The sequence below is a fragment of the Cupriavidus sp. 05L310 genome (assembly GCF_056398185.1).
Window position 1 is genome coordinate 1 of sequence record NZ_JBFTOX010000020.1, and the last position, 57457, is coordinate 57457.

A 57457-nucleotide genomic window follows, 5' to 3' on the forward strand; every position below is an offset into this window, starting at 1 on the left:
ACGCCTTGGCGGATTCCTCGGCCGCAAGAGTGATGGCGAGCCTGGCGTGAAGACGATTTGGCTGGGGCTGAAAGAAGTTCATGTCGCGGCGAAGACACTGCGAGGCTTACGAGCCGTCGATGATGGGGACAATTGTGTATAACCACATGACTTTACACAGGCCTGCATGGCAATGCCATCTCGATGCCGTGCGATTGAAGCCTTCGGCCGCCGCGTTGTTATTTTTCCTGCTGCCTGGCATTGCGGCCGCCGATGGTGCCCGGGACTGGATCAATCTCCCGATCGACACGAATCTGGTCTATCTCTACTACAACCATGTTCAGTCCAACACGCAGCTCGACACGACCCTTCCAGTGCAAGGTGTTGACACCACCATGAACATGGCGTTGGTCCGCTATGCGTATTCCTTTCCGGTTGCAGGCAAGACCGGCGGCATCCAGTTCCTGCTGCCCTACAGCTGGGCGACAGCCACCATCGATAGTTCCATTGCTCCGCTGGCTTCGCGCGAGTTCAGCAAGAACGGCGTGGGAGACCTGACCGTTGTGCTGGCAGCCAACCTGTTTGGCGCGCCGGCAATGACGCGCGAGGCATTTGCCAAGGCCACACCACAGACGCTTCTTACCGCGGCAGTCTTCCTCACCGTGCCCGTCGGGCAGTATGACCGGAACAAGCCGGTCAACTTCGGTGGAAATCGTTGGGTAGTCAAGCCACAGCTTGCATTCAACTATCCCTTTGGCAACTCGATGCTGTCCGTCAATGGCAATGTTTCGCTTTACACGGAGAACAGTGAATACTACAAGCCGGATGGCCACGGAAAGCTTCAGCAAGAACCGTTGGGGACGCTGGAGGCGCACTACAGCTACAGCTTCAACCGCGCGCTGTGGGCGGCGGTGGACATGGTCTATAGCAACGGTGGGCAGACCAGGATCAACGGCGTCAAGCAACACAACGCACAGGACACACTGAAGCTTGGTGTCAGCGGAAGCTTCAATTTCACCCCCACGGATGCCGTCTCGATGTCCTACCTCAAGACCGTCAGCACGCCTGCAGGCGCTGCGGATGTGAAAGTGTTTTCCATCAACTACAACCACGCCTGGTAGTGGGCCGACACCCTTTCCGTGAATACCGATAACGACAAAGAACTATAAACATGAAGAGAAAACCAGGTTCCCGGCGACGCCTTCTGGCAATGGCGCTTGCCCTTGCGAGCACCCCCGCACTCCTTTTTGCGCAATCCGCCCCGGCGCCTGGCAAACCCGCCACGGACCGGACCCGCCAAGCCAATGCCGCCATTCTCAAGGAACTTCCGTTTAACGACCGGACCGACTTCGAATCGGCGCAGCGCGGTTTCATCGGCACCACACCCAACCTGGTCATTCGGGCAGAGAATGGCAAGCACGCCGCCTGGAACTTGCCGGCATACGATTTTCTCAAGGCCGAGGGGGCGCCCGACACCATCAACCCCAGTCTGTACCGCATGGCTCAGCTCAATATGTTCAACGGGCTGTTCGCCGTTGTCGACCGCGTCTATCAGGTACGCGGCTTCGACCTGTCCAACATGACGATTATCGAAGGTGACACCGGACTTATCCTGATCGATCCGCTGATCAGCAAGGAAACCGCGAAAGCCGCGCTTGACTTGTATTACCAACACCGGCCGCGCAAGCCGGTCGTGGCGGTGATCTACACCCACAGCCACGTGGATCACTATGGCGGCGTCAAAGGCGTCGTGAACGAGGCGGATGTAAAGGCTGGCAAGGTAAAGATACTGGCGCCCGAGGGCTTCCTGGAAGAAGCGGTCAGCGAAAACATCTATGCCGGTACCGCCATGAGCCGCCGGGCCACGTATATGTATGGATCGCTACTGCCGCGCGGCGCGCAAGGCCAGGTCGATGGCGGGCTCGGCAAGAGCACCTCGCTTGGCGAGGTCACCTTGATCGCCCCCACCGATTCGGTAAGAAAGACTGGCGAGACACGCACGATTGACGGCGTGCAGATGGAATTCCAGATGGCGCCCAATACCGAAGCGCCTGCGGAAATGCTGATCTGGTTCCCGCAGTTCCAGATGCTCAACATGGCCGAAGATGCCACGCACACCCTCCACAACCTCTATACGCTGCGTGGCGCTCAGGTGCGCGATGCCAGGGAATGGTGGAAGACCGTCAACGAAGCGATCAATCGCTATGGCGTGCGCGCCAGGGCCGTGATCGCCCAACACCATTGGCCGACCTGGGGCGATGCCATCGTTCCGTTCCTGGAGAACCAGCGTGACATGTTCAAGTACCTTCACGACCAGACGCTGCATCTTGCCAACCAGGGCTACACGTCGGTAGAAATCGCGGAAATGCTGAAGCTCCCCGACAGCATTGGCAAGCAATGGTACAACCGGGACTACTATGGCACAGTCAATCACAATGCCAAGGCGGTCTACCAGCGTTACCTCGGCTGGTACGACTCTAATCCCGCAAACCTGTACAAGCTGCCGCCCACCGAGGCCGCCAAGCGTTACGTGGAGTTCATGGGCGGTGCGAAAAGCGCTATCGGGAAGGCCCGGCAATCGTTCCAGGAAGGCGATTATCGCTGGGTGGCGGAAGTGATGAACCACGTCGTCTTTGCCGATCCGGATAACAAGGAGGCGCGCGAGCTGGGGGCCGACGCGCTGGAGCAACTCGCCTACCAGACCGAGAGTCCCACGTGGCGTAACGAATTCCTGATGGGCGCCCTGGAATTGCGGCACGGCGCCGTCAAGCTACCGGGCTCCGGCGTGGCCTCGGCCGATACGGTAAATGCGATGACCGCCGACATGATCCTGGACTATGCCGGCATTCGCCTGAATGGGAGGAAGGCCGCCGGGAAGACGCTCAATGTCAACTGGCTCAATCCTGAAACCCACGAGCAATACGCGATCGAACTGCGCAATTCGGTCCTGATTTATACGCTCGGGAAACAGCTTCCCAAGGCGGATGTCACGATCACGACCAACAAGCTCGGCCTGGCAGGCGTGCTGGGCGGGGCGACCACACTGAGCAAGCTGTCGCAGGCGGGAAAGGCGAAGGTTGAAGGCGCAGGCGAAAAATTCGACGAACTCGCAGGCATGCTCGACACGTTCAGACCTGACTTCAATATCGTGACGCCATAATTCGCGCTGAACGATCCGGCGGCCAATATGGGAAGCGACGTCCGCATCCGCCGAGTTGTCCGGTCCCGGCGCTCTCCACTGGCGGAGAGCCTGCGCGGAACTTTTTCTGCGCATTTCCGGGCGGATGATGACCCCGGTTCTCCGGCGCGGCGGCCGACAGGCCCGCATTCGCGGTCATGGTTCGAATGCCACGTCGGGCGCATCCGTGGGCGTTGGCGACAGGATGCCGGTCTGGTGCCGACTTCCGACGCCGAGGCAGAGAAAGCCGAACTGTAGAGCCCGTGCCCCGGTAGGGTCGTCTTGCTTTTCGCCATTCTTTTGCCGACGCGCCAATGTAAGAAGTGATCGATATCCCACGCAGCGGAATACCATATGGCTTTTGCGCACAAAAGCCAACTCCACCCCAACGCCCACCTCAGTATCCACTGGTAGAATCGGCCCCCCTCAAACAAAAGCCAGCAGATCCGATACCGCACGTAAGTGCACTCCTGACTAACCGAGCCACATCCCCACCCCCACCGCATTCATCGTCGCCCGCCCACCCGCCAGCAGCCACAACTCACGGACTTGCGCCCCCACCACCGGGGATCCGCGGGACACCTCACATATATCCAAATCCCAATAACAGGCATGTCTGCGCCGTTATGAACGAATCCTGCGCCTCCCTTAGTCTTGCGCCATGTCGGACCGGCACCACCAGCACGGAGTGGCGAAGATCCGGCCGACAGCGACGTACCGCGGCAAATGCAGTGCCGGACGCGACACAACCCAGTGCGCGGCGGCCCGCAGACCTGCCCCGGTAACGACAACGAAAAAGCGAGACAGCCTGGAATACGAGCGGCGTAGCCGCCGCCCCAGTGCACCACAAAGGAGACACTCCGCCATGCTTGAGCAGCCGTTCCCCGGCCGTGCCGCCGCCCCCGGTACCGAAGCGATCGAGGCCAAGGCCATCGACACCATCGAGGCCATCGAAGTCAATGGCTTCCTTGACCGCTACTTCCAGATCAGTGCGCGCGGCAGCACTGGCCGGCGCGAGGCGCTTGCCGGCGTCACCACGTTCATGGCCATGGTGTATTCCGTGTTCGTGGTGCCGGGCATGCTCGGCAAGGCGGGCTTTGACTCCAGTGCCGTATTCGTCGCCACCTGCCTGACCGCGGCCTTCGGCTCCTTGCTGATGGGTGTGTGGGCCAGGCTGCCGATCGCCATCGGCTGCGCCATCTCGCTGACCGCGTTCACTGCCTTCGGGCTGGTGCTCGGGCAGGGTCTCTCCCCGGCCGTCGCGCTGGGTGCGATCTTCCTGATGGGCGTGGTGTTCACCGCCATTTCCGTGACCGGGGTGCGCTCCTGGATCCTGCGCAACCTGCCATCCGGCGTGGCGCACGGCACGGGGATCGGCATCGGTCTGTTCCTGCTGCTGATCGCGTCCAACGACGTGGGGCTCGTGATCAAGAATCCGGGCGCCGGCCTGCCCGTTGCGCTGGGCAAGATCACGGCGTTCCCGGTGGTGATGTCGATCCTTGGCCTGGCCGCGATCTTCGGACTCGAACGCCGCAAGGTGCCCGGCGGCATCCTGCTGGTGATCGTCGCGATCTCCGCGCTGGGCCTGGCCTTCGACCCTGCCGTCAAGTTCTCCGGCGTGTTCGCCCTGCCCGCGCTGAGCGCGCCGGGCCATGCCACGCTGATCGGCTCCATGGACATCAAGGGCGCGCTGTCGCTGGCGGTGCTGCCCAGCGTGCTGGCACTGGTGATGACCGCCGTGTTCGATGCCACCGGCACGATCCGCGCGGTTGCCGGCCAGGCCGGCCAGCTCGATGCGAAAGGCCAGATCCCCAACGGCGGCCGTGCCCTGACCACGGATTCGCTGAGCTCGATCTTCTCGGCCTTTTTCGGTGGCGCGCCCGCCGCGGCCTACATCGAATCAAGCGTAGGCGTAGCCGCCGGCGCCAAGACCGGCCTGGCCGCGGTGGTAGTGGGCCTGCTCTTCCTGGCGGTGATCTTCTTCTCGCCGCTGGCCGGACTGGTGCCTTCGTACGCCACCGCTCCCGCGCTGATGTACGTGGGACTGCTGATGCTCAGCAGCGTCAGCAAGCTGCATATGGACGACATGGTCGACGCCATGGCCGGGCTGGTATGCGCGGTCTTTATCGTGCTGACCTGCAATATCGTCACCGGCATCATGCTCGGCTTCTGCACCCTGGTGATCGGCCGCGTCGTGGCCGGCGAGTTCCGCAAGCTCAATGTGGGAACCGTCAGCATCGCGCTGGCACTGGCCGTGTTCTACGGCGGCGGATGGGCCATCTGAGGCTTGACGGCCGCGGCGCGCGCCGCGGCCGTTGATGCAGGCGGCACCGCGCGGGCTGATGGCCGCGCGGTGCCGCCACGCCAGTGGGTACTGAAAGCCAGCGCAACGATGACACTGGCTTTTTTGCGAAGCGGGCAAATTCCCGTCCCGCTTCTTTTTTTGCGCAGCCTCGCCCCGAATGACCGCGTGACCGCGCGCAAGGCGCTGGCCGCCAGGCTCAGGCCGCCGCGCGCCGTTGCGGCAATGCCGCCCGCAATGCCAATTCCAGCCCCTGCTCCAGGTCAGCGATCAAATCCTCGGACGCTTCCAGGCCGATATGCAGGCGGATCACCGGCTCGGTGCCTCGCCAGTACGAATGCGTCGCCAGCCGTTCCGGCGCGGCCACCTGCACCAGGCTTTCATACCCGCCCCAGGAAGCCCCCAGCCCGAACAAGCGCAGCGAATCCACCAGCTTGCGCGCCGCCGCCGCATCGGCGCCGGGCAACGCGAACGACACCAGCCCGTTGGCGCCCGAGAAATCCCGCCGCCACAGCGCATGACCGGGGTCCGAGGGCAAGGCCGGGTAGAAGACCCGCCCCACCGCCTCATGCGCTTCCAGGAACCGCGCCACCGCCAGCGCGTTGCGATGATGCTGCGCCAGCCGTACCGCCAGCGTGCGGATGCCGCGCAGCGCCAGGTAGGCATCGTCCGCGCCGATGGCCAGCCCGAAGCTATCGTGGGTATCGGCAATCCGGTGCGCCAGCGCTTCATCCCTGACCACCACCGCGCCCTGCATCAGGTCGGAATGGCCGCTGATGTATTTGGTCGAGGCCAGGATCGATATATCCACGCCCAGCGCCAGCGGCTGCAGCACGTGACCGGACGCCCAGGTATTGTCGGCGGCAACCACCACCCCATGCCGGTGCGCGATCTGCGACAGGCGCGGCAGGTCCAGCACCTCGTACAACAGCGAACTGGGCGACTCCAGGTAAAGCAGGCGCGTATTCGGACGGATCAGCGCGTCCACATCGTGCTGGCTGGGCGAGAAATAGCTGACCTCGATGCCCAGGCGGCGCAGCAGCGTCTGCTCCAGACGGCGCACCGGCGCGTAGACGCTGTCCGCCACCAGCGCATGATCGCCGGGCGAGAGCAGCGCCAGGAACGTCAGCGAGATCGCCGCCAGCCCGGAAGGCGCAAGGAAGGTACGGTTGCCGCCTTCCAGCGCGGCAATTGCGTCTTCCAGCGCGCGATGCGTGTCCATGCCCTGCCGGCCGTAGGAACTGACGCGCTCGCCGCGCGCATGGCGGGCACGGATATCGTCGTAGGCGTCGGTATTCTCGAAACGCACGGTGCTGGTCCGCACCACCGGCACATTGACCGGACCGTGGCCCTGGCTGAAGGGCGGCGTGCCGGCGTGGATCAGTTGGGTATCGCGATGATGGCTCATGGTTCTTCGATGGGGATTGGACCGGGCGGCGCTCAAACGGCAAAGCGCAGCTTGTCGAAAGAGAAGACGAAGGGATCGGCCGCCACGCGCGGCGCTGCGCCCAGCGCGCGGTTGAGAAAGGCGCGCGTGCGCTCGCTGCGCGGTTCGCTGAAGATGCGGCGCGCCGGGCCATGCTCGACGATCCGCCCGCTCTCGGTGAAATACACTTCGTCGCTGATCTCCTCGGCAAAGCGCATTTCATGCGTGACCAGCAGGCAGGTCAGGCCCTCCGCCACCAGGTCGCTGATCACGTTCAGCACCTCGCCCACCGTTTCCGGGTCCAGCGCTGAAGTCACCTCATCGAACAGGATCAGCTCGGGCTCCATCGCCAGCGCGCGGGCAATCGCCACGCGCTGCTGCTGGCCACCGGAAAGCTCGCCCGGATAGGCGCCCGCCTTGTCGGCCAGGCGCACCTTGCGCAGCAGCTCGATGGCGGTAGCCTCGGCCTCGGCCCGGCCACGCCCCAGCACGCGCAGTGGCGCGATGGTGAGATTCTGCAACACGGTCAGGTGCGGAAACAGGTTGTACTGCTGGAAGACAAAGCCCACCCGCTTGCGCAGCGCGATGCGCTCGGCCTCGCTGCGCAGCTCGCGCACCGCCACGCCGCCCACCGTCACCGTGCCCTGCTGCGGGGCCAGCAGGCCCGTCATGCAACGCAGGATGGTGGACTTGCCCGAGCCCGACGGGCCGATGATGGACACCGCCTGCCCGCGCCGCACTTCCAGGTCGATGCCCTTGAGCACCGCGTTGCCGCCGAACGCGAGGTGCACGTCGCGCAGCGCAACCAGCGGCGCTGGCGTGGGGACCGCGGACAACACGGGTCCGCCGCTATGTTCAGGCAACAGCATGTTTTTGTTCCAGGAAACGGGTGAAGCGCGAGATCGGGTAGCACCAGGCAAAGAACATCGCCAGCACGATGAAGTAGATCAGCACGGTAAAAGCGGTCTGGTTGACGGTATTGCTGGCGATCTGCGCGGTATCGAGCAAATCGTGCACGCCCACCAGCGAAGCCAGCGCGGTGCTCATGGTGAGTGTGGCGTACAGGTTCATCCATGGCGGCAGCATGCGCCGCACGCACTGCGGCCCGACGATCAGCCGCAGGATCTGCCAGCGCGAGAACGCCATCGAGCTGGCCGCCTCCCACTGCGTGAGCGGGATCGACTGCACCGCGCCACGCAGCACCTCGGCCACATTGGCGCTGGCCGGCAGCGCCAGTCCCACCACCACCTTGAGCCAGTCCGGGAACGGCACGATATGGCTGCCGATGTTCAGCTCGAACGGAAAGACATAGGTGGAGAAGTAGATCAGCACCAGCCACGGCGCATTGCGGAACACCTGCACATAAAGCTGCGCCGGGCGCCACAGCAGCGCCAGCGGCGACAGCCGCAGCGCGCCGACCAGCAGCCCGCCAGCGGTGCCCAGCGCGATCGCCAGCAGGCTCACGCCGATATTGACCAGGAAGCCGCGCGCCAGCGCCGGCGACCATTGCCACGCGCTGGCCAGCGCCCGCGCCAGGTCCGGATGGCGGGTGGCGGCCAGCGCCACCGCCACGAGCGGCAGGAGCCACAGCAGGCTGGCGAAGCGGCCCACGCGCGGCCATGCCGGCGCGCCGCGGAAAATGGAATCAGCGGTCGCCATAGCCGGGCATCCTCAGCCGAAGTTCCAGCCAGTTGCCGGCCTGGCTGACCACCCAGGTCAGCAGGCCAAAAAACAGCAGCAACAGCACCATCAGTTCCAGCACGTTATCGCGCTGGGTCCAGATCATGATGGAGGCATAGGTGATATCGCCCACGGCAATGGCCGACGCCACCGCCGTGGCCTTGACCAGATCCACGGAGTTGTTGACCAGGGCAGGCAGCGCGAAGCGCACCGCCAGCGGCAACTGCACCCGCCACAGCAAGGTGCGGCGGTCGAAGCCGAGCGAGGCCGCCGCCTCCAGCGTGACCCTGGGCACCGCTTCGATGCCCGCGCGCAAGGCTTCGGCATGGAACACACCCTTGTGCAGCGACAGCACCACCACCACCCACAGGAACGGGGTGAGCGGATTGCTCCGCTGCGCATCCTGCAAGGCATGGGTGATCAGCATATTGAGCACGAGGAAGGCGCAATAGAGCTGCACCAGCGTGGGCGTATTGCGCGTGACCTCCACAAAGGCGCGCGTGGCACCGGCCAGCAATGGCCGGCGCGAAGTCAGCAACGCCGCCATGGCCACCCCCGCCACCAGGCTGCCGGCCAGCGCGCAGACCACCAGTTGCACGGTGACCCATGCGCCATGCACGAAGGAAGCGCGGTCATAGGCATCGGCAAGAAATGCATAGTTCAGGCCGAAGCGGCGCGCCACCTCGATCCCCCAGGCAATCGCTGCATCCATCAGGAACGGCCGCCCTTGAACTTGTCGTGCAGTTCGGTCAGCGCAGGCGAAGGCGGCTGGATGCCGGCCTTCTTCTCGGTAGCCACCAGCCAGCCGCTGCGATGCCAGTTCTGCACGATGCGGTCGACGGCCTGGATGGTGTCCTGCTCGCCCTTGCGGGTCCAGATCACGGTGGGCGCGGGGTTCAGTTCCGGCAGCACGATGCGGTAGTTCTGCCACTCGGGATTGCCGCGCACCAGCGGTTGCAGCAGCGTGTTGTCGTGCACGGCGCCGGCGCAGTTGTCGCCGCGCAGGGCCAGCAGCGATTCCGCCGAGCCCTTGAAGCCCTTCGGGATGGCGCCGTATTCCACCTGTACCGGCCGCGTATAGCTGCTGCCTTGCGAGATGCAGACCGTCTTGCCCTTGAGGTCTTCCCAGCGGCGGATATCGCTCTGCCTGGGCACGATCACGGCGCCGCCCACGCGGTAGTAAGGCGTGGGCACGTGGCCGAGCTGCTCGCCGCGATCGGCGTTGTATTCCATCGATGCGATCAGCACATCGACCTTGCCTTGCTGCAGGAACTGCACGCGGTTGGAGGGCTGCACCTGCACCGTTTCCAGCTCCACGTTGAGTTGCCTGGCGAGATCCTGCGCAAGCTCCGCGTTAAAGCCCACGGGTTTCTGCGTGGCGGGATCGATCGAGCCGAAAGCGCTGCCGGACAGCATGACGCCGACCACGATCCTGCCGCGCTGGCGGATCTTGTCGAGCGTGGCGTCGGCATGGGCGGCGCCGGCGAGGAAGGTACCTGCCAGCATGGCAGCGGCGAGGACGATGGGACGCGGGGAACGCAGGGGAAAGATACGGGTCATGGTGTGTTCGAGTTCTTGTAGGCGAAGTCGTGTCTTGCGCGAATGGCATGCCGCCGGAGGGGCTGGCTGGAGCGTCCGGTGCGCCATGCGGTCAGCAAACTGTACCCATGCGCCGATGAACACGGAACGAATCATTGAGCCCATCGTTATGCGCTGCGCGTTGCCGGTCGCAGTGCCGCCAGGCCGGGCCACACCGCATATCCATGCGCGGAAAGATTCGTTGGCCTTGCCCGCCGCGCTTTCTAAGCTTTGCGCTCGATTCGCCTCCGGCCACATCCCATGCAACGCCGCACTGTGCTCCGCACCCTCTCCTGCCTTCCTGTCGCTGCCGGCGTGGCAGCCATCGCAGGCGTTCCGTTCCACAGCCACGCCACGCAAGCCGCGGAGACCTTTCCCTCGCGTCCCGTGCGCATCGTGGTGCCGGTGGCTCCCGGCGGCAGCGCCGACAAGCTCGCGCGCACGCTGGCCCTCAAGCTCAGCGAGAAATGGGGGCAGCCGGTAGTGGTGGAAAACGTGGTTGGCGCCAGCGGCACCCTGGGCGCCGCACAGGTGGCAAGGGCCAGGCCTGACGGCCATACGCTGCTGCTGGGCGGGGAAGGCGTGACGCTGAATGCCTCGCTGTTCAAGACGCTGCCCTATGACACCGGCCATGCGTTTCGCGGCGTGAGCAAGGCGGTGGTCAATCCGCAGATCCTGGTGGCGCGGCCGGACCTGGGCGTGCGCAGTCTCCAGGATTACATCGCGCTCGCGCGCAAGAAGCCCGGCGAACTGACGCTTGGCCTGCCGGGCAACGGCGGCATAGCCCACGTCGCGCACGAAATGCTGTCGCGGCAGGTCGGCATCAAGGTCAACTACATTCCGTATGCCGGTGGCGCACCCGCCACGGTGGACTTGCTGGGCGGGCATATCGATGCCACGCTGATCACGCTGGCGGCGGTCACGGACTACGTGCGCTCAGGGCGCCTGACGGCGCTGGCGGTCACGACGCCTTATCGTTCGAAGGCACTGCCGCAAGTGCCGACCATGGCGGAAGCCGGGGCCGCCGGCTTTGCGGTGGAGAGCTGGCAGGGGCTGATCGCGCCCTCGGCCACGCCGACGCAGGTGGTGGAGCGCATCAGCCGCGATGTGGCGGCGGTGCTCAATGTGCCGGCCACGCGTGGGCAGTTGGAGGATGCGGGATATGTGGTGGTGGGTTCGTCGGCGCAGGAGCTGGACGCTACGCTGTCGCGCGATTTGCCGAAGTACGCTTCCGTGATCGCGGCTTCGGGGATTTCGTTGCGTTGAGGCGGGAGGGAAAGCGCTCACGTGATGTGAGCGCTATCGGTATGGCGGTATATGGCGCGCGCGCCCTCTCCCCGCGCTCAGCCCTGCCGATAGTCCACCAGCCGCACCGGCAGATCGCCATCGCGTTCCAGCTGATCGACCAGGCCGATCTCCCAGTTCAGGTAGGCATGCATCTCCGCCTTGCGGCGGTTCTCGTCCTCATAGGCATAAGCGCTGTACCACGCGTCTTCGTCACCGGTCAGCACGCGCGCCGCGGCAGCGCTACCCGCCCCCGCCGGTTCAACAGGCAGGCCCAACGCCTGCCAGCGCGCATTGCCGCCGAGCAGTGCCCGCACGTCGCGCCCGCTGGTGCGGCGCAACTCTGCCGCAACCGCCTGCGCCAGCACGCCGTCCGATGACGTCACGACGATGATGTCTTCGGCCTCCCCGTGCTCCAGCACCAGCGCCACCTTCTCCGGTGTGGCAAACCAGGCGCCAGGCACATGGCCGCGGCGGAATGCAAGGCTGCTGTCCACGTCGGCCACGCTTACCCCGCCCCGCGCTTGCAACTCGGCGAGCGATGCCACCTCGATCCAGGGCGCCTCCACCTCGGAGGCACGCAGTACGCGCACGGGCTCCGGCCCGGACTCGCGCGGCGCCAGCGGCGCGGGACGGAACAGGTAGACCTCATGCCCGCTGAACTGCGCCAGCCACGCGGCCGTGATCTGCGCGCGCACGCCATCCCAGTCGGCCAGCACGATGCGGGCGCGGCGGGTGCCGGCGTAGGCGTCGGTGGCCTGCACCAGTTGCCCGCCGGGCGCGCTGCGCCAGCCGGGCAGGTGCCCTGCCGCGTATTCCTCGGGCGAGCGCACGTCGAAGCGGTACAGCGTGCGTGCGCCGGCTTGCTGCTCGAAGGCGGCCAGCTGCGCCGCATCGATATGCCGCACGCCGGCGCGTTCGGCCACCCGCGCCGCACGCTCGCGCGCGGCCGCCTGGGCCGCATCGCCCGGCTGCGGCGCGAAGCGGGTCTGGCCGTGGTCCAGCTTGTAGCCCGCCAGCAGCCAGGCCATGGTGCCGTCCTTGAGCGACACCACGCGATTGGGAATGCCCGCGTTGATCAGCGTCTGCGCGCCCACGATGCTGCGCGTGCGGCCGGCGCAATTGACGACCACCAGCGTGGCGGGATCGGGCGCGATCTCGCCGATGCGGTAGACCAGTTCCGCGCCGGGGCAGTCGACCGCGCCGGGAATGCTCATATTCTGGAATTCCGTGAAGGGGCGGCTGTCCACCACCACCACGTTGTCGCCGCGCTCCTGGTAGAGCCTGAGCGTCTCGGCGGTGATCCACGGCGTGCGCAGCTCATGCTCGATCACCTCGCCGAAGGCCTTGCTTGGCACGTTGGTGCCGCTGAATACCTCATAGCCCGCCGCCTGCCAGGCGCGCGTGCCGCCTTCCAGCACGGAGACGTTCGTATAGCCGAAACGCAGCAGCTTGGCCGCGGCCGCGTGGGCGATATCTTCCGCCAGGTCCGTCACGACGATGCGCGTAGTCCGGCGCGGCACCAGGCGGTCGATCGTGGTCTCGAGCCGGCCCAGCGGCGCGGGCACCGCGAACAGCAGGTGCTCGCGCGAGAAAGCACCTTCTTCGCGCGCGTCCAGCACGGCCAGTTCCTCGCCCGCTGCAATGGCGCGCTTGAGCGCGGCCGGGCTCACCAGCGGATGGCGGATCAGCGCCGGCGCGGCAAAGGTGCGGCAGGTGTACTGGGTGCCGTCCTCCGGCACGGGCTCGAACTTCACGCGAGCGGCGAGGCGGGTCAGCGTGAGGCCGTAGAAGTGCAGGTGCAGCCCGGGCGTGTCGCCGGTCAGCTCGATGGTATGCACATCGGCTGGCGACAAGGTGATGGCATTGCCCGCGCGCACGTCGAGCTGGCGCAGCGGCTCCAGCGTGTCCTGGCCGGGCCTGCTGCCCTGGCTGCGGTGGAAGATGACATTGCGCTCGACGCCGCGCACCCCGGCGATCACCGCCCAGGTGGTGTGGTCGTGCGGCGGCTGCGCCTTGCCGGGCAGGCCGGCGGAAGCGAACAGCGCGAAGCCGCCGTCCGGATCTTCCGCCAGCCGGTAGATCGCGGCGGGCCGTGCCGTGTCCACGGGGAAGTGCTCGGGCGGGAACAGGTGCGCCTGGCCGGCCAGCGCCACCAGTTCGTCGGCCAGCGCGGCCAGCGGCGCCCTGTCGGCGGCCTGGCGGGCGGCGATCTTGCGGGCGCGGGCGATAAAGGCCGCGACGGCGGCGGCGCGGGCATCGCTTACGTCGCCGGCGGCCGCGTCATCGACAAGGGTCTGGGTCAGGTCGGTAATGGTCATGGCGAGGGATTCTCGTGAATGCTGGGAGAGTGCGGGGACAGTGCGCGGCTTGCGCGGCCAATGGCTTGCCCGCGCACCGGACACTAGAGCCTAAGAGAAGTTGCGCCGCCGGCTAACGAATCAGATCGCAGATCGTTATGCCGTGGCCGCCGCGCATGGGTGCGCTTCGCCCGCCGGCACGGCTTCGCATATGCATCGTCGATATTGTTCGTTCTTGCGCAGCCTCGTATTCCTTAGAGTAAAGGCCTGCCGCCACCCGCCGCGGCTTCGCACCGACCAAGGATTCCCCATGACGACCCGGAACCAGCGCACTGCCGCCATTGCCACCACCCTTGCCGAGGTCCGCGCACTGACCGCGCAGCGCGACATCGACCGCGTCACGCTGGCACAGGTCGCCGCGGTCCTGCAGAACCTGGCCAGCCGCAAGGACCTGTTCGGCTTTGCCGACTTTCCGCCGCCCGGCGATGGCGCCACCACCTCCACCCGCTACCGCCTGAGCGAGGAAGGCCAGTTGCCGGCGCTCTACCTCAACTCGATCGTGCCGGGCAAGAAAACCATCCCGCACAACCACGACACCTGGGCCGTGATCGTGGCCGTGCAGGGCGATGAACTCAACCGCGTCTACCGCCGCACCGACGACGGCAGCAACCCCGAGCGAGCCAGCATCGAACTGGAGCGCGAACTGGTGGTGCGCCCGGGCACGCCGATCAGCTTCCTGCCGCAAGACATCCACAGCATTCACGTGGTCGGCGACGCGCCGACACTGCATTTCCACCTCTACGGCCGTCCGCTCGAAACCCTGACGGGCCGCATCGGTATCGAGCCGGAAACCGGGCGTATCGTCAACTACAACGCCACCCAGTTGAACCGCAGCGAAAAGATCGCCGCCTGAGGCTGCAATGGACAGCGCCCTAACCCCCTTCTTCACGCAGAGCAATCCATGACCCGATCCATCGATGCCGCCGCCCTGCGCGGCTGGCTTAACGACGGCCAGCCGCTGGCGCTGTTCGACGTGCGCGAGCACGGGCAGCATGGCGAGGGCCATCCCTTCTTCGCCGTGCCGCTGCCCTACAGCCGGCTGGAACTGGACGTGGCGCGCCTGGCGCCGCGCCTGGGCGAGCGCATCGTGCTGCTCGACGACGGCGACGGCGTGGCCGGGCGCGCGGCGCAACGGCTGGCGGCGCTGGGCTACCGGGACGTCACGCTGCTGGCCGGCGGCGCGCCGGCCTGGGCTCTGGCCGGCTTCACTTTGTTCAAAGGCGTCAACGTGCCGTCCAAGACGTTTGGCGAACTGGTGGAACACCTGCAGGAAACGCCGCGCCTGAGCGCCGCGGAACTGGTAGCGCGCCGCGCCGCCGGCGAGCCCCTGGTACTGGTGGACGGCCGCACCTTCGATGAACACCAGAAGATGACCATCCCCGGCGCGCACAGCCTGCCCAACGGCGAGCTGGCCTTGCGCCTGTCCGCCCTGCTGCCGGATGCACGGACCACCGTGGTGGTGCACTGCGCCGGGCGCACGCGCAGCATCATCGGGGCCCAGACGCTGCGCAACCTCGGCCTGCCCAATCCGGTGCTGGCGCTGGAAAACGGCACGCAGGGCTGGTACCTGGCCGACTACGCGCTGGAACACGGCAGCCAGCGCCGCTACCCGCCAGCCCCGGCAGCCGGCGAGCTGGCCGAGGCGCGTGCGCGCTCGGCCCGGCTGCTGCAGCGCGACGGGCTGCCCGCGCTGTCGGCCACGCAGGCGCAGCAGTGGCTGGACGACGACCGCCGCACCACCTACCTGCTCGACATCCGCACCGCGGAGGAATTCGCCCAGGGATCGATCGACGGCGCACAGCATGCGCCCGGTGGCCAGCTGGTGCAGGCCACCGACCAGTACATCGGCGTACGCGGCGGCCGCGTGATCGTGTTCGACGACGACGGCGTGCGGGCGCCCGTGGTGGCGAGCTGGCTGCACCAGATCGGCTACGAGAGCGCCGTGCTGGCCCATGGCGTCAATGCCGCCGTCAAGGCACCCGCGCCGCCGCGCACCCTGCCCGCCCATGCCCTGCCGGTGCTCGACGCCAACCTGCTGCGCGCTCTGTATGCCGAAGCGCCCGATGCGCTGCGCTTCGACCTGCGCGACAGCGCCGAATACGCACGCGGCCATGCCAAAGGCGCAGCCTGGTCGATCCGCCCGCGCCTGCCGGCCACGCTCGACCGCCTCGGCGCCACGCACGACCATCCGGTCATCCTGATCGCCAGCGAGCCGCATATTGCCAACCTGGCCGGCCTGGACCTGCTGGCCGAAGGCTACCGGCACGTGTATCGCCTGGCCGAGGGCTACCAAACCTGGCAAGCCGCGGGCCTGCCCGAAGCAACCGAACCCACGCCGCTGCCCCCCGAGACGCGTATCGACTACCTTTTCTTCGTGCACGACCGCCACGAAGGCAACAAGGACGCCGCCCGCGCCTACCTGGCCTGGGAAACGGGACTGATCGCCCAGTGCGCGCCGGACGAGATCGGCCGCTTCCGGATCCCGGCACCCGCCGCGCTGGCGTCGGCCCGTCACAAGACCGCGTGAAATCATTCGCCATTGGCTTTGGCCACCCCGGAAGCGTTGCGCTCGGGCGTTGGTATCGACTCGCGGGCAATTCGCCTGCCGTTGATTGTTATTTAATAATAATTACCAATAAATTATGTAATACCATAATACGTAGACAGCTTGTGCTATGATATTTCATATCTTTTTGATGTGAAACTATGCTATGCCATCCTTCTACGACCAGCTTCAGGCCCGCCGCGCCGCACGGAAGTCCTCGCTTGGGGACGTGGCGCGGCTGATTGGCATGGCGCCGTCGAATCTCACCACGGCACTGAGCGGCCGGCATGATGTGCGCGCCTCCACACTCGAAGCCGTGGGCGCGGCGCTTGATGCGGAATGGGTGCTGGTGCCCCGCGAGCACCTGCTCGCCGTGCGGCGCCTGATCGAAGGCAAGGACAGCGGCCCGGACCGCGAAGCCAGGACATCGGTCGAGATGTTCCTGGAGCAGGAACCGTGAGCCCCGGACTGCGCCCCCGCTACCTGGAGGTACACCTGCACGGCGTACTGTGCGGCTACCTGTGCGAAGTCGAGCGCACCTGCCGCTTTGTACCCGCGGAAGCCTTTCGTGGCGACCCGTTGCGGCCCACGCTCAGCCTCTCGCTGACCTTTCCCGGCAATGACACGCTGACCGCGGCGGTACTGGCCAACCCCTTCCACCCCGCGCTCTACAACACCAACGGCGCGCTGCCGCCCTATTTCGCCGGGCTGCTGCCCGAAAGCGAATTGCGCAAGCGGCTGGAAGCCACACGCCATCATCCCGAGGACCGCGACGATTTCGGCATCCTGGCCGCCGCCGGCGAGGACCTGCCCGGCGCGGTGGTGGTGCGCCCCGCGCCCATCGACGCCCTGCCCGCGCACGTACGCACGGTTGGCGTGACGGGTGGCGCGGACAACCTGGAAATTGCCGTCATCGAAGGCGCCACCGAAGGCGCGGCCTCGGTCTCGGGCGTGCAGAACAAGATTGCGCTATCCACCGCGCATGCCGGCAAGCGCTACACCATGCCCACCCACGGGCACCTGTCGGACCTGATCGCCAAGCTGCCCACGCGCAACGACGACAGCCAGGTCTTCAACGAATACGTGTCGATGCAACTGGCACAGGCCGCCGGCGTGGCGGTCGCGCCGTGCCGGCCCGCGCCGCTGGCCGCCATCGAGGTGGAAGGCATGGCCGAAGCCCTTGGCGCGGATCTGCACTTCCTCGCCGTGGACCGCTTCGACCGCGAGCCGGGCGGACGCGTGCATGCCGAGGACGGTTGCCAGTTGCTGACCCGCATGCCCAATCGCAAGTACGCCGGCCGCGACGCCTACGCCGTGCTGGTGCAATTGCTGGAGCGGCTGAGCGTGCGCGGGATCGAGGATGTGCGGCAGTTCTTTATCCGGCAGGCCGTCAACACCCTGCTGGGCAACAGCGACGCCCACCTGAAGAACTTCTCCTTCCTGTACCGCAACGGCATCGCGCCAGAGCTGTCGCCTGCCTACGACATCGTCAGCGTGGCGGCCCTGCCGGGCTTTGCCGGCTTCGGCCAGAACGTCGCCATCGACCGCCAGCAGCGCGTGCAAACCCTGCAAACCTACCGCGAGTTCGCGCGCGAGGCGAAAATCGCCGGGCGCATCGCCACCGCCGCCGTCAAAGATGCGGTGGCCATGGCCCACGAGCGATGGCCCGCCTTGCTGGAACAACTACCGGCTCCGGCGGGCATGCGCGCGGTGGTGCTGGAGCGGCTGGCGACGCTACCGCTGGCACGGCGCAAATAGACGGCACTCGAAAAGCGGACCCCGCCTCAGGCCAGCAGCCGGTACGCCAGCCGTGCCGCCACCCGCGCGCCCTGATGATCGCGGTCGTAGTTGGGGTTGTACTCGGCCAGGTCGGCCACGCGCAACTTGCCGCTGCGCCGCACCTCGCCCACCAGCGCCTCGACTACCGCCAGCGGCACGCCAAAGGCAGCAGGCGCCGAGACGCCTGGCATGACGGCGGCCGGCAGCGCATCCAGATCGATGGTGAGATAGACATGCCCGGCCAGGGCCATGCGCTCCCTCAACGCGGCCAGGCGAGCATCGAGATGCCGTTCCTGCAAGTCGACATCCTCGACGTAAGACACGCCCAGTTCGTCGGCCCGGGCAAACAGGGCCGGGGTATTGGCGAGACGGCTCACGCCCAGGCAGACATAGTCGAACGGCTGCCCGCGGCGCGCACTCTCGCACGCGATCTGGTCGAACGGCGTTCCGGAACTTGCTGGCCGGCTGGTACGCAAGTCGAAGTGTGCGTCGATATTCACGATCAGCAGGCGGCCGTCGTCGCCGGCGGCATCCAGATGCGCCCGCAACCCCTGCCAGCTGCCCCAGGCGACTTCGTGGCCGCCGCCCAGCACCAGCGGCAAGCCGCCGCCATCCAGCACGGCACGGACCGCCCCCGCCAGGCGTTCCTGGGCGGCTTCCAGTGCATCGTCTTCGCAGATCACGTTGCCGGCATCGTACAAGGCCGGCAGTCCGTGCGCCGGCACATTGGCCAGGGCGCGGCGGATTGCATCCGGCCCCTGCGCCGCGCCGGCGCGGCCTTGGTTGCGCAGCACGCCGGCATCGCAGGCGAACCCAACCAGCACCGGCGATCCGGCCGGCAGCGGCGCGCCCGCGGCGCGCACAACATGGAACAAGCGCCTGGTATCGCCACGCTCGCCGGCGTCGGTACGGCCCTGCCAAAGAGACTCTGTCATTGCCATGCTCATTGCCGCGTCAGCACGGCTTGCAGGAAACCGCGCGTGCGCTCCTGCGTGGGCGCGGAGAAGATGACGGACGGCGGACCGGCTTCGATGATGCCGCCGCCGTCCATCACCACCACGACATCGGCGACCTCGCGGGCAAAGCCCATCTCGTGCGTGACCACCACCATCGTCATGCCTTCGGCGGCCAACACCTTCATCACTTGCAGGACCTCGCCCACCAGTTCGGGATCGAGCGCGGAGGTGGGCTCGTCGAACAGCATCACACGCGGCGCCATGGCGAGCGCGCGCGCAATGGCCACGCGCTGTTTCTGCCCGCCCGAGAGGCTGGCCGGCATGGCGTGCGCTTTATGTGCCAGGCCCACTTTCTCCAGCAGCGCCATCGCCTCGCGCTCGGCGTCGTCGCGCGAGGCGCCGCGCAGCATGCGAGGACCGAGCGTGACATTGTGCAGCACGGACAGGTGGGGAAACAGATTGAAGGACTGGAACACCATCCCGACTTCCGTGCGCAAGCGGTTCAGTTCAGGGTCGGCGATCAGCTGCCCCTGATCGAGCAGCCTGGTGCCACAGATCTCGATGGTGCCGCTCTCAGCCTGCTCCAGGCCGTTGCAGCAGCGCAGGAACGTGCTTTTGCCCGAGCCGCTGGGCCCGATCACAACCACCACTTGCGACGGCTCCACATCGAAATCGATGCCCCTCAGTACCGTATGGTCGCCGAAGGATTTGCCCAGATTGCGGATCCGGATGATTGCGGAATCGCTCATTGCACCATGCCTCCCATACGCAGCCGTCGCTCCATGTGCCGCAGGAACAATCCCGCGGCGCTAGTCAGCAGCAGATAGACCAACGCGATCGCCAGGTACACCTCCAGCGAGCGGTAGGACACACTGATGATCTTCTGCCCTTCGTGCATCACGTCGTGAATGGTCAGCAGCGATACCAGTGCGGAGTTCTTGATCAATGCGATGAACTCATTGCCTAGCGGCGGAATCATGCGCACGATCGCTTGCGGCAGGATCACCGCGCGCATCGCCTGGCCTGACGACATGCCGATGGAACGCGCGGCTTCCATCTGACCCTTGTCGACAGACTGGATCGCGCCCCGCACAATCTCGGAGACATAGGCGCCGGAATAGATGCCCAGGCCGATCACGCCGCAAACGAATGCCGGTAGCAGGATGTCAAATTGCGGCAGCCCGAAGAACAGCAAGAACAGTTGCACCAGCAAGGGCGTGCCACGAATCGCGGTCACGTAGGCGGTACAGATGCCATACACGACGCGGCGCCGCGGATCGAGCCGGCCGATGCCAACCAGCAAGCCCATCACGCACCCGAGCACCAGCGCGCAGGCTGTCACCTCGACCGTGACCACGGCGCCGCGCACCAGGTCGGGCCAGCCGGCCCAGACCGGCGAGAAGTCCAGTTCCATGATGTCTTCCCGCCTTACTTATGCGCGGCGCCGAACCATTTCTGGATCAACTGCGCATAGGTGCCATCGGCCTTGAGCTTGGCCAGGGCGGCATTCACCGCGCGCGTCAGCTCCGGCGTATCCTTGCGCACCGCCATGCCGTACTCCTCGGTGGTCAGGGCTTTCTCGACCACGCGCATACCGCCGCGCGCCTTGACATATTGCATTGCGGCGGGCTTGCCGGTCACTGCCGCATCCGCGCGGCCAATCTCGACCAGGTTGAACATTTCCTGGTTCTTTTCGACTTCCACGCGCTGGACCTGCGGATAGTTCTCGCGCAGGAAATTGACTGACTTGGTACCGACCTGCACGCTTACCTTCTTGCCATTGAGATCCGCCGGGGTATTGATGGCGGTATTGCCAGTTTTAACCAGCGCGACCAGGCCTCCGGTGTAGTAGGGATCGGTGAAATCCACCACCTTGCGGCGTTCCTCGGTAATGTAGATGCCGGACACCGCCATATCGAAGCGGCGCGAGATCAGGCCGGGGATCAGCCCCTTGAAATCGATGTCGGTCCATTCGACGCGCTTGCCCATCGTCTTGGCGAGCGCTTCGACCAACTCGACATCGAAGCCCGTGCGCTTGCCGTTCTCGACGAATTCCATTGGCGGGAAGGTGGCATCAGTGGCCACCCGCAGGACTGCATTGTCCTGGGCTCGCGCCAGGCCGGTGGCCAGGCTGAGGCCCATCAGGCCAATAAGCAGGCATTTGCGTCGAAGATTCATCAGTCGCTCCTCTCGTAGGTATTGGATTTGGTACTGGTTATTGCGTATTCGGTACCGGGCGCCAGGGTGCCGGGTACTAGAAGGCCTGGAGTCCGGCCGAGACTCTTCCTGCGGCCGACCTCGTCATCTCGATCAGGAGCGGCTCGCGCCCCTGCGTGCGGGTGGCCGGCGCCATCAGCGTGATGGAGCCGACCGCCGCTGTCTTCTCGCGCCGGCGGAACACCGGCACGCTGACGCCCCATACGCCGGCATCCACCTCGCCCTGGCTGACTGCATAGCCGGCCCGCTCGATGCCAGCAAGTTCGTCCAGCAATTGCTCTGCCTGCATGGCGTCCATATCGGGCAGGCCAAGCACGATGCGCCGGCGTGCGTCCTCGTGCATGAACGCAAGCAGGGACTTTGCCGACGCCCCCGCTCGCAATGGCACGCCGCGCCCCTTTTCAAATGAGCAACGCAGCGACTGCCGGCTCTCAATCATTTCCAGGCAAACCGCCTGATCCTTGGCCGCCACCACCAGCCCTACGCTCTCGCCGGATTGCTGTGCCAGCCATTGCATTTCCGGCTGCGCTTCGCGCGCGAGGTGCGAGGCCATGTCAAAGCCAAGCGCCAGCTGCAGGCTGATCGGACCGGGCGCATATCGTCCGTCCGACTCCAGCACGAAGCCCCATTTCTTGAGCAGCACCAGTTGGCGATACAGCGTGCTCTTGGGCAAGCCGGTGGCAGCGCCCAGTTCGCGCACGGTCATCGGCTTGCCCTGCTGGGCCAAGGCGGCGAGCACGAACAGCACGCGATCCGCGCCAGCGGCGGGGTAGTTGGTTTCGGGGGCGTCGGTTTCGATCTGCATGGGACGAGAGCATGCGCGCGTTTTCCCGAATATCAAAACTGCGATTCCCAGCTCTTGGGAAAACGTGCCTAGGATTTACCCTAGCATCGAAATGGTTCTCCGCTTGCGTCCTCACCGGGGTTCTCCCGGATCCACTTCCCATGCCATGTACACGTCAAGCGCCAATCGCGGCGAAGAACGACTACCTGCGCGACATGGACGCAATGTCCCGGGCAGGCCTTGCGCCTGCCGGGTCAAGGGAACCCCTGTGGCAAGCCTCGCACCGCGCCGGCCCACGTGCCGGCCGCGGATCAACTCAACCCGTCCAGCACCAGGTGCTGTCCATGGATAGCCTGCGCGGCGTCCGAGGCGAGGAAGGCAATGGCGCGCGCCGCCGCCGCGGTCGAGACCCAGTCGCTCGGGTCGGCGGCCGGCATGGCCGCGCGGTTGGCATGGGTGTCGAGGATGCTCGGCGCGATGCTGTTGACGTTGACGCCGCCCCTGCGCACCTCGTGCGACAGGCTTTCCACCAGACGCTGCAGCGCGCTCTTGGACGCGCAATAGGCCCCCATCGCGGCGGCCCCGCTGGCCGCGCCGCGCGCCGTGACCGCCACCACCTTGCCTGCGCCCTGGGCAAGCATGGCGGGCACCAGGTGCTGCGTGACGGCAACCAGCGACCAGGCGTTGAGATCCATCATCCGCATCCAGGACTCCCGGCTGAGCGCATGGACGGACTCTCCCATCTCGAAGCCGCCAGCCACGTGCACCAGTACGTCGATACCCCCAAACGCATCGAGGATGGTGCGTGCCGCCACCGCCATGCTGTCCGGCGAGGTCACGTCGGCCGCCAGCAGCAAATGCCAGTCGGCGGCCTCGGGCACCGGTGGTTGTGCCCGCAGGGCGTCCACGCCCCGGTCGATCAGGGCTAACCGGGCCCCCTCGTCCGCGAACGCCTGGGTGACGGCCCGGCCTAGCGCACCGGCTGCGCCCGTGATCACGATGCGGCGCGGGGATGCTGACGAATCCATGGTGTTCTCCTGTGTCGTCGGGTAACGGATAGAGACAGACAGAGAGCGAGATGCCAAGGGCAGGCCCTGGCCGGACCGGCACCGGCTCCGCGCGCCCTCTCCAGCCTCCTAGTCACCATAGACCGCCGGCCTTCGCCTGGAAACCCGGCCCTGCACATTCGGGATGCCCACCCCCTGGCAGGCGGGCCGGACGCCACTGGACAACCCTGTCCGGAAACGTTGCAGAATCTTACAAACGATAATCATTATCATTTACAATTCGCCGCTTTAGCCACTCCCGCAGTACGATGCTCTCTCGCCAACTGATTGCCCCCGTTACCCTGGGTTGCCTGCTCTCCCCCGCCATGGCGCAGACCGCCACGGACGCCGTGCCCACCTTGCCATCCGTCACCGTCAGCGCCGCCGAAGATCCGCGCACCGATACCGGTTTTGCCACGCGCAGGGCGGCGAGCGTGACGAAGTCCGGCACCTCGGCGGCAGACAGCGCGCAATCGATCACCATCATCACGCGCGACCTGATGGACAGCCAGCAGGCGCAAACCCTGGGCGACGCACTGGGCAATTCCGCCGGCGTGGTCACCAACGTCTACGGCCGGCGCGGCTGGGACGACTTCATCATCCGTGGCCAGCGCGCGTCGGAATCCGTGTTCGTCGATGGCCTGCTGGTCGAGAGCAACAACCGCGTGGCGCAGGAACTGTTTGGCGCCGAGCGCGTGGAAGTGCTGAAAGGCCCTGCCTCGGTGCTGTTCGGCAAGGTGCAGCCGGGCGGCATGGTCAACATCGTCAGCAAGCGCCCCAGGCCCGAACTGTTCGGCGAACTGGGGCTCACGGTCGGCAACTACGGCCTGCGCCAGGTCACGGCGGACGTCGGCACGCCCTTGTCGGAAAACGGCAAGGCCGCGCTGCGCGTAAACGCCCTGGCGATGAACAGCGACGACCCGACCGACTACGTGTACTACCGCAACCGCTATATCGCGCCGTCGCTGTCGCTGGACCTTGGCGCGCGCACCGACCTGACCCTGCTGGCGAGCCATAACGAGCGGCAATACGTGCGCCAGCAAGGCTTGCCCGTGAACGGCACGCTGACCGCCAACCGCAACGGCACCCTGCCCAACAGCCGCTTTATCGGCGAGCCCGGACTGGCCCCGTACGACGGTGAACAGAACCGGCTGGGCTATGCGCTGACCCACCGCTTCGATTCCGGCTGGACGCTGAACCAGAATTTCCGCTGGCAGACGCTGTCGCTGACCGGCACGCTGGTCTCGGCCGGGACCATGGCTGTCAACAGCCAGTTGCTGAACCGCAGCGGCACGCAGCAGGACTTCTCCGGCACCACCATCGGCGTGGATACCAACCTGCAGCGGCGCTTCGACCTGACCGGCACGCAACACGAGATCACGCTGGGCGTGGACTACAACCGCAGCACCGAGAGCCGACTGCAGCGCACCTGCAAGGTCGCGGCGCTGAACGTCTACCGGCCGGTCTATGGCGCGGCCGTCAATTGCCCCAGCGCCTATAGCCTGAGCGCTGAAGACAACGTCAGCGCGCTCGGATTCTACGTGCGCGACCAGATGCGGTTTGCCGGGCGCTGGCTGCTGACGGCCGGCCTGCGCCACGACACGGCCCGCACCGGCAGTACCGACCGCCTGCTCGGCGCACGCACGGAAGACACCGCGCGCGCTGTCACCGGCAACGCTGGCCTGATGTTCGACCTGACCACCTGGGCGCGCCCCTATATCAGCTACGCCACCTCCTTCCTGCCGAACAGCGGCACCGACGTCAACGGCGGCACCTTCAAGCCCGAGACCGGCCGGCAGGCCGAGCTTGGCATCAAGTTCGACCTGCCCAACAAGAGCGGACTGCTGACGCTGGCGGCATTCGACCTGACACGGCGCAACGTACTGAGCTCCGACCCGGTCAACACCGGCTTCAGCATTGCCACGGGCGAGCAGCGCACGCGCGGGCTGGAGGCCGAGCTGACCGCCGATCTCGGCGGCGGCTGGAGCCTGGCCGGCGCCTATGCCTATATCGCCAGCGAGGTGACGGAAGACACGGTCGCGGCCAATGTGGGCCAACCGCTCAACAATGTGCCGCGGCATAGCGTTTCCCTGTGGGGCACCAAGCATTTCCGCGGGGCGCTGGCGGGCTGGTATGCCGGCGCCGGCATGCGCGCCGAGAGCGCCAAGCGCGGCTACAGCTTCAACTACACGGTGCCCGGCTATGCGGTGGCGGACCTTGCCGTGGGCTACGCGGCATCGCACTGGAAGGCCGCGCTCAACGTCAAGAACGTATTCGACAAGGCGTACTACGCCGGCGGTCTCAACAACAATGTGCTGCCGGTGGGCAATCCCCGCACGGTCATGCTCAACATCGGGCTCAACTACTAAGCGAGCGCTACGCCGCCAGCAGGTTTTCGATCAGGACCGCCACATGCCGCACGGCCACATCGTCGTCGCGGCGGATATGCCAGGCCAGGTGGAGGGCAAACCCCTCCACCGCCACAGGCGGCGCGAAGGTTGCCAGCGCTTGTGCGGGACCCGCCGGCAGGCAGCGGCTGGGCAGCATGGCGATCAGGTCGGAATCCGCCAGCAGCGGCGGCACCATCATGAAACTCGGCACCACCATGCCGACGCGCCGCGACAGGCCCAGCGCGGCCAGCGCATCGTCCAGCGGCGTGCGGCTCTCGCCACGGCCGGATACCAGCACGTGCGGAAAGTCCAGCCAGCGAGCCAGGCTGAAGCCGGCGGCGGCCGGATGGCCGGCGCGCATGGCTACCACATAGTGCTCGCGCAATAACGGGCGACACCGGAAATCCGTGCCCGGCGCGGGAAACACCGATACGGCCAGGTCGCTGTCGCCCCGCGCCAGGGATTCAAGCGCGGCGTCCGCGCCCTGCCAGGGCTGGAGCACCAGGTTCAGGCCCGGCGCGCTCGCGGCCAGCTGACGATGCAACTGCCTCGCCACCAGCACGGCGGGATGGTCCGCCATGCGCACGCGCACGGTCTGCGACAAGCTCGCCAGATCCACCTCCGGCGCGCCGATCACCGCGGCCACCGACGCCAGCGCCTGCTTCAGCGGCGCCCGCAAGGCCTGCGCCCTGGGCGTCAGTTGCATGCCGCCGGGAGCACGCTCCAGCAAACGGTCCTTGAACAGGTGGCGGCAACGCTCCAATGCGCTGGAGGCAGCTGGCTGGGACAGGCCAACGCGCTGGGCGGCCCGCGAGACGTGAGCCTCGTCGAGCAACGCATCCAGCACCGTCAGCAGGTTGAGATCGATCGCGCGTAAATTCATGAAACGGATAATAAAACATACAAACTATCCATTGGAGTAATTTCACTCCGGGCGCCATTCTTGCGGCATGGCCACTGCATCGCCACTGCATCGCCACGGCAGGACCAACCGGAGCCAACCATGCCCAAGACCCTGATTCTCCTGTTCCACCCCCGCTTTGCCCATTCCAAGGCCAATCGCGCCTTATGCGCTGCCGCCGCCACGGTCCCCGGCGTGGAAATCGCCGACCTCTACGCCTGCTACCCGGACGGCGCCATCGACGTGGACGCCGAGGTGCGCCGGCTGCGCAACGCGGACCGCATCGTGTTCCAGTTCCCGGTCCAGTGGTACGCCACGCCCTCGCTGCTCAAGGCCTGGCAGGATGCCGTGCTGACCCGCATGTTCTATCTCGCCTACGACACCGAAGGCCGCGCGCTCGAAGGCAAGCCCCTGCTGGTGGCGGCTACCGCCGGCAATGTGCCGCACGCTTATACGCCTGCCGGCGTGAACCTCTTCCCGCTTGCGGAACTGTTGCGTCCCTTGCAGGCAACCGCGCATCGCTGCGGCCTGCCGTGGACGGAGCCCTTCCTGCTGTTCGAGGCCGGCAAGCTGGGCAGCGATGCGCTGGCGGCCGCGGGCGAACGCTACGCGGCACGATTGGAGCAGTGGGATTTCGGGTGCGGGACGGATGCCCCGTCCCGGTGCAGAGCCGCCTAGCCAGCGGGCCCAAGATCGTTCAAGATGCGGGCTCGCCGCCCGCCGTAGCGTACGGGCGGCCATTCCCCCCAACCCCAACGACGCGGGCCGGCGGCAGGGATCGCCCTCGCCCGCCCGCTCGTTGGCACGCTTGAACGCCTGAGAGTCGCAATTGCCGCTGAACCGCCTGAAACAGAGTGCCACCCTGATCGCCGTGCTGGCGCTGATCGGGTCGATGGCTTCGCTTTGCATCGGCACGTCGTTTGCCAAGAGCCTGTTCACCGCCGTGGGCGCGCAGGGCACCACGGCGCTGCGGGTCAGCTTTTCGGCGTTGATCCTGCTGTGCGTGTGGCGGCCCTGGCGAATGCCGCTGAGCCTGGCCAATGCGCGCGTGATCGCGCTATACGGCGCCGCGCTGGGCGCCACCAACCTGCTGTTCTATATGTCGCTGCGCACCGTCCCGCTCGGGCTGGCGATCGCCATCGAGTTCACCGGGCCGCTGGCGGTCGCGGTATCGTCGTCGCGGCGGGCCATCGACTTCCTCTGGATCGCCTTCGCCGTGGCGGGCCTGCTGCTGCTGTTGCCGCTCGGGCAGAACGTGGCCAACCTGGACCCCGTCGGCATTGGCTACGCGCTGGCAGCGGGCGTGGGCTGGGCGCTGTACATCATCTTCGGGCAGATGGCCGGCAACGCGCACGGCGGGCAGGCCACTTCGCTGGGGCTGACCATGGCATCGCTGGTGGTGCTGCCCTTCGGGCTGGCGCATGCCGGCACCGCCATGTTCAGCCCCTCGCTGCTGCTGGCCGGACTGGCCGTGGGCCTGCTCTCCAGCGCCATCCCCTATTCGCTGGAGATGGTGGCGCTCAAGCGGTTGCCGCGCCGGACTTTCGGCATCCTGCTCAGCATGGAACCGGCCATGGGCGCGCTCGCCGGGCTGGCGTTCCTGCATGAGACCTTGAACGCGCAGCAATGGCTGGCCATTGCCAGCATCATCACAGCTTCGATCGGCTGCACACTGACGGCGGGCTCGCGCAAGCGCGCCACCGCCGAGGCCTAGATCAGGCCACCGCCGCCCGCGGCTCGCCGACAGCCTGCCCGCTTAGCGCCAGGCGCACCTCATAGAGCAGGACGTCCTCCGGATTGCGCCGGGCGGAGAAACCGAACTCGCGCATCAGCGCCAGCATGCGGCGGTTTTCGCTCAGCACGTCGCCGCGCAGCAGGCGCAGCCCGGCGCCAATGGCGGCATCCCGCAGGCGCTGGATCAGCCGGCGGCCGATGCCCTTGCCCTGCCAGTCGTCGGCCACCGCCACGGCGAACTCGCCAACCGCGTCACCCGTCACCACGTAGTTGCCATTGGCGACGATCACCGGCACCCCGTCCGCTTCCGCCGTGACCACCAGCGCCAGGCCGGCTTCATTGTCGAGGAACAGGTCGATCACCTCGTCCGACACGCGTCCGCCGGTCAGGAAGCGGTAGTACCTGCTCTCGCGCGACAAGGCCTGGACAAAGGCCCGCTCCCGCTCCGCATCGCCTGCGCGCACCGCGCGAACCACCACCCGTTCACCGCCGCTCAGCAGCCAGGTTTCCGCGCATTCCGGGCACGCTGCGTGCGGGCCGCTCACGGACGGGCGGGCTTGGCCGGCCAGGCTGAGGTGGTGGATGGGTTGCATGTACGGCTCCTGACTTCATATTTCATAGCCAGGAGTATAGGCAATACCCTGACTATTGCAAATGAAGTTAGCCTGCTATGCTGAATCCATGGATCTCACTGCCCAAGAACTCCGCAACTGCTCGATTGCCGCGACCCTCTCGCTGATTGGAGAGAAGTGGACGATCCTGATCTTGCGCGACGTCTTCCACGGCGTCCGGCGCTTCGACGAATTCCTGGAGCGCCTGCAATGCTCCCCCGCCGTGCTGTCCGCAAGGCTTAAGACGCTGACCGAGGCAGGCATCCTGCGCAAGGTGAGCTATCGGGAACCCGGCGAGCGCGAACGATTTGAATACCGGCCCACGCGCGCTGCGGTGGAGTTGCTGCCGGTGATCATTGGACTGATGCAGTGGGGCGATCGTCACATGGCCGCCAGCGGCAAGGGGCCGGTGGAGTTGCACACCCGCCCGGAGCGGCGTCAGGTGCGTGCCGCGCTGGTGGATGACGCGGACCAGCTGGTGCGGCCCAACGATATCGAGATTTCGCGCGCCAGCCGGCAGGCAGAGTCTGCGGCTGACGTCAAATCCCTGGAAACGCCAGCAGCGCGGGCATAGGCCTTGGCACCGGGCGCGGGGGAAAGCGGCCCGGTCAGCAGCGCCGGCCGTCAATCCTTCAGCCACCAGTCCAACAGCGTTTCGTCCTCGGGATTGTCGAGATTCCTGTAGATGTTCGCGTAGTACCACTGAATCCCGGTCTGCTCGCAAAACCGGTCAAAGACATCGCCGATTCGATTCATTCCGCTTTAGCTGCACGGATCAAGCGGCTGCCCAGGTCGACGAGCCGCTGTCGCCTTCGGTAGAGCCGATAGTCAAGCTGCCAGCTCAGTTGACCGGCCGGGGCTCGGGGAAGGTCCAGGCACCCGAGAGAATCTCCGCGCGAGGCCGGTACAGGCGCACCGTGTAGTTCCAGCCAGCGACAATCGGCACGCAGTTGGGCACCTGCGTGTCGCAGCCGCCGAACTGGATCGGGATCGAACCATCGCTGCCTTTCTTCGCCGTGAGGTTGTTGATCGTATAGGCGCTGGCGGGATTCTTCTGGAAGTAGCCCTCGGCGTTGTAGACGCTCACCGACCAGAACGCATCTACTGGGACATCCTTGACATTGAGCTGATAGACGGTCCCGCCGTCATTCCTGGCGGGGGTGATGTTGAGATAGGTGGCGTCCTTGTCGGGATTGCCGCCCCAGGCTGCCGCTGTGCCGATCAGGCGCCGTACCGGATCGACCTCCTCCTTCGTGCCGAACGCCTTCTTGAAGTCCGGCATCGTCGAAGACAGTACCAGGAGGGCATCGCGGACTTTCTTCTGGCTGACCGGATCCCAGTTGGGCGTCTCGAGCTTGCCAGGCGCTTTCTGGCTGACCTTGATGGCGTCCTGCAGGGCGTGTACTTGCTTGATGTCGTTCGGGCTGCTGGGGTCGACGAGTGTGCGGATCGCGGTGACCACGTAGCGCGTGCCGACGTTCTCGCGAGTCAGGGTATGGGTGCCCGCGCCGTAAAACACGTTCGGCACGTAGTGGTCCTCATTGATGACCTGCATGGACATGAAGCGCTTGCCCGGGTCCGGCAGGGTGATGGTCACAGGGCCGGCGTCAAGGTCAAAGACGCCGGACGAATAGAGGGTGTCGCGATTGAGGCGGATCACCGTCTGATGGTCGATCGACGCAGGCTCGCGGCGATGAAGCAGCTTGCCCACACCGCCCTGCCTGGCAAGTCCCCCGACATACATATCGGTCTCCGCACGGATGAAGTTGTCGACCGTAACGGGAACAGGGGCGCCACCGGGGTGCGTCGCCGCAGGCTGCGATTGCGCGGTGCCAAGCGTGGCGAGGGTGGCGCATATGGCGCAGGCGGAGGTTAGTGTTGCTCTCATGAAAGATTCCATTCGTTTGTTCGCGATCGTACATTTACTTAACGGCAGCGCCACTATCGAACCTGGTCACGCCTCATCAATCGACCCGCTTCAATTGTCGTCCTGAAGCGCTTCCTGGCTGCCGTCTCCGTGCCGCAAGACCTCACAGAAGAAGCCCCATCTTCGGTGGATACCCCATAGGTATGCCGACCAAGTGGACTCGCGCCGCTGTCGGCGGAGCGAACTGGCAATCATCCATGAGCGTACCGGAAGACGAAGTCGCCCGTAGTCAGCGTTTTCGCGGACCGAATTAGATTTTCTTGCAGGCAGCGGAATGCTGGCCCGAACAAAGAAAGTCCAACCTGCGGCCATCTGCACAGTCGAATTGGCTTCGCTCAACATGCTCCGTCATCTGGTTTGCGTTGTCGCCGCAAGTAACTAGCCATTGCCGCAAAACGACGGCGCGTTTCCAGTTCGAATATCCGCGCGGCGACAGGATCCAGAACCCGACCAAGAAATTGAGGCCGTAGCCTGATATTGAATGTGTAAGTGAGCTCCGACATGCCATCCGCAAGATCGCGGTGCCGCATCGACGCAGCCCAAAACGCGAAAGGACCAGTGGGAGCAACGATGACCGCTGCTGCAATGCTGGGCGGAGCATAGCTGACAAATCGCGTTCGCATTCCAAGGAGTCTCTTCCAGCCGCAGCCAAGGTTCGTCGTTACCGCTCCGACGTAGGGATGGGTGCCTCCGCCTTCCACATATGCCACCGACAACAAGGTGTCCCATAACAGCCGCTTCTCGTGATTGTGAAAAGCCTCGAATGCTGCGGCGGCCGATGCCGGCATCGTCAGCACCATGCGACGCTGAGCCATTTTCAGGACTCCTCGATGGTCGTTCGGATTCCCCACCGCTGAAACAGCGGTCCAAATTCCGAGAGGTGAAGAAACCCGGTGCAAGCGAAGGCACCGCGCGCAGTGAGTTTCCCTGCAAGGATTTTTCGCGCGACAAGGATAGCTGCCATGCAGGGTATTTCCGGACCGCTTCTGTCCGGCGCGCACAAATGCCACTCAGACTCGCCCGCGGTGCCATCGAGGCGGGTTCCGGTGACCCTTACCAGCATGCCGCCGTTTTCGCTGCCGAATCGATCAAGGAGGCTGATGGAAACCCGATTGAGCCAGGGCGCACTCCGCTCCAGTGGAATCCGCATCCCGCGCCTGCGCATTGCAGCCGCCAGCCACAACGCCATATGCTGGATTCGCAGCTCAAGCGCGGCGTGAAACTCCACAGTGCGGACACTGGGGTAGCGTAGCGGGAACAGTTCGAGGTCCGGGACATCGCATGCCGCCGCCCAACGGGTTCCCAGTCCGGGAAATCTGAGCACGCGTAGGTCTTGCCAGCCGTGCGCGGCTTGCCAAACGCCTTCCTTCAGGCGACCGATCGGCGAGCCAGCATAGCTGAAGACGGCCTTGAGCGTCGCCGTGCCCCTGGGCGCCTGCTGACCTGGCGCGATTGCCATGCTGATGCTGTCGACGCGGGAGTAGCGCGCGGCAAGCATGTCTGTGACCGCGGAGGACAGGGCAGGCACGCTGCTGGCACCGCTAATCGCACAGACTTCTGCTGCGCGCGCTCTGGTATCAAGGCATTGTGCGAAGTTCGCGACGAAACGCCTGCCGTCGGAGAGGTCCACATAATGCGCGCCGACGGCACAAGCCGATTCGGCAACGCGGTAGTCCTGCCCCTGGAACGGTCCGGCGCAATGTATCACGAGCTCTGGTTGCAGCTTCGCAAGCTTGTCCGGAAAGTCGTCGGCCTGGATGTCGATTTGCGCGGTACGGACAGACGCACAGTTCACTGTGATCGTGCTTGCGGATTGGGTGGCATGCCGTCCGGCAGCAATAATCTCATGACTTTCGTCTTCTGACAGGCTTCTGCAGATTCGCGCGCCAAAGTTGCCTAGCCCACCTAATACAACGACCCGCATGATGTCGCTCCTGGCTCTTACCCGGCGTCAGCCCATTTCGTCCTCCAATGGAGGATGCATCGTTCGGCAATTGATGTCAGGTCCATGCCTGATAGGTTAGTTATGCCAGTAATTTCTGTCAATAGAGAAACAAATGGCAGGAAATGGTCAGTCAACGCCCGGCCATGAGGATGCACTTCATTTGCACCGAATCCAGCTAGCCAACGGCGGATTGTTCGGTTTATCTCACCTTCGCTAGATGAAAGGTTAGCGGCCGGTTGAATCCACAGCCGGTTGCAGCCGTCCGATCCAGCGGCAGTTCACTGAGCGGCGGGTAGCAGTTGCGAATGTTGAATCGACGTAGACGGTATCGTCGGGCTCGGAGAGGCATTTTTTGGTCCACGTAGACTTTCCCGCCCCCTGCACGCCAAAGACCATGACGATTCGTCGCGGGCGGCCTTTGATCGCCGTGGACAAATCTATATACAACCGCTCCCAGGCCGCGGCGTTGCGCTCGGCTGTAAACCCCGGCCAGCATCGGTCTGCAAGTAGTGGTCGGGATTGAGGTGCATGGCACGCCTCCATTCTCGGCATTGAAACTTCCTGATCTGCTCACGGGCACCAGGATAACCGAGGAGGATTCGTGACTGGCGACGCCTCAAAAAACGATTGCCAGCAATTCACGGGGGGGTGGCTAAAATAACCGCCCGAGGACTGACTGGAGCAAACATCAATGCAACTTCTCGATCATGCTTCGATAGGCGTGCCCGACCTGGCCGCAGCGCGTCCGTTCTACGACTCGGTCATGCGAGCGTTGGGGGCAAGGAAGGTCTATGACCGCCCTGATGCGCTTGGCTACGGCGAGCGCTGCACGTCCGGCGATACGGTATCGACGTGCGTTGCGGTCTCTCTGGACCCGGGCAGGATCGAAGCAAACAAGCGGCACTGGTGCTTCAAGGCCGCGTCCCGCCGACAAGTGGACGAATTCTTCGCGGCAGGCATCGCCGCCGGGGCACGTTCGGATGGCGATCCGGGCCTCCGGCCTGACTACCATAGCGAATACTACGCAGCATTTCTCTTCGATCCGGCGGGCAATCGCGTGGAGGCGGTGTGTCATTCGGCCTCGGATTGACAGCGGTGCCTGCAAAAGCGGGGAGTGAGGGCCAAACATCACATGATGTAAAACACCGTCGGGCGACTGGAACATCATTTGGCGCACCGCGCAGGGGCCGCATCGCCCTGCTCCAGCGCTGAAATGAGCCTGGACGGCCTCAAGCCGCCCATCCCCTGCACCATCCCCACGCACCGCCCCGCCCATTGCACTGCACCATGACCGTGCCGCCCCGCCCCACCTCGGCGCATCCGGTACCCGCCTGACGCGCCCTCGCAGCGCAAAACCCCCTGCATCCATCACAAACCGCCCTGGCACACCGCTTGCGTAACAAGACCCGAGCGGACCAACGGCGGCCCGCTCACCCCACACAGGGTAGCAGCGGTCTTCACCGCTGCCACCAGGACAACGGCGTCCCCTGACCCGGTCTTATGACCGGCTCGCGGGACGCCATTTGTTTTTATGGAGCCATGATGACCGGCAAAGCCACCCGCATCGAACTGCTAAGCCTGCGCACCCCGCAGATGCGTGCCTTCCACCTGACGTGGATGGCGTTCTTCGTATGCTTCTTCGCGTGGTTCGCTTGCGCGCCGCTGATGCCCGTCCTCAAGGGCGAGTTCGGCCTGACCCCCGACCAGATTGCCAATATCAATATCGCCGCAGTCGCGGTGACCATCCTCGTGCGCCTGGCCATCGGCCCGCTGTGCGACCGCTTCGGCCCCCGCCGCGCCTATACCGGCCTGCTCGCGCTGGGCGCGATTCCCGTGCTGGGCGTGGCGATGGCGCAGAGCTACGAAGCCTTCCTGTTCTTCCGCCTGCTGATCGGCGCGGTGGGTGCCAGCTTCGTCATCACGCAGTACCACACCTCCGTCATGTTCGCCCCCAACGTGGTGGGCACCGCAAACGCGGCTGCGGCTGGCTGGGGCAATGCCGGCGGCGGCGCCGCGCAGGCGCTGATGCCGCTGCTGCTGGGCGGCGTCCTGATGCTGGGCGTGAGCCACACCATGGGCTGGCGCCTGGCGTTGCTGGTGCCGGGCGTGCTGATGCTGATCATGGCGGTGGTCTACTGGCGCTTCACGCAAGACTGCCCGCAAGGCGACTTCAAGGACCTGCGCGCTCGCGGCATCGCCATCGACAGCGGCAAGAAAGGCGGCTGGGCCAGCTTTGTCGCCGCTGCCGCCAACTACCGTGTGTGGATGCTGTTCATCACCTACGGCGCCTGCTTCGGCGTGGAGATCTTCATCCACAACGTGGCCGCCACCTATTACGTGGATCGCTTCGGCCTGTCGCTCAGCAGCGCCGGCCTGGCCGCCGCCAGCTTCGGCCTGCTCGCCCTGTTCGCCCGCGCCCTTGGCGGCTGGCTGTCGGACAAGGCAGCGCTGCGCCGCGGCCTGGACGCACGCTCCACGCTGCTGTTCGCGCTGATCCTGGGCGAAGGCCTGGGCCTGCTGTGGTTCGCCCAGGCGCATAGCGTCGCGGCGGCCATCGTTGCCATGCTGGCCTTCGGCCTGTTCACCCACATGGCCTGCGGCGCCACCTACGCGCTGGTGCCCTTTATCGATCGCAAGGCGCTCGGCGGCGTGGCCGGGATCATCGGTGCCGGCGGCAATGTGGGCGCGGTGGCGGCCGGCTTCCTGATGAAAGGCCTGGGCAACCTGCAGCAAACGCTGACCGTGCTGGGCGCGGTGGCCATCGTCTCGGCCCTGTGCGCCATCGCCGTGCGTTTCTCGGCCGAGCACAAGGCCAGCGAGCAGGCGCTGTTCGACAACGCCCTCGCCGGCTCCGGCTCCTGAGCCGTACCGACGCAACGATTCTCCTAAAAAGTACAAGCACAGCGGCCTCACAGAACAAGGAAATCATCATGAAACTGATCATCATCGGCCACGGCATGGTCGGCCACAAATTCCTGGAATGCCTGGCCGAGGCAGGCTCGCAAGATATCGAAGTCACCGTGCTGTGCGAGGAAGCGCGCCCGGCCTATGACCGCGTGCATCTATCCGAATTCTTCGCCGGCAAGTCCGCCGAGGAACTCTCGCTGGTGGAAGCCGGCTTCTTCGAGCGCAGCAACATGCTGCTGCGCCTGAACGCCCGCGCCACCGGCATTGACCGCGCCGCCAGGACGGTGACGGTTTCCACCGGCGAGACGCTGTCCTACGACAAGCTGATCATCGCCACCGGCTCCTACCCCTTCGTGCCGCCGCTGCCGGGCAAGGACCGCAAGGATTGCTTCGTCTACCGCACCATCGAAGACCTGGAAGCCATGCAGGAGTGCGGTGCGCGCTCGAAGACCGGGGTGGTCATCGGCGGCGGCCTGCTGGGCCTGGAATGCGCCAAGGCGCTGCGCGACATGGGCCTGCAAACCCATGTGGTGGAATTCGCCCCGCGCCTGATGGCGGTACAGGTGGACGACGGCGGCGGCGCCATGCTGCGCCGGAAGATCGAAGAACTCGGCGTCACCGCGCACACCCGCAAGAACACCGTGGAAATCGTCGACGGCGAAGACGGCACCCACCGCATGAACTTTGCCGATGGCAGCCACCTCGACACCGACATGATCGTGTTCTCCGCCGGCATCCGCCCGCGCGACGAACTGGCCCGCGCCAGCGGTCTGGCCATTGGCGAGCGCGGCGGCATCACGGTGGACAACCAGTGCCTGACCTCGGACCCCGACGTTTACGCCATCGGCGAATGCGCGCTGTGGGACGGCAAGATCTACGGTCTGGTCGCCCCCGGCTATGAAATGGCCCGCGTGGCCGCCAAGCACCTGCTGGGCCACCAGGCCGAGTTCTCCGGCGCCGACATGAGCACCAAGCTCAAGCTGATGGGCGTGGACGTGGCCAGCCTGGGCGATCCGCACGGCAACGCACCCGGCAGCCGTTCCTACCAGTTCACCGACGAGCGCAAGCAGGTCTACAAGAAGCTGGTGGTTTCCGAATGCGGCAAGTACCTGCTGGGCGGCGTGCTGGTGGGCGATGCCGAGGAATACGGCACCCTGCTGCAGATGATGCTTAACAAGATCGAGTTGCCCGAGTCGCCGGAATTCCTGATCCTGCCGTCCTCCGATGGTCAGGCCAAGCCAGGTCTGGGCGCCGACGCGTTGCCGGAGTCCGCGCAGATCTGCTCGTGCAACAACGTTTCCAAGGGTGATATCTGCGCTGCCGTCTGCGATGGCGCCACCACCATCGGCGAGCTGAAGCGCTGCACCAAGGCCGGCAGCACCTGCGGCGGCTGCGTACCGCTGGTCACGCAGGTGATGAAGGCCGAGATGAAGAAGCAAGGCCTGGCGGTCAACAACCACCTGTGCGAACACTTCGCCTACTCGCGCCAGGAGCTTTACCACCTGGTCCGCGTGGGCGGCTTCAAGACCTTCGGCGATCTGCTGGCGGCGCATGGCAAGGGCCTGGGCTGCGACGTCTGCAAGCCGACCGTGGCGAGCATCCTCGCCTCCTGCTGGAACGAGTTCGTGCTCAAGGAAGAGCACGCCAGCCTGCAGGACTCGAACGATTACTTCCTGGGCAATATCCAGAAGGACGGCACCTACTCCGTGGTGCCGCGCATGCCGGGCGGCGAAGTCACGCCCGACGGCCTGATCGCGGTGGGCCAGGTAGCCAAGAAGTACGGCCTCTACACCAAGATCACGGGCGGCGCCCGGGTCGACATGTTCGGCGCCCGCGTGGAAGAGCTGCCGATGATCTGGGAAGAACTGATCGCCGCCGGCTTCGAGTCCGGCCATGCCTACGGCAAGTCCCTGCGCACCGTGAAATCGTGCGTGGGCTCCACCTGGTGCCGTTACGGCGTGGACGACTCGGTCGGCCTGGCCGTCGAGATCGAAAACCGCTACAAGGGCCTGCGCGCGCCGCACAAGATCAAGTTTGGTGTTTCCGGCTGCACCCGCGAGTGCGCCGAAGCCCAGGGCAAGGACGTGGGCATCATCGCCACGGAACGCGGCTGGAACCTGTACGTGTGCGGCAACGGCGGCATGAAGCCCCGCCACGCCGAACTGCTGGCCAGCGACCTGGACCGCGAAACCCTGCTGCGCTACGTGGACCGCTTCCTGATGTTCTACGTGCGTACCGCCGACCGCCTGCAACGCACCAGCGTGTGGCGCGACAACCTCGAAGGCGGCCTGGACTACCTCAAGGCCGTGGTGCTGGAAGACAGCCTGGGCATCGGCGCCGAACTGGAAGCGCAGATGCAGCATGTGGTGGACACCTACGAAGACGAATGGAAGGCCGCCGTGACCAACCCGGAAACCCGCAAGCGATTCCGCCACTTCGTCAACAGCGACATGCGCGACGACAACCTGGTCTTTATGGAAGAGCGCGGCCAGATCCGCCCGGCCACGCCGGAGGAACGGAACTTGCATAAATCCCGGCTTGAGCAGATCCCCGTGATCGTCAAGGCAGCCTGAACCGTCCCGACCCAACATCTCGCGCCAACGCCCAAGGAAGACATCATGAGCCACACTCACCATACCGAAGCCTGGACCGCCGTTTGCAGCCTGCGCGACATCGTGCCCAATACCGGCGTGTGCGCACTGGTGGACAAGGCGCAGATCGCCGTGTTCCGGGTCGGCCCCGGCCACAGCGACGATCAGGGCGGCAACGGCGACCAGGTGTTCGCCATCTCCAATTACGATCCCAATTCCAACGCCGCCGTGCTGTCGCGCGGCCTGGTGGGCAGCCTGGGCGAGCGCATCGTGGTGGCGTCGCCGATCTACAAGCATCACTTCGACCTGCAGACCGGCGAATGCCTGGAAGCGCCCGAGCACTCCATCGCGGCGTATCCGGCCCGCGTCTATGACGGCAAAGTCTGGGTGGCCGCATGACCACGCCCCCCAAACCCCGCCTGGTGGTGGTCGGCAACGGCATGGCCGGCATGCGTACGGTCGAGGAGTTGCTCAAGCTCGCGCCCGACCTCTATGACATCACCGTGTTCGGCGCCGAGCCGCACGGCAATTACAACCGCATCCTGCTCTCGCCGGTGCTGGCAGGCGAGAAGACGGTCGCGGACATCATGCTCAACACCCGCGACTGGTACAAGCAGAACGGCATCGAACTGCTGGCCGGCGATCCGGTGGTGGCGATCGACCGCCGCCGCCGGCTGGTGCGCTCGCAGTCCGGGCGGGAAGTGGGTTACGACCGCCTGCTGCTGGCGACCGGCTCCAAGCCGTTCATCATCCCCGTGCCGGGCCACCAGCTTGATGGCGTGATCGCCTTTCGCGACATCCAGGACGTGGAAACCATGCTGGCAGCGGCCCGCAACCATCGCCACGCCGTGGTGATCGGCGGGGGCCTGCTCGGCCTGGAAGCCGCCAACGGCCTGATGCGCCAGGGCATGGAGGTCAGCGTAGTGCACGTGGCCGACAGCCTGATGGAGCGCCAGCTCGACAAGCCCGCCGCCGCGTTGCTCAAGCAGGCGCTGGAGCGCAAGGGCCTGCGCTTCCTGCTCAATGCCAATACCAGCGGCATCCTTGGGGAAGACCGCGTGACCGGCGTATGCTTTAAAGACGGTACCCGGATCCCCGCCGACCTGGTGGTGATGACCGCCGGCGTACGCCCCAATATCGAACTGGCCCAGCAGGCCGGGTTGCGCTGCGAGCGCGCCATCGTGGTGGACGACACCTTGCAGACCTTCGATCCGCGCGTGTACGCCGTGGGCGAATGCGTGCAGCACCGGCAGGCCACCTTCGGGCTGGTCGCGCCGATCTGGGAACAGGCGCGCGTGGCCGCCGCGCACCTGGCCGGCGCCGGGCATCGCCGCTATGTGCAGCAGGCCACGGCCACCAAGCTCAAAGTGACTGGCGTGGATCTTTACTCCGCCGGCGACTTCATCGGCGGCGAAGGCAGCGAGGATCTCGTCATGCGCGATCCGCGCCGCGGCATGTACAAGCGGCTGGTGCTGCAAGGCGGGCGGCTGGTCGGGGCGGTACTGTACGGCGACGTGCAGGACGGCCCCTGGTACTTCGACCTGATCCAGAGCGGCGCCCCGGTGGGCGCCATGCGCCAGCGGCTGCTGTTCGGCAAGGCGCAGTGCGAGGCCATGGCAGCCTGACCGATCTAACGCTTGAACGATTCAACGCTTGAACGATCCAGTCCCCGATTGACCGCCAGCAACGAGCGCTAACGTGAACCTGTCCGATATCCCCGTCATCCTCTCCACCGGTTCGCCCACCCTGCTGTCCGCCGACGCCGCAGTCACCGTCACCGATACCACCTGCCCGTATTGTGGCGTGGGCTGCGGCGTGCGCGCCACCCGCCATGCCGACGGCAGCGTGGAGGTGGCCGGCGACGCCAGCCACGGCTCCAACCAGGGCCGCCTGTGCGTGAAGGGCTCGGCCCTGGCCGAAACCGTTGGCCTGGAAGGCCGCCTGCTGCACCCGCAAGTACGCGGGGCCGACGGCGACTTGCAGCAAGTGTCCTGGGAGCACGCGCTGGACAAGGTCGCCCGGGGCTTCAAGGACATCATCGCCGAGCACGGCCCCGATGCCGTGGCGCTCTACGTCTCCGGCCAGTTGCTGACCGAGGACTACTACGTCGCCAACAAGCTGATGAAGGGCTTTATCGGCAGCGCCAATATCGACACCAATTCGCGGCTGTGCATGTCGTCGGCGGTGGCCGGGCACAAGCGCGCCTTTGGCGAGGACCTGGTGCCGGGCAACTACGAAGACCTGGAACTGGCCGACCTGGTGGTGCTGGTCGGCTCCAATACCGCCTGGTGCCACCCGATCCTGTTCCAGCGGCTGTTGAAAGCCAAGGAAGCCCGGCCCGATATGAAGCTGGTGGTGATCGACCCGCGCCGCACCGCAACGTGCGAGCTGGCCGACCTGCACCTGCCGGTCAAGCCGGGCACCGATGTGTGGCTGTTCAATGGCCTGCTGCACTACCTGGCGCAGCATGGCGCGCTGGACCAGTCGTTCATCGATGCCCATACCAGCGGCCTGGATGCCGCGCTGGCCGCGGCTGGCCCGGACTGCACCGATGTCGCCAAGGTGGCCAAAGCCTGCAAGCTGGACCCCGAAGCCCTGCGTGGTTTCTATGCGCTGTTCGCTGCCACGCCGAAGGTGGTGACCGGCTTCTCCCAGGGCGTGAACCAATCGTCGGCAGGCACCGACAAGGTCAACAGCATCATCAACTGCCACCTGGCCACTGGCCGGCTGGGCAAGCCGGGCATGGGCCCCTTCTCGCTGACGGGGCAGCCTAACGCGATGGGCGGCCGGGAAGTCGGCGGCCTGGCCAACATGCTGGCCGCGCACATGGAACTGGCCGACCCGCTGCACCGCGAGATCGTGCAAGCGTTCTGGGGCTCGCCCGCTATCGCGGACAAGCCAGGCCTGAAGGCGGTGGAGCTGTTCGAGGCCATCGAGCAAGGCCGGGTCAAGGCCGTGTGGGTGATCGCCACCAACCCGGTCGTCAGCCTGCCCGATGCCGACCAGGCCCGCCGCGCGCTGGCCAGATGCCAATTGGTGGTCAGCTCCGACATCATGCTGCGCACGGATACCAACGACGCGGCGCACGTCCTGCTGCCGGCGCTTGGCTGGGGCGAGAAGGACGGCACCGTCACCAGTTCCGAGCGCCGCATCTCGCGCCAGCGCGCCTTCCTGCCGGCGCCCGGCGAAGCCCGCGCCGACTGGCGGATCCTGTGCGACGTTGCCACGCGCATGGGCTTTGAGGGATTCCGCTTTGCCGGACCGCACGAGATCTTCGACGAGCACGCACGGCTGAGCGCGTACCGGAACGCGGGCAGCGGCGATCAGGCCCACGCGCCACGCCTGTTTGACCTCGCCGGGCTGGCTGGCATGAACCAGCAGCAATTCGACGCGCTCGCGCCGGTGCAATGGCCGGTGATGGCCGTGCCATCCGGGAGCCTCGCCAACGCGTCCGGCGGCACTGCGCGGCTGTTCGCCGACGGCCATTTCGCCCATCCCGATGGCCGCGCCCGCTTTATCGCCACCGCGCCGCGCGCGCCGTTCCACGCCACCGACGACGAGTTCCCCCTGGTGCTCAACACGGGCCGCGTGCGCGACCAGTGGCACACCATGACCCGCACCGGCAAATCGCCAAAGCTGGCCGACCACATCGCCGAGCCCTTCGTCGACATGCACCCGCAGGACGCCCTGCTTTGCGGCGTCAGCGAAGGCAAGCTGGCTCGCGTGACCACGCGCTGGGGCGCCATGGTGGCGCGGGTGCAGCACAGCGGCGGCATTGCGCGCGGCAGCGTATTCGTGCCGATCCACTGGAACAGCCAGTTCAGCTCCGATGCGCGCGTTGGCGCGCTGGTCAACCCGGTGGTGGACCCGGTCTCGGGCGAGCCCGAGTTCAAGCACACGCCGGTGCGCGTGGAAGAGTTCCGCGTGTCGTGGCATGGCTTCGTGTTGAGCCGCGAGGACCTCCGGGCGGACGCACTGACCTACTGGACGCGCATCCAGGGCCGCCATTTCCAGCGCTACGAATTCGCCGGCCGCGAGACGATCGCCGACCGCGCCGCGTGGGCCCGCCAGTTGCTCGGCATCGATGACCCCAGTGCGGACTGGATCGAGTACGAAGACCGCACCGCCGGCGTCTACCATGCCGGCCATGTGGTCGACGACCGCCTCCAGGCCTGCATCTATGTGTGCACGCGCCCCGAACTGCCCTCGCGCGCGTGGCTGTCCACGCTGTTCGCCAAGGAGCGCCTGGAAGACGCCGATCGCATCGGGCTGCTGCTGGGCCAGCCGATGGAAAAAGGCGCCGACGCCGGCCCCACCGTGTGCTCCTGCTTCGGCGTGGGGCGCAACACCATCTGCGACGCCGTGCGCAAGCACGACCTGAAGACGCCGGCCGATGTCACCGCCTGCGTGAAGGCGGGCGGCAATTGCGGGTCTTGCGTGCCGGAGTTGAAGAAGCTGCTGGCGGAGATACGGGTGGCGGAAGTGGCTTGATGGCGGCTTCATGGCGCCCGACAATCAAGCCGCGATAGCACCGTTCTCCAGACATGGCGCGTCATAGGTGAATACGACCTCCCGACTGGGGCGTATCAGCATGTCGTCCTTGTCGGCATAGTGCAGGCGCGTCAGCAAGTCCTTGATCAGGTTAAGGCGCGCCAGGCGCTTATCGTCGGCGCGCACCACGGTCCATGGCACCGCGGCGCTCGTGCGAGCAAACATCTCGTTGCGGGCCTCGCTGTATTTCTTCCACAAGCGCACCGCCTGCTGGTCGATCGGGCTGACCTTCCATTGCTTCAGCGGATCGCGCCGCCGCTCCGCAAGGCGCTTCCTCTGTTCCTCCTTGCTGATATCGAGGTAGTACTTGATCAAGCGGATTCCCGAGCGAACCAGCATGCTTTCAAACTCCGTGACGCTCGACATGAACTCCTCACGCTCTGCGTCGGTACAAAAACCCATGACGTGTTCAACGCCCGCGCGGTTGTACCAGCTACGATTGAACAGCGCGAATTCCCCGGCAGCCGGCAGGTACGCCACATAGCGTTGGAAGTACCACGAACCACGGTCCCGGTCGGAGGGTCTTCCCAGCGCCACCACCCGTGTCTCGCGCGGGCTGAGATACTCGACGATGCGCTTGATGGTGCCATCCTTGCCGGCTGCGTCGCGGCCTTCAAGGATCACCAGGATCTTGTCCTGGCAACCAATGAAGTGTTTCTGCAGCTTCACCAACTCTATCTGCAGCAGGCGTAGATCTTCCTCATAGCCATCGTGCCCATCGTGCGACGGGACGCCGTTCTCGTCTCCCGACAGATATCCATGCCGCCTCTTACTCATGATTCCGCTCCTACCGGCCGTCCGCTGCCCGGCATTTCGCCAGGCTGGGCGCTCTCCGGCACCAGCGCCTTACCCGACAGCAACTGATCCAGCGTTGCGCGATCCACAACTTCCTTCTCGAGCAGCAGTTTCGCCAGTCCTTTCAGCGTCTCCCGATGCTCCAGCAAGGTTTGCTGCACGCGCAGGCTCGCCTCCTTCAGCAGTTGCCTGACCTCGTCGTCGATCATTTGCGCCGTGCGCTCGCTGTACTCTTTTCGATCGTGCGGGAGCATGGCGGCGCCCGCGAACATGGGATTGGGCATGGCCTCGTAGGTAGCCAGCCCGAGTTGCTCGCTCATGCCGTATTGGGTAATCATCTGCCGGGCGATGTCGGTGGCGCGCTGCAAGTCATTCTGCGCGCCGGTGGAAACATCGGAAAAAATGATCTGTTCGGCAACGCGCCCACCCAGCAATACGTCGAGCCGGTCGAGCAACTCGCTTTTCTTGAGAAGATATCTATCCTCGGTCGGTGTCTGCTGCGTATAACCCAGCGCCGCGACGCCACGCGGAATAATGGAGATCTTCGAGACCCGGTCGGCATTGGGGCGATGTTCCGCAACCAGCGCGTGACCCGCTTCGTGAAACGCGATGGTTTCCTTCTCCCGGGGATTCATGACGCGGTTCTTCTTCTCCAGTCCACCGACGATCCGGTCTAATGCCTCGTCAAAATCTCCCACCTCGACGGCATCCTTGCCTTTGCGGGCCGCCAGCAGCGCCGCTTCATTGACCAGGTTAGCCAGATCCGCGCCGGCAAATCCCGGCGTACGCCCGGCCAGCCTGGCGAGATCCACGGTGGGGGCCAGGGTCACGTTCCTGGCATGCACCCTGAGAATCTGCTCTCGCCCTTTCAGGTCCGGACGGTCCAGCGCAACATGACGGTCGAATCGCCCGGGTCGCAGCAGCGCGGGATCGAGAATCTCGGGACGATTGGTGGCAGCCATGATGATGACCCCCTTATTGGTATCGAACCCGTCCATCTCCACCAGCAGTTGATTCAGGGTCTGCTCCCGCTCGTCCTGACCGCCGACGGCGTTGAAGCCGCGCGTCTTGCCAAGGGCATCCAGCTCGTCGATGAAGATAATGCAGGGCGCCTTCTGCTCAGCCTGCATAAAGAGGTCGCGCACCCGTGCAGCGCCCACGCCGACAAACATCTCGACGAAGCCGGAGCCACTCATGCTGAAAAAAGGCACCGCTGCTTCCCCTGCGACAGCCTTGGCGAGAAGCGTCTTGCCAGTCCCCGGCGCGCCAAGCAACAACACCCCTTTGGGGATCTTTCCACCAAGGCGCCGGTAGCGCTCGGGACTCCTGAGGAACTCCACGATTTCCATCAGTTCCGCCTTGGCCTCGTCGATGCCGGCAACGTCGGCAAAGGTGACACCGGTCTCCTTCTGCATATAGACCTTGGCCTTGCTCTTGCCGATCTCCATCATCCCGCCAGCCGCGCCACCCATGCGCTTGATCATAAAGCTCCAGAACGCAAAGAACAGCAGCGCGGGCACGACCCAGGACAGCAGTGTGGCAATCCACTTGTTGTCGACCTTCCCCAGGAAGCGCACCTTGGCGGCTTCGAGGTCCTGGACCAGATTGGGGTCATTGACCCGGACAGTGGCGAACTGATGATCGCCCTTCCCCTGGCCCAGCAGCGCATCCACCTCCGTTTTGGGCAACAGGCCTTCCAGTCCCTGCGTATTGAGGGTGCCGGTGACCACGTCATCCGCGATCACGACATCGCTGAGCTTGCCAGCCTTGAGCAGGACCTTGAAATCGCTATAGGAGAGATTGTCGACATGCGCGGAGCCAACATAACTCTGGATGACAAGCATCATCATCATCGCCAGGAGGACGTACCACAGGGAGAATTGCTGTTGTCGCGGTTCCATGGGCATTCATCACCTCGTGAGTTGGCATCGGTTCACGGTTTCCTCATTCTCTGACCAGCCTCGTCCGACAGTGTGCTGTGCAGCCATGCAAAAGAGTGACCGTGCCGCAAGAACCGGGCCGCCAACAGGATGGGCACCCGAATTGCCTGGCACTCCGCCACCCCGACGTACCGATTCAAGCACTCGCAGCCGCGCCAGGCATCACTACGCCTCTATCTAGTGTGTGCGTAGCCGGCGCCAAGAGATTGATGCCAATCAAGAAGGAACGATTCGTTGTGCCAGGTCGAGGTACCGCGCCCGGGCGGCGACGCCCGATGGCGGAGCGCATGCAGGGCATGCACGGCATGGACGGTCGATGATGATGGATAGGATGGACGGCAGGGGGATGTTCGGCGGCAAGGGGTGCGGGGCCGGCGGTCCCCGCATGAGTCAGGACCAGCGCATGAACCTCATGGAGGACAGCATGGGCCTGATGCCGATGATGATGGAACAGAGGCTGGACCGGCATGACCGGCCGATGCCGGCACCCGGAGAAGATCCCGCCATGTTCCCTGCCAGGACCGGGTGGCTACCGAGGCGGCCAATTACCCAGTAGCGTCACGGCCGAGACGCCCCGGTTCTGCCAGCAGGCATAGTCACAGTCAGTCGGCACGGCATCCACCGCCACCCGGATATCCGTCGCGGCTGCGGATGCGCGTTCGTTCGTGCCGTCCTCCCTGGCGGGAGCCGCCGCCGTGATCAGGCCGGCAGCGAAGCCAAGCGCCAGCACTGCGGCGGCGCCCAACAAACAGCCGATGCGATTTCCAGCTTTCACGACAGTCTCCTCCCTGCTTGTATCTTCTTTCCCTTCTGCCCTGCTCCTGCATCGCCGGGCTGGCACGGTCTGATGCCCCAAAGGTAGCCACTGGAACGAATAACTTCCTCGTCCAGGCAGACTAGGGGCAATCCCGTACGCCCGTGCGTGCGCCGGGAAGCAGGCGAAGCGCCAGCTAGTCCCCATAGAGCCGCAGCAGCGGCCCGACGCATTCCGCCAGGTCTACCGGCGCCAGTCGCAGCGAACGGGCGCATAGCAGGCCCCAGAGATGCGCCGCCAGCAGCATGGCCTTGTCTTGCTCGCCCAGCAGCCTGCCAAGGTCGTCGCACAGCACCTTGGCGCGGGCACGGATGCGGACTGTCAGGTGGCATAGCTCGCACGCAGGCGTGCAAGCGTGGTGCAGCAAGCCGAGGACGATGCCCGCATAGCGCGGCACTGCCTCGTCCTGCAACATCGTCGCAAGCACGCGCTCCAGATCCGGACGGGCCAGGCCCCCGCCGTTACCGGCGAAGGCCGCGAGCCAGCCGGCCAGATGCGCCTCCGCCCGCCCCATGATGGCTGCCAGCAGGTCGGCGCGGCTACGGAAGTGCCCGTAGACCGCACCGCGTGTCATGGCGATTGCACCGGCCACCTGTTCCAGCGTGACGCATTGCACGCCCTGGCGCTCGAACAGCCGCTCAGCGCTGGCGAGGATGCGCTCTCTCGTGACGGCCGCATCACACGCCCGACGTCTCACCATGGCCGCGCGGCACACGCCTTACTGCGGATGCACGTCATCCGGCCCCCAGAAGGCGCGCATGCCTGTAATGCGCCCGTCTGCACCAAAGGTCATCACATCGGTCACGTCGATGCGTACCGGCTGCCCCTGCATCTGCACGTACACCGCGAAACACAAGGCCGCCGCATTGCCGTGCGAACCCCGGGGCGCCGCCACCACTTCCAGGCGCGCATCGAGCGACGTCGCGTGCCGGTAGAAGGCGAGGATGCTGTCCCGCCCGGCTATCACCGGGCCGCCAACGGGGTCCTCGACGGTCGCGTCGTCGGCAAAAAGCGCCGCCACGCGCCCGGCGTCCGCCGCATTGAAAGCGGCCACGTAATCGAGCAAGGTGGCCTTCATGCCGGCGCTCTTGTTCGCGGCCATGGTTATGTCGATGGTCATTCCATTCCTCGCTGGAACAGGTTGAACGGGTATTCCATGTTGTCTCCTGCGTTTATTTACCTTGCGCTGCCGGCGTGCCGGCCGGACAGCCACGCTAAACGGCGGCCTCGGCCGTGTCCGCGAGGAAGCCCAGGCATTCGCGGTTGAAGTAATCGCTGTGCTCGACCATCACCCAGTGGCCGCAGCGATTGATCAGCACGAAGCGCGCATCGCGGCAACCCTGCAGGAACTTGAGAGCGCCGCCTGCCGGGTTGAAGCGGTCTTCCGTGCCCCAGAAACCGAGCACGGGGCACGCGATCTCACCCAGGCGTTCAGTCAGGTTGGGCACCTTCATGGTGGCCAGCACCTCGCGCGGCTGCTCCTTGCAGACGGCCATGCGCTCGTCCACCAGCGCATCGGTGACCAGTGTGGCGTCATGCACCAGCAACTTCAGCAGCTGGCGCATGGTGTCATGGTTCATTTGCCCGCCGGTGAACAGCGACACCATCTTCTCGATGCCCTCCATGCGGAAATAGGTTTCCCGGTCCTCGACGCCGCCTGGCGCCATCATCACCAGGCGGCTCACATGCTCCGGGTAGTCCAGTGCGTATTTCAGCGCAACGGCGCCGCCCAGCGAGTTGCCCACCAGCACGCAGCGCGGCAGTTCCAGCGCCAGCAATTGCGCGCGCAGCGCGGCGACGAAGAAGTCCAGCGTGTATTCCACATCCGCCGGCTTCGACGACTGCCCGTAGCCCGGCAGGTCGACCACCACGGCGCGGAAGCCGGCCGCGGTAAAAGCTGGCACGTTGTGCTTGAAGTTGCTGTGGCCGCTGGCGCCCGGGCCGCTGCCGTGGATGAAGACCACGGGCTCGCCGGCGCCGGCATCGAGGCAGTGCAGGCGCAGGCCGTCTGGCGTGGTGATGGTTTGGCCGGCCGGAAATGGTGCAGGCGACGTACTGGACATGTCGGTGTCTCCCCTGTTGTCATGACGAACCCGGCCAATCATGCGCATGCGCCACGGGGCAGGCATCGTCCTTTCAGACTACGAAGCGTCCCGTGGATTTCCCTAAGATCGCACTGACCAGCAAGGCAACGAGATCAAGGGAAAACAGAGATGACGGGAATCGACTTCAGCGGGAAGACGGTGTTGGTGACAGGTGGCGCGCGCGGCATTGGCCGCGCCATTGCCGAAGGTTTCCTCGCGGCAGGTGCCCGCGTGTTCACCTGCGGGCGCACGCCGCCGGCGCATGGCGGGACGCAGCACCGCCAGGCGGAATTCATGGCAGCCGACATCCGCGACACCGAGCAGGTAGAGGCCCTGCTGACCCGGATCGTCGACAGCGCCGGCTCGCTCGATGTCGTGATCCACAATGCCGGCGGCGCACCCTTCGCGCTCGCCGCGGACGCCTCGCCGCGCCTGATGGAATCGATCATCCGCCTGAACCTGGTGGCGCCGCTGCAACTGGCGCAGCGCGCCAACGCGCGCATGCAGGCCCAGGCCAGCGGCGGCGCGCAGATCTTCATCGGCAGCGTCAGCGCGCTGCGGCCCTCCCCCGGCACCGCCGCCTACGGCGCGGCCAAGGCGGGCATCCTGAACGCAGTCCGCTCGCTGGCGGTGGAATGGGCCCCACGCGTGCGGGTCACGGCCGTCAGTCCGGGCCTGGTGCTGACCGAGGCCGCGCAGCAGCAACACTACGGCGATCCGGCCACGCTCCAGCGGGTGGCCGATACCGTGCCGCTCGGACGCCTTGCCGCTCCGCGCGACATTGCCGACGCCTGCCTCTTCCTGGCCTCGCCGCATGCCGCCTACGTATCGGGCGCCAACCTGGTCATCGACGGTGGCGGCGAGCGTCCGGCCTTCCTCGACGCGGCAGTCCACCAGGCCAGCTGAGCCGCCCGGTGCGCGCCTACTCGACCTTGGCCGGATGCGCCTGCACCGGCCCGCCCAGCACCGAGCGATAGGAAACGGGCTGCTTGCCGTCGATATCGCATATGCCGTACTCCTGCGCAATCTCGGCGCTGATCAGCACCTGGCCGGATTTCTCCATGACGGCGGCGTCGCCATGCAAGGCGAGTATGACCTTGCCGGTGAATTCCGGGCTTTCCGCGCTCGGCGCAAAGGCGGCGTATTTGTCGGGCTCGCGCTCCCAGACCCGCATGGTGCGCTCGGTGCGCAGCGGGCCCATCCAGACCGATACCGCCGCCACGCCGTACGGGCGCAGGTCAACCGCCATGTCCTTGGCGAACTTGTCCAATCCGGTCTTCTGCGCGCCATAGGCCGGACCGTGCATATAGCAGCTCGCGCCGAAAGACGACGTGAACGCCATCAAGCCGCGCCCGCCAGCCACCATCATGGGCGCCGCATGCCAGCTCGCCACATAGGCCGAGCGCAGGCCCACGTCGAGGATGTCCACCAGGGCCAGCGGCTTCTCCCAGAAGCCGCCCGGCTCGATCAGTTCGTCATGCAGGAAGGTGGCGTTGTTCACCAGGATATCCAGCCGCCCCGATTCGTCGCCCACCTGCTCGAACAGCCTGCGCACCTGCGCATCGTCGCGATGGTCGCAGGCCACCGCGATGCCCTTGCCGCCGCGCGCATCGATCTCGCGCGCGGTCTCGTGGATGGTGCCGGGCAACGGCGCCTCGCCGTCGCGCTCGGTGCGCCCGGTGACGTACACCGTCGCGCCGGCTTGCGCCAGCGCCAGCGCGATGCCCTTGCCCGCGCCACGCGAGCCGCCGGTGACTACCGCAACGATGGATTCCTTTGCACTGCGCATCGCATTCCTCCTCAGTGATTCCCGCGCCGCGACCTCACCGCGCGGGGCGATGCCCGACGCTATCGCGCATGCCGCCGCGCTTCATCCTCCGTTCGGACTAGCGGCGTGCCTGCGAGTGCGGCCGTTCGCCATCGCATAGGGGAAACCGTCTAGTCCGTTCTGACGATTCCGCGCCCACCGTCGCTCATTACGCTTCTCATCAAAGAAGAAGCCACAAGACGTGCTCGGTCAATGCATCACCAACACCATAGGGGGAGACAAGTGCAAGTGTCACAAACGGGTTCACCACATCGCACACGCAGGCTACGGCCAGCCGCCATCGTTTCGGCCATCGCCGCGGCGATCACGCCGTCCGCCTGGGCCGGCAACACCATCGATCTCGGCAACGATACGTCGCTTAGCTATTCCTTCAACACCACCTATGCCGCGGCCGTGCGGGTGCAGGGACAAAGCGGTGCACTGCTGGCACCCGCCAATATCAATGGCGACGACGGCGACCGCAACTTCAAGCGCGGCGACATGACCGCCAACCGTGCCACCGTGCTGGGCGAGGCCAACCTCCAGCGCGGCGAGTTTGGTGCCTTCCTGCGCGGCAGTGCGTTCTACGACCGGGCCTATCGCACTTCCAATTCCAACGATGCGCCCGCCACCGTCAACCACTCCGGCCCCTTCAATGAGTTTACGGATTCCGCGCGCTACTACAACGGCCAGCGGGCCCAGTTGCTGGATGCCTACGCTTATGGCACCTTCAACATCGACAGCACGCGTTTGAGCGTCAAGCTCGGCAATCAGGTAGTGGCATGGGGCGAGAGTCTGTTCTTCCCCAACATCGCCGGAGCGCAGGGGCCGGCGGACGCCACCAAGTCGTTTGTGCCGGGGGCCGAAGTCAAGGACATCCTGCTGCCGGTGCCACAGGCCTCGTTGCAGTGGGAAGCGAATCCCAATTTCAGCCTGCTTGGCTATTACCAGTTCACCTACAAGTCCAACCAACTCAACCCCGCTGGCGCCTACTTCAGTACCTCCGACGTCGTTGGGCCGGGTGCCGAATTCATCATCGGCCCCGGTGGCAGACACATCCCGCGCGGTTCGGATATCAACCCACCAAACTCCGGCCAGTGGGGCGTAGGTACTCGCTTTCGCGCGTTCGACGCCGAGTTTGGCTTGTACCAATTGCGCTACCACGACAAAAATCCGAATGTCGTGACAACCCTGTTCCCGACGCTGCAGTACCAGCAGAAGTTCTTCAGCGGCATCAATCTGACCGGCGCGAGCTTCTCAACGCAATTTCTCGGCGCCAACGTGGCGGGCGAAGTCAGCTACAAAGACGGCGTGCCAATCCTGGTGAATGTCAACGGTGCCGCCACCGCAACACCAGGCAAGGCAGTCCAGGGCCAGATGTCGGCCATTTACTCCATCGGACCGACATTCCTCGCCAGCTCCCAGAGCCTGGTGGGCGAAATCGCCTACCTGCATGTGCTCAGCGTCACGCCGGTCAATGGCTTCAGCACACTCACCAACACCAGGAACTCGGCGGCCCTGCAGCTTGGCTGGTCGCTCTCCTATCTCAACATCTTTAACGGCTGGGACATGACGGTGCCGCTGACGTATGCGCACGAATTCAGCGGAAAGTCGGCAGTGGCCGGCGGCTTCGGTTCACTGACCGGATATGGTGACCGCCGCGCGAGCGTCGGCGTGACCTTCAGATATTTGAACAACCTCGAACTGAACCTGACTTACGCGATGTTCCTGGGCAAGGCGAACATTGTTAATCGACCGTTGGCCGACCGCGACTATGTGGCATTCAATGCGAAGTATTCGTTTTGACCTGGCAGCGATATCACGCGCAATTGCCAGATTTATCTAAAGGAGTGAGACTGTGATGCGACAGCATAAAAATCTTTTGATCCGTAGCACGTTGCTGGCCAGCAGCATGCTGCTGGCGGCAGCCTCGTACGCCTCGGTGACGCCGGACGAACTCAAGCAACTCGATGGCGACCTGACCCCGATGGGCGCCGAGCGCGCCGCCAGCAAGGACGGGCAGATCCCCGCCTGGGGCGGGAAATGGCTGGGCGCCCCCCCCGGAGTGCAGTGGAAGCGGGGAGACCGCTACCCCGACCCTTACGCCAGCGAAAAGCCGGTCGTGGTGATCACCGCGCAGAACATGGAAAAGTACGCCGATCACTTGACCGACGGCGAGAAGGCACTGTTCAAGAAGTATCCGGATACCTTCAAGATGCCGGTATATCCGACCCATCGCGACTTCCGCTACAACGATGCGACCTACAAGAACATCCGCACCTACGCGCCCGGCACCAGAATGACGGCCGACGGTAACGGATTGAAGGACGCCCCCCCTATCGTCCCCTTCCCGATCCCGAAGAGCGGCCTCGAACTGATGTGGAACCTGCGCTACTCCCCGTCGATGAATACCGAATCCGCCACCTACGACCAGGCAGCCGTATACGGCGACGGCAACATTGCCTGGGGCCGTGTGCGTTATTCGATCCTATCGCCGCGGAATGGCGCCAACTTCGACCTCAAGAGCGACACCAGGGGCTTTTTCCGCACCGCGACCGATCTGCCCCTGCGCGACCGGGGCATGCTGTCTGTCGGCCACGAATTTTATGACAAGGAAGGCTCCGATACCCGCCGCGCGTGGCAGTACAACCCCGGTACGCGGCGCGTACGGCAGGCCCCGGAATTTGGCTTCGATCAGCCCTCCGGCGCAGGCGGAATCCGCACCCTCGACGACGACCGCCTGTTCAACGGCTCGGGTGAACGCTACAACTGGAAGATTGTCGGCAAGAAGCAAATCTATGTGCCGTACAACAACTACAAGCTGATGAGCCCGGCCAAGTACCAGGACATCCTGGGCAAAGGCCACCTCAACCCGGACTATATGCGCTATGAAATGCATCGCGTATGGGTCCTGGAAGCCACCCTCAAGGAGGGCTTCCGGCATCAGTACGCCAAGCGGGTGCTTTACCTGGACGAGGACAGCTGGACCGCTCTCGCCGCCGACAACTATGATGCGCGCGGCCAGCTGTGGCGAACCAACCTGGCGGCAACCGTCTATGCCTATGACGCACGAAACCTCTACCCGACCACAACCACATATCATGACTTGATTTCGGGTGCCTATCTCGCCGACCGCCTGACCAACGAGGGGCCGATGCCGGTGCTCAACAACAGCCCCGAGTTCAACGAGACCTACTTCTCGCCCGACGCGGCGCGAGGTGCCGGTCACTGACCGCACGCCTTCAATCGCCCCCTTCCCGCAAAGGCCAAGGGGGCGAATTTCATCGCATTGCCCCGCCTGACATCGAGTCTGACCATGGATCCCGAACTGATCGCCGCATTCGGCGATGACCTTCATCGAGCCCTGACCGCCCGCGTACCAGTCGCCCCATTGAGCGGACGTGGCCACCCGCTCACGGTGCGCGACGCCTATCACATCCAGCAGCATTTCGTTGCACGGCGGCTGGCGCAAGGCGACCGCGTCACCGGCAAGAAAATCGGCGTTACCAGTTTGCCCGTGCAGCAGATGCTGGACGTGCACCAGCCCGACTTCGGCATGCTGCTGGCCAGCATGGAATATCCGGACGGCAAGGCCATTGCCGCAAACACGCTGATCCAGCCACGCGCCGAAGGCGAGATTGCCTTCTTCCTCAAACGAGACCTGCGCGGCCCCGGTGTGACCCGCGCGGATGTGCTGGCCGCCACCGAGGCGGTCTCGGCCTGCTTCGAGATCGTAGACTCACGCATCACCGACTGGCGCATCCGTATTCAGGACACGGTGGCCGACAACGCCTCTTGTGGGGTCTACGTGCTTGGCGAGGAGCGCGTGAGCCCGGCCGGCCTCGACCTTGCCGCCTGCACCATGGCGCTTGAAAAAAACGGCGCCGTTGTCGCTACAGGCCAGGGCAGCGCCGCCCTCGGTCATCCCGCCGAGGCGGTGGCCTGGCTGGCCAACACGCTCGGCGAACTCGGCATTCCACTGCTTGCCGGCGAGACCATTCTTTCCGGCTCCCTTGCGGCGCTGATTCCTGTCGCTGCCGGAGACCGCCTGCGACTGCGCATCGACGGGATCGGCACGTGCAGCACCGAATTCGTCTGAACTCACCCACAACTCCAAACCAGGCAAGAAGCCCCATGGCAAAAATCAAGTGCGCCCTGATCGGCCCCGGCAATATTGGCACTGACCTGCTTTACAAGCTGCGCCGCAGCACCGTCCTGGAACCCGTCTGGATGGTTGGCGTCGACCCGAATTCGGATGGCCTCGCCCGGGCCCGCGAACTGGGCCTGAAGACAACCGACCAGGGCCTCGACGGCCTGCTGCCGCACCTGGCCGCAGACGACATCCGCATCGCTTTCGATGCGACCTCGGCCTACGTGCACCGCCAGCACTCCGACCAGCTCACCGCGCGCGGCGTGCGCGTGATCGACCTCACGCCGGCGGCCATCGGGCCCTTCTGCGTGCCGCCGGTCAACCTGGACGAACATCTCGGCAGCAATGCGATGAACGTCAATATGGTCACCTGCGGCGGGCAGGCCACCATTCCCATGGTGTACGCCGTGTCGCGCGTGCAGGCGGTGGCCTATGGCGAGATCGTCGCCACCGTTTCCTCGCGCTCGGTCGGGCCCGGCACGCGCCGGAACATCGACGAGTTCACCCGCACCACCGCAGGCGCCATCGAACAGGTGGGCGGCGCGCGGCAGGGCAAGGCCATCATCGTCATCAACCCGGCCGAGCCTCCGCTCATCATGCGCGACACCATCCACTGCCTGACCGAGGACGAGCCGGACGTGGAAGCCATCACGGCGTCGGTCCACGACATGATTGCCGAGGTGCGGCAATACGTGCCCGGCTACACGCTCAAGAACGGCCCTGTCTTCGACGGCAAGCGCGTCTCCATCTTCATGGAAGTCGAGGGCCTGGGCGACTACCTGCCCAAGTACGCCGGCAATCTCGACATCATGACCGCCGCCGCCGCGCGCACCGCCGAGCGCATCGGCGCCGCCATGCTGCGCGGCGCGCTGCCCGCCGTGGCCACTACCGCATAAGGAGCCCGATATGAACCAACGCATTACCGTGCACGACATGACCCTGCGCGACGGCATGCACCCGAAGCGCCACCAGATCTCGCTCGACCAGATGAAGACGATCGCCCGCGGGCTGGACGACGCCGGCGTGCCGCTGATCGAAGTGACCCATGGCGACGGCCTGGGCGGCGCCTCGGTCAACTACGGCTTTCCCGCGCATAGCGACGAGGAATACCTGCAAGCCGTGCTGGGCGAACTGAAGCAAGCCAAGGTCTCCGCCCTGCTGCTGCCCGGCATCGGCACCATCGACCACCTGCGCATGGCGCATGAACTGGGCGTGCACACCATCCGCGTAGCCACTCACTGCACCGAGGCCGATGTCTCCGAGCAGCATATCGGCATGGCGCGCAAACTTGGCATGGACACCGTGGGCTTCCTGATGATGGCGCACATGGCGCCGGAAGCGACGCTGGTGGAACAGGCGCTGCTGATGGAGTCCTATGGCGCAAACTGCCTCTACATCACCGATTCGGCGGGGCATATGCTGCCGCACGACGTCACCGCCAAGCTGACGGCCGTGCGCCAGGCGCTCAAGCCGGAAACCGAACTGGGCTTCCACGGCCACCACAACCTGGCCATGGGGATTGCCAACTCGCTGGCGGCCGTGGCCTGCGGCGCCACGCGCATCGACGCGGCAGCCGCCGGGCTGGGCGCCGGCGCCGGCAATACGCCGATGGAAGTCTTCGTGGCGGTCTGCGAGCGCATGGGCATCGAGACCGGCGTGGACGTGTTCCGCATCGCCGACGTCGCCGAAGACCTGGTGGTACCCATCATGGACCAGCCGATCCGCATCGACCGCGATGCGCTTACGCTGGGCTACGCCGGCGTGTACTCGTCCTTCCTGCTGTTCGCCAAGCGCGCCCAGGCCAAGTACGGCATTCCGGCGCGCGAGATCCTGGTCGAGCTGGGGCGTCAACGGCTGGTCGGAGGTCAGGAAGACATGATTGAAGACACCGCAATGACCTTGGCACGCTCGCGCGGCCTGCCATTAGGCTGACCAGTCTGAAACGCACGCCCTTGCCGGCGGCACGCTCGCATACGGTACTACCGTATTTGGCCGCCGCCGCCGTTGCCTGCCATGTCGGACGGAACCCTGCGTGCCGCCTTAACTCGTAAGGCAGGATGCCCTGCGTTGGCTACGCCATTTCCCTAGTCGCCGAACCCACAATCCTTGCGCCGCCGACAGGCTATCGAACAGTTCGCCCGTTCTATGTCTCGCAGTCGCCGAATCGACTGTGCAAGTTGGTTGGAGCCGCCATCCCGCCACAAAGAAACTCGATCAGAATCTCCACGTGGTCCCACAGTACCTGTTCCCGCGAAGCGTTCCCCGGAGCTATCGGCAATTGGGGACGAGCGGATATGTCGGCGAGACTCTGGAGCATCGCATGGGAACAGACGATCAGCCGCAGCCCGAGCACTCGCATAGGAATTTCGGGCAGGATGCGCTGAAGCATTGCAATCAAGGCGGAGGAATTCTCCCCAAACGACTGCTCGAATATCCGGGCGATCTTCGGGTTGCGGTCCGTATGGAGGCGCGCCAGGAATTGAACATAGCGCGCACCCGCGCTGCCTTCTTCAATGATCTTCCTGGCAAGCGGGATGACAAGTATTTCCACGACGGCGCGGAGCGTGACCTGTGGCTGCGCCTGAAGGGAATCGTACATGGCACGGCGTTGCGCCATCAACGGCATCATATGGCGCTCCAGCAGCGCGTCCACTACCTTATCCAGGCCGCCGAAGTGATAGTGGAGAATACCGGCGCTAACGCCGGCCGCCGCGTTGATGCTGCGCGCAGATACGCCGTCCACGCCGTACTTGGCCATCAGTTCTTCGGCCGCCAGCAGAATGCGTTCCCGGGCCTCGCCTTTTACAGTGGGTAATGTCATCGAATACAGATAGGACGGGTGCCGCCTCCCCCTCTGAGGCAATTGGCCAATGACGCCAATAACCCCATATTCCGTGCGGTCGTTGAGACAGTGCGACAGGGCATTGGGCAGCAATGCGGCTCAATGCCCTGTCGCGCCCGGCTATGCGTTCGGCACTACTGCCGACTCACATACGCTGCGATGAGATGTTGCCGCCATCAACAACAATCTCCGCGGCAGTAATGTAACTCGCCTCGTCCGACAAAAGGAAGCGCGCAACACGGCCAATTTCCTCCGGTTGACCCAGTCGGCCGAGGAGAATACGGCGCTCGAAGGTGCCTGCCGGCAAACTGTCCACGGCGGGCTGGAGCATTGGCGTCAGGATCTGGCCCGGGG

52 protein-coding genes (1 of these 52 cut by a window edge) are annotated in these 57457 nt (G+C 65.4%); 25 read left to right on the forward strand and 27 right to left on the reverse strand.

Annotation, left to right across the window (positions count from 1 at the left end; translation table 11 throughout):
• From AC1DS6_RS16160 to AC1DS6_RS16175, 4 genes are all read left to right on the forward strand, one after another.
• Nucleotides 1-142: IS4 family transposase (locus AC1DS6_RS16160; protein WP_477102771.1), on the forward strand; the 142-nt coding region annotated here is incomplete at its 5' end.
• Complete coding sequence (locus tag AC1DS6_RS16165) at nt 120-1100, forward strand: transporter (protein WP_477102721.1); 981 nt, start codon at nt 120-122, stop codon at nt 1098-1100. The genes AC1DS6_RS16160 and AC1DS6_RS16165, both read left to right, overlap by 23 nt.
• Before the next feature lie 89 nt (nt 1101-1189).
• The gene (locus AC1DS6_RS16170) at nt 1190-3139 is read left to right on the forward strand and encodes an alkyl/aryl-sulfatase (RefSeq protein WP_477102722.1); all 1950 of its coding nucleotides are present in this window, start codon (nt 1190-1192) and stop codon (nt 3137-3139) included.
• An 883-nt stretch (nt 3140-4022) separates the two neighbouring features.
• A complete protein-coding gene (locus AC1DS6_RS16175) occupies nt 4023-5441 on the forward strand; it encodes an NCS2 family permease (RefSeq protein ID WP_441632826.1) in 1419 nt (472 codons plus the stop codon).
• A 217-nt stretch (nt 5442-5658) separates the two neighbouring features.
• Here AC1DS6_RS16175 and metC read toward each other — a convergent pair whose 3' ends face one another.
• Genes metC through AC1DS6_RS16200 form a run of 5 tightly spaced genes read right to left on the reverse strand, consistent with a single transcriptional unit; the run spans nt 5659 to nt 10125 of the window.
• Complete coding sequence (metC, locus tag AC1DS6_RS16180) at nt 5659-6867, reverse strand: cystathionine beta-lyase (protein WP_441632828.1); 1209 nt, start codon at nt 6865-6867, stop codon at nt 5659-5661.
• Nucleotides 6868-6899: 32 nt separating this feature from the next.
• Nucleotides 6900-7754: an amino acid ABC transporter ATP-binding protein gene (locus AC1DS6_RS16185; protein ID WP_477102723.1), complete on the reverse strand. Its 855-nt coding sequence runs from the start codon at nt 7752-7754 to the stop codon at nt 6900-6902.
• On the reverse strand, nt 7741-8544 hold the full coding sequence (locus tag AC1DS6_RS16190; protein WP_441632832.1) for an amino acid ABC transporter permease: 804 nt from the start codon (nt 8542-8544) through the stop codon (nt 7741-7743). Before AC1DS6_RS16190 ends, AC1DS6_RS16185 begins: the two co-directional genes overlap by 14 nt.
• Nucleotides 8531-9277, reverse strand: a complete 747-nt coding sequence (locus AC1DS6_RS16195) for an amino acid ABC transporter permease (protein WP_441632834.1) — start codon at nt 9275-9277, stop codon at nt 8531-8533. Before AC1DS6_RS16195 ends, AC1DS6_RS16190 begins: the two co-directional genes overlap by 14 nt.
• Nucleotides 9277-10125 carry a transporter substrate-binding domain-containing protein gene (locus tag AC1DS6_RS16200; RefSeq protein ID WP_441632836.1) on the reverse strand — a complete coding sequence of 283 codons (849 nt, stop codon included), beginning with the start codon at nt 10123-10125 and terminating at the stop codon, nt 9277-9279. Before AC1DS6_RS16200 ends, AC1DS6_RS16195 begins: the two co-directional genes overlap by 1 nt.
• Before the next feature lie 279 nt (nt 10126-10404).
• Here AC1DS6_RS16200 and AC1DS6_RS16205 point away from each other — a divergent pair, with 279 nt between their 5' ends.
• Nucleotides 10405-11409: a tripartite tricarboxylate transporter substrate binding protein gene (locus AC1DS6_RS16205; protein WP_477102724.1), complete on the forward strand. Its 1005-nt coding sequence runs from the start codon at nt 10405-10407 to the stop codon at nt 11407-11409.
• Nucleotides 11410-11486: 77 nt separating this feature from the next.
• Here the strand turns inward: AC1DS6_RS16205 and AC1DS6_RS16210 are convergent, their stop codons facing one another.
• Complete coding sequence (locus tag AC1DS6_RS16210) at nt 11487-13748, reverse strand: rhodanese-like domain-containing protein (RefSeq protein ID WP_477102725.1); 2262 nt, start codon at nt 13746-13748, stop codon at nt 11487-11489.
• Between the two features lie 289 nt (nt 13749-14037).
• On the opposite strand from AC1DS6_RS16210, the gene AC1DS6_RS16215 reads away from it, so the two are divergent.
• From AC1DS6_RS16215 to AC1DS6_RS16230, 4 genes are all read left to right on the forward strand, one after another.
• On the forward strand, nt 14038-14640 hold the full coding sequence (locus AC1DS6_RS16215) for a cysteine dioxygenase family protein (protein WP_477102726.1): 603 nt from the start codon (nt 14038-14040) through the stop codon (nt 14638-14640).
• 48 nt (nt 14641-14688) lie between these two features.
• Nucleotides 14689-16314: a rhodanese-like domain-containing protein gene (locus AC1DS6_RS16220; protein WP_477102727.1), complete on the forward strand. Its 1626-nt coding sequence runs from the start codon at nt 14689-14691 to the stop codon at nt 16312-16314.
• Between the two features lie 184 nt (nt 16315-16498).
• Nucleotides 16499-16792 (forward strand): helix-turn-helix domain-containing protein, encoded by a 294-nt coding sequence (locus AC1DS6_RS16225; RefSeq protein WP_045236754.1) that lies wholly within the window; start codon nt 16499-16501, stop codon nt 16790-16792.
• Nucleotides 16789-18090 carry a type II toxin-antitoxin system HipA family toxin gene (locus AC1DS6_RS16230; RefSeq protein WP_477102728.1) on the forward strand — a complete coding sequence of 434 codons (1302 nt, stop codon included), beginning with the start codon at nt 16789-16791 and terminating at the stop codon, nt 18088-18090. The genes AC1DS6_RS16225 and AC1DS6_RS16230 overlap by 4 nt, the downstream gene beginning before the upstream one ends.
• Nucleotides 18091-18116: 26 nt before the next feature.
• On the opposite strand, the gene hutG is transcribed toward AC1DS6_RS16230, so the two are convergent.
• From hutG to AC1DS6_RS16260, 6 genes are all read right to left on the reverse strand, one after another.
• Nucleotides 18117-19058, reverse strand: coding sequence for a formimidoylglutamase (gene hutG / locus AC1DS6_RS16235; protein ID WP_477102729.1), 942 nt, complete (start codon nt 19056-19058; stop codon nt 18117-18119).
• On the reverse strand, nt 19055-19816 hold the full coding sequence (locus AC1DS6_RS16240) for an amino acid ABC transporter ATP-binding protein (RefSeq protein WP_477102730.1): 762 nt from the start codon (nt 19814-19816) through the stop codon (nt 19055-19057). Before AC1DS6_RS16240 ends, hutG begins: the two co-directional genes overlap by 4 nt.
• Nucleotides 19813-20481 (reverse strand): amino acid ABC transporter permease, encoded by a 669-nt coding sequence (locus AC1DS6_RS16245; RefSeq protein WP_477102731.1) that lies wholly within the window; start codon nt 20479-20481, stop codon nt 19813-19815. Before AC1DS6_RS16245 ends, AC1DS6_RS16240 begins: the two co-directional genes overlap by 4 nt.
• A 14-nt stretch (nt 20482-20495) precedes the next feature.
• Nucleotides 20496-21245: a glutamine ABC transporter substrate-binding protein gene (locus tag AC1DS6_RS16250; protein ID WP_441629469.1), complete on the reverse strand. Its 750-nt coding sequence runs from the start codon at nt 21243-21245 to the stop codon at nt 20496-20498.
• Between the two features lie 76 nt (nt 21246-21321).
• On the reverse strand, nt 21322-22089 hold the full coding sequence (locus AC1DS6_RS16255; protein WP_477102732.1) for an IclR family transcriptional regulator: 768 nt from the start codon (nt 22087-22089) through the stop codon (nt 21322-21324).
• Between the two features lie 290 nt (nt 22090-22379).
• Nucleotides 22380-23096 (reverse strand): SDR family NAD(P)-dependent oxidoreductase, encoded by a 717-nt coding sequence (locus AC1DS6_RS16260; protein WP_441629471.1) that lies wholly within the window; start codon nt 23094-23096, stop codon nt 22380-22382.
• A 287-nt stretch (nt 23097-23383) separates the two neighbouring features.
• Here AC1DS6_RS16260 and AC1DS6_RS16265 point away from each other — a divergent pair, with 287 nt between their 5' ends.
• On the forward strand, nt 23384-25483 hold the full coding sequence (locus AC1DS6_RS16265; RefSeq protein WP_477102733.1) for a TonB-dependent siderophore receptor: 2100 nt from the start codon (nt 23384-23386) through the stop codon (nt 25481-25483).
• Between the two features lie 7 nt (nt 25484-25490).
• Here the strand turns inward: AC1DS6_RS16265 and AC1DS6_RS16270 are convergent, their stop codons facing one another.
• Complete coding sequence (locus AC1DS6_RS16270; protein WP_441629473.1) at nt 25491-26387, reverse strand: LysR substrate-binding domain-containing protein; 897 nt, start codon at nt 26385-26387, stop codon at nt 25491-25493.
• A gap of 120 nt (nt 26388-26507) precedes the next feature.
• On the opposite strand from AC1DS6_RS16270, the gene AC1DS6_RS16275 reads away from it, so the two are divergent.
• Both AC1DS6_RS16275 and AC1DS6_RS16280 read left to right on the forward strand, forming a co-directional pair.
• Nucleotides 26508-27083 carry an NAD(P)H-dependent oxidoreductase gene (locus tag AC1DS6_RS16275; RefSeq protein ID WP_441629474.1) on the forward strand — a complete coding sequence of 192 codons (576 nt, stop codon included), beginning with the start codon at nt 26508-26510 and terminating at the stop codon, nt 27081-27083.
• A gap of 151 nt (nt 27084-27234) precedes the next feature.
• Nucleotides 27235-28119, forward strand: coding sequence for an EamA family transporter (locus AC1DS6_RS16280; protein WP_477102734.1), 885 nt, complete (start codon nt 27235-27237; stop codon nt 28117-28119).
• Between the two features lies 1 nt (nt 28120).
• On the opposite strand, the gene AC1DS6_RS16285 is transcribed toward AC1DS6_RS16280, so the two are convergent.
• Nucleotides 28121-28732, reverse strand: a complete 612-nt coding sequence (locus AC1DS6_RS16285; protein WP_441629476.1) for a GNAT family N-acetyltransferase — start codon at nt 28730-28732, stop codon at nt 28121-28123.
• Between the two features lie 88 nt (nt 28733-28820).
• On the opposite strand from AC1DS6_RS16285, the gene AC1DS6_RS16290 reads away from it, so the two are divergent.
• Complete coding sequence (locus AC1DS6_RS16290) at nt 28821-29324, forward strand: winged helix-turn-helix transcriptional regulator (protein ID WP_441629477.1); 504 nt, start codon at nt 28821-28823, stop codon at nt 29322-29324.
• 50 nt (nt 29325-29374) lie between these two features.
• Here the strand turns inward: AC1DS6_RS16290 and AC1DS6_RS16295 are convergent, their stop codons facing one another.
• From AC1DS6_RS16295 to AC1DS6_RS16310, 4 genes are all read right to left on the reverse strand, one after another.
• A complete protein-coding gene (locus AC1DS6_RS16295; protein WP_441629478.1) occupies nt 29375-29506 on the reverse strand; it encodes a hypothetical protein in 132 nt (43 codons plus the stop codon).
• A gap of 85 nt (nt 29507-29591) precedes the next feature.
• Nucleotides 29592-30638, reverse strand: coding sequence for a DUF1254 domain-containing protein (locus AC1DS6_RS16300; RefSeq protein WP_441629479.1), 1047 nt, complete (start codon nt 30636-30638; stop codon nt 29592-29594).
• A gap of 374 nt (nt 30639-31012) precedes the next feature.
• Entirely contained in the window at nt 31013-31492 is a 480-nt protein-coding gene (locus tag AC1DS6_RS16305; RefSeq protein ID WP_441629480.1) for an SRPBCC family protein, read from the reverse strand.
• A 2-nt stretch (nt 31493-31494) separates the two neighbouring features.
• On the reverse strand, nt 31495-32601 hold the full coding sequence (locus AC1DS6_RS16310; protein WP_441629481.1) for a saccharopine dehydrogenase family protein: 1107 nt from the start codon (nt 32599-32601) through the stop codon (nt 31495-31497).
• A gap of 712 nt (nt 32602-33313) precedes the next feature.
• Here AC1DS6_RS16310 and AC1DS6_RS16315 point away from each other — a divergent pair.
• The 6 genes from AC1DS6_RS16315 (at nt 33314) to AC1DS6_RS16340 (ending at nt 42611) form a co-directional block, all read left to right on the forward strand.
• Nucleotides 33314-33712, forward strand: a complete 399-nt coding sequence (locus AC1DS6_RS16315; RefSeq protein ID WP_441629482.1) for a VOC family protein — start codon at nt 33314-33316, stop codon at nt 33710-33712.
• 452 nt (nt 33713-34164) lie between these two features.
• Nucleotides 34165-35484: an MFS transporter gene (locus tag AC1DS6_RS16320; protein ID WP_276287139.1), complete on the forward strand. Its 1320-nt coding sequence runs from the start codon at nt 34165-34167 to the stop codon at nt 35482-35484.
• A gap of 68 nt (nt 35485-35552) precedes the next feature.
• Entirely contained in the window at nt 35553-38102 is a 2550-nt protein-coding gene (gene nirB / locus AC1DS6_RS16325) for a nitrite reductase large subunit NirB (RefSeq protein WP_441629483.1), read from the forward strand.
• Between the two features lie 45 nt (nt 38103-38147).
• Nucleotides 38148-38519, forward strand: coding sequence for a nitrite reductase small subunit NirD (gene nirD / locus AC1DS6_RS16330; RefSeq protein ID WP_045236818.1), 372 nt, complete (start codon nt 38148-38150; stop codon nt 38517-38519).
• Nucleotides 38516-39745 (forward strand): NAD(P)/FAD-dependent oxidoreductase, encoded by a 1230-nt coding sequence (locus tag AC1DS6_RS16335; RefSeq protein ID WP_428178847.1) that lies wholly within the window; start codon nt 38516-38518, stop codon nt 39743-39745. Before nirD ends, AC1DS6_RS16335 begins: the two co-directional genes overlap by 4 nt.
• Before the next feature lie 73 nt (nt 39746-39818).
• Complete coding sequence (locus AC1DS6_RS16340) at nt 39819-42611, forward strand: molybdopterin-dependent oxidoreductase (protein ID WP_477102735.1); 2793 nt, start codon at nt 39819-39821, stop codon at nt 42609-42611.
• Nucleotides 42612-42635: 24 nt separating this feature from the next.
• Here the strand turns inward: AC1DS6_RS16340 and ppk2 are convergent, their stop codons facing one another.
• The 6 genes from ppk2 to AC1DS6_RS16370 all read right to left on the reverse strand — a co-directional run bounded on the left by ppk2 (nt 42636) and on the right by AC1DS6_RS16370 (nt 48283).
• Nucleotides 42636-43448, reverse strand: coding sequence for a polyphosphate kinase 2 (gene ppk2, locus AC1DS6_RS16345; RefSeq protein ID WP_441629485.1), 813 nt, complete (start codon nt 43446-43448; stop codon nt 42636-42638).
• Complete coding sequence (ftsH, locus tag AC1DS6_RS16350; protein WP_477102772.1) at nt 43445-45367, reverse strand: ATP-dependent zinc metalloprotease FtsH; 1923 nt, start codon at nt 45365-45367, stop codon at nt 43445-43447. Before ftsH ends, ppk2 begins: the two co-directional genes overlap by 4 nt.
• A gap of 568 nt (nt 45368-45935) precedes the next feature.
• Nucleotides 45936-46181, reverse strand: coding sequence for a hypothetical protein (locus AC1DS6_RS16355; protein ID WP_477102736.1), 246 nt, complete (start codon nt 46179-46181; stop codon nt 45936-45938).
• A gap of 175 nt (nt 46182-46356) precedes the next feature.
• Nucleotides 46357-46920, reverse strand: coding sequence for a TetR/AcrR family transcriptional regulator (locus AC1DS6_RS16360; protein ID WP_441629488.1), 564 nt, complete (start codon nt 46918-46920; stop codon nt 46357-46359).
• An 18-nt stretch (nt 46921-46938) separates the two neighbouring features.
• A complete protein-coding gene (locus tag AC1DS6_RS16365; protein ID WP_477102737.1) occupies nt 46939-47340 on the reverse strand; it encodes a nuclear transport factor 2 family protein in 402 nt (133 codons plus the stop codon).
• A 94-nt stretch (nt 47341-47434) separates the two neighbouring features.
• Nucleotides 47435-48283: an alpha/beta fold hydrolase gene (locus tag AC1DS6_RS16370; protein ID WP_477102738.1), complete on the reverse strand. Its 849-nt coding sequence runs from the start codon at nt 48281-48283 to the stop codon at nt 47435-47437.
• Between the two features lie 150 nt (nt 48284-48433).
• On the opposite strand from AC1DS6_RS16370, the gene AC1DS6_RS16375 reads away from it, so the two are divergent.
• On the forward strand, nt 48434-49210 hold the full coding sequence (locus AC1DS6_RS16375) for an SDR family oxidoreductase (protein WP_441629491.1): 777 nt from the start codon (nt 48434-48436) through the stop codon (nt 49208-49210).
• 16 nt (nt 49211-49226) lie between these two features.
• Here the strand turns inward: AC1DS6_RS16375 and AC1DS6_RS16380 are convergent, their stop codons facing one another.
• Entirely contained in the window at nt 49227-50093 is an 867-nt protein-coding gene (locus AC1DS6_RS16380; RefSeq protein WP_477102739.1) for an SDR family NAD(P)-dependent oxidoreductase, read from the reverse strand.
• A gap of 261 nt (nt 50094-50354) precedes the next feature.
• Between AC1DS6_RS16380 and AC1DS6_RS16385 the strand changes: the two genes are divergently transcribed.
• The 5 genes from AC1DS6_RS16385 (at nt 50355) to dmpG (ending at nt 56193) form a co-directional block, all read left to right on the forward strand.
• Nucleotides 50355-51917, forward strand: coding sequence for a DUF1302 domain-containing protein (locus tag AC1DS6_RS16385; protein ID WP_441629493.1), 1563 nt, complete (start codon nt 50355-50357; stop codon nt 51915-51917).
• Nucleotides 51918-51972: 55 nt separating this feature from the next.
• A complete protein-coding gene (locus tag AC1DS6_RS16390) occupies nt 51973-53343 on the forward strand; it encodes a DUF1329 domain-containing protein (protein WP_477102740.1) in 1371 nt (456 codons plus the stop codon).
• A gap of 84 nt (nt 53344-53427) precedes the next feature.
• Nucleotides 53428-54210, forward strand: coding sequence for a 2-oxopent-4-enoate hydratase (dmpE, locus tag AC1DS6_RS16395; protein WP_441629495.1), 783 nt, complete (start codon nt 53428-53430; stop codon nt 54208-54210).
• A gap of 35 nt (nt 54211-54245) precedes the next feature.
• Nucleotides 54246-55157: an acetaldehyde dehydrogenase (acetylating) gene (locus AC1DS6_RS16400; RefSeq protein ID WP_150992279.1), complete on the forward strand. Its 912-nt coding sequence runs from the start codon at nt 54246-54248 to the stop codon at nt 55155-55157.
• 10 nt (nt 55158-55167) lie between these two features.
• Nucleotides 55168-56193: a 4-hydroxy-2-oxovalerate aldolase gene (gene dmpG / locus AC1DS6_RS16405; RefSeq protein ID WP_441629496.1), complete on the forward strand. Its 1026-nt coding sequence runs from the start codon at nt 55168-55170 to the stop codon at nt 56191-56193.
• 211 nt (nt 56194-56404) lie between these two features.
• Here dmpG and AC1DS6_RS16410 read toward each other — a convergent pair whose 3' ends face one another.
• Entirely contained in the window at nt 56405-57196 is a 792-nt protein-coding gene (locus tag AC1DS6_RS16410) for a TetR/AcrR family transcriptional regulator (RefSeq protein ID WP_441629497.1), read from the reverse strand.
• A gap of 52 nt (nt 57197-57248) precedes the next feature.
• Nucleotides 57249-57457 carry the end of an SDR family NAD(P)-dependent oxidoreductase gene (locus AC1DS6_RS16415; RefSeq protein WP_441629498.1) on the reverse strand. 562 nt of this gene lie beyond the right edge of the window, so only the last 209 of its 771 coding nucleotides appear in the window; the start codon falls outside the window, past its right edge — the gene reads right to left on this strand; it ends in the stop codon at nt 57249-57251.

Coding starts and splice junctions, on each gene's coding strand:
- AC1DS6_RS16165 (WP_477102721.1), top strand. CDS start 120: ATGATGGGGACAATTGTGTATAACCACATGACTTTACACAGGCCTGCA.
- AC1DS6_RS16170 (WP_477102722.1), top strand. CDS start 1,190: ATGGCGCTTGCCCTTGCGAGCACCCCCGCACTCCTTTTTGCGCAATCC.
- AC1DS6_RS16175 (WP_441632826.1), top strand. CDS start 4,023: ATGCTTGAGCAGCCGTTCCCCGGCCGTGCCGCCGCCCCCGGTACCGAA.
- metC (WP_441632828.1), bottom strand. CDS start 6,867: ATGAGCCATCATCGCGATACCCAACTGATCCACGCCGGCACGCCGCCC.
- AC1DS6_RS16185 (WP_477102723.1), bottom strand. CDS start 7,754: ATGCTGTTGCCTGAACATAGCGGCGGACCCGTGTTGTCCGCGGTCCCC.
- AC1DS6_RS16190 (WP_441632832.1), bottom strand. CDS start 8,544: ATGGCGACCGCTGATTCCATTTTCCGCGGCGCGCCGGCATGGCCGCGC.
- AC1DS6_RS16195 (WP_441632834.1), bottom strand. CDS start 9,277: ATGGATGCAGCGATTGCCTGGGGGATCGAGGTGGCGCGCCGCTTCGGC.
- AC1DS6_RS16200 (WP_441632836.1), bottom strand. CDS start 10,125: ATGACCCGTATCTTTCCCCTGCGTTCCCCGCGTCCCATCGTCCTCGCC.
- AC1DS6_RS16205 (WP_477102724.1), top strand. CDS start 10,405: ATGCAACGCCGCACTGTGCTCCGCACCCTCTCCTGCCTTCCTGTCGCT.
- AC1DS6_RS16210 (WP_477102725.1), bottom strand. CDS start 13,748: ATGACCATTACCGACCTGACCCAGACCCTTGTCGATGACGCGGCCGCC.
- AC1DS6_RS16215 (WP_477102726.1), top strand. CDS start 14,038: ATGACGACCCGGAACCAGCGCACTGCCGCCATTGCCACCACCCTTGCC.
- AC1DS6_RS16220 (WP_477102727.1), top strand. CDS start 14,689: ATGACCCGATCCATCGATGCCGCCGCCCTGCGCGGCTGGCTTAACGAC.
- AC1DS6_RS16225 (WP_045236754.1), top strand. CDS start 16,499: ATGCCATCCTTCTACGACCAGCTTCAGGCCCGCCGCGCCGCACGGAAG.
- hutG (WP_477102729.1), bottom strand. CDS start 19,058: ATGAGCATGGCAATGACAGAGTCTCTTTGGCAGGGCCGTACCGACGCC.
- AC1DS6_RS16240 (WP_477102730.1), bottom strand. CDS start 19,816: ATGAGCGATTCCGCAATCATCCGGATCCGCAATCTGGGCAAATCCTTC.
- AC1DS6_RS16245 (WP_477102731.1), bottom strand. CDS start 20,481: ATGGAACTGGACTTCTCGCCGGTCTGGGCCGGCTGGCCCGACCTGGTG.
- AC1DS6_RS16250 (WP_441629469.1), bottom strand. CDS start 21,245: ATGAATCTTCGACGCAAATGCCTGCTTATTGGCCTGATGGGCCTCAGC.
- AC1DS6_RS16255 (WP_477102732.1), bottom strand. CDS start 22,089: ATGCAGATCGAAACCGACGCCCCCGAAACCAACTACCCCGCCGCTGGC.
- AC1DS6_RS16260 (WP_441629471.1), bottom strand. CDS start 23,096: ATGGATTCGTCAGCATCCCCGCGCCGCATCGTGATCACGGGCGCAGCC.
- AC1DS6_RS16265 (WP_477102733.1), top strand. CDS start 23,384: ATGCTCTCTCGCCAACTGATTGCCCCCGTTACCCTGGGTTGCCTGCTC.
- AC1DS6_RS16270 (WP_441629473.1), bottom strand. CDS start 26,387: ATGAATTTACGCGCGATCGATCTCAACCTGCTGACGGTGCTGGATGCG.
- AC1DS6_RS16275 (WP_441629474.1), top strand. CDS start 26,508: ATGCCCAAGACCCTGATTCTCCTGTTCCACCCCCGCTTTGCCCATTCC.
- AC1DS6_RS16285 (WP_441629476.1), bottom strand. CDS start 28,732: ATGCAACCCATCCACCACCTCAGCCTGGCCGGCCAAGCCCGCCCGTCC.
- AC1DS6_RS16290 (WP_441629477.1), top strand. CDS start 28,821: ATGGATCTCACTGCCCAAGAACTCCGCAACTGCTCGATTGCCGCGACC.
- AC1DS6_RS16295 (WP_441629478.1), bottom strand. CDS start 29,506: ATGAATCGAATCGGCGATGTCTTTGACCGGTTTTGCGAGCAGACCGGG.
- AC1DS6_RS16300 (WP_441629479.1), bottom strand. CDS start 30,638: ATGAGAGCAACACTAACCTCCGCCTGCGCCATATGCGCCACCCTCGCC.
- AC1DS6_RS16305 (WP_441629480.1), bottom strand. CDS start 31,492: ATGGCTCAGCGTCGCATGGTGCTGACGATGCCGGCATCGGCCGCCGCA.
- AC1DS6_RS16310 (WP_441629481.1), bottom strand. CDS start 32,601: ATGCGGGTCGTTGTATTAGGTGGGCTAGGCAACTTTGGCGCGCGAATC.
- AC1DS6_RS16315 (WP_441629482.1), top strand. CDS start 33,314: ATGCAACTTCTCGATCATGCTTCGATAGGCGTGCCCGACCTGGCCGCA.
- AC1DS6_RS16320 (WP_276287139.1), top strand. CDS start 34,165: ATGACCGGCAAAGCCACCCGCATCGAACTGCTAAGCCTGCGCACCCCG.
- nirB (WP_441629483.1), top strand. CDS start 35,553: ATGAAACTGATCATCATCGGCCACGGCATGGTCGGCCACAAATTCCTG.
- nirD (WP_045236818.1), top strand. CDS start 38,148: ATGAGCCACACTCACCATACCGAAGCCTGGACCGCCGTTTGCAGCCTG.
- AC1DS6_RS16335 (WP_428178847.1), top strand. CDS start 38,516: ATGACCACGCCCCCCAAACCCCGCCTGGTGGTGGTCGGCAACGGCATG.
- ppk2 (WP_441629485.1), bottom strand. CDS start 43,448: ATGAGTAAGAGGCGGCATGGATATCTGTCGGGAGACGAGAACGGCGTC.
- ftsH (WP_477102772.1), bottom strand. CDS start 45,367: ATGGAACCGCGACAACAGCAATTCTCCCTGTGGTACGTCCTCCTGGCG.
- AC1DS6_RS16360 (WP_441629488.1), bottom strand. CDS start 46,920: ATGGTGAGACGTCGGGCGTGTGATGCGGCCGTCACGAGAGAGCGCATC.
- AC1DS6_RS16365 (WP_477102737.1), bottom strand. CDS start 47,340: ATGACCATCGACATAACCATGGCCGCGAACAAGAGCGCCGGCATGAAG.
- AC1DS6_RS16370 (WP_477102738.1), bottom strand. CDS start 48,283: ATGTCCAGTACGTCGCCTGCACCATTTCCGGCCGGCCAAACCATCACC.
- AC1DS6_RS16375 (WP_441629491.1), top strand. CDS start 48,434: ATGACGGGAATCGACTTCAGCGGGAAGACGGTGTTGGTGACAGGTGGC.
- AC1DS6_RS16380 (WP_477102739.1), bottom strand. CDS start 50,093: ATGCGCAGTGCAAAGGAATCCATCGTTGCGGTAGTCACCGGCGGCTCG.
- AC1DS6_RS16390 (WP_477102740.1), top strand. CDS start 51,973: ATGCGACAGCATAAAAATCTTTTGATCCGTAGCACGTTGCTGGCCAGC.
- dmpE (WP_441629495.1), top strand. CDS start 53,428: ATGGATCCCGAACTGATCGCCGCATTCGGCGATGACCTTCATCGAGCC.
- AC1DS6_RS16400 (WP_150992279.1), top strand. CDS start 54,246: ATGGCAAAAATCAAGTGCGCCCTGATCGGCCCCGGCAATATTGGCACT.
- dmpG (WP_441629496.1), top strand. CDS start 55,168: ATGAACCAACGCATTACCGTGCACGACATGACCCTGCGCGACGGCATG.